Here is a 57,172-nt window from a genome sequence, read left to right as displayed (position 1 = left end):
CAATTCCGGCACACTGGACTTGGTGATTCGCAATTTTTCAAGGATCCATGAGCCGGTTCTTTACCCGTCCCTTGCCCGAGCATCTTGACATTGACGCTGGAGACGGTCCGCCTATGCGGGTTCGTTTGCGCCGCGATTCAAGAGCTCGCCGTTATCTTCTCCGTGTTCCGCCCGACCACTCTGGACCGGTTTTGACGGTTCCGGAAAATGGCTCACGAACAAGGGCCGAAAAGTTTCTCCTGCAACATCTTGGTTGGCTGCGGGATCGTCTGGTCGACCGGCCGGCGCCCGTTCCCCTGGTCGCGGGCAATCTGGTTCCTGTGCGCGGCAAGCCTCATTTGATCGTGCCGACTGGTGGGCTGCGCGGGATCGTGTCTGCGAACCATTCGGACGATGCCGGGCCACAGTTGCTGGTGCCCGGTGAAACCGCGCACATCCCCCGGAAAGTCCTCGCCTACCTGAAGAAGGAGGCAAGGTCCGATTTGACGCGGATCGCCGATCAGCATGCCCGGACCATAGGCAAGACGATAACCGGTCTGAGCGTGCGGGACACGAGAAGCCGGTGGGGGTCCTGTACCTCGACCGGCCGTTTATCCTTTTCCTGGCGTTTGATCCTCGCCCCGCCCGAAATCCTCGACTATGTCGCGGCCCATGAGGTGGCCCATCTCGTGGAAATGAATCATTCGGCCCGCTTCTGGCGGTTGTGCGAGCAATTGGCGCCGCAAACGCCGCATGCGCGCAGATGGCTGAAGACCTATGGATCTCATCTCCACGCGCATGGGTAACAGATCCGGGACGCTCTCAGCCTCCGAAAAGGGTTCTGAACAGATCCAGCGGCCCGCGGCCCGCGGTGGCTTCGGGCATCACAAGAGTGCCGTCTTCGCCATTGGTTCTGGAAGGTCCTGAATCCGCTGGTCTTGCGACCATGACGGGAGCGGCCGGAATGCCGGGCAGCTCGGCAACCGGGAAGCCCTGATGCGCCCGGTCCATGGTTTCGCGCCAGATCTCGGCGGGCAGATTTCCGCCGGTGGCCTTTTTGGTTGGGGAGTTGTCGTCGTTTCCGATCCAGACCGCAGTTGTCAGATTCCCAGTATAGCCGATGAACCAGGCATCGCGGAAATTCTGGGTCGTTCCGGTCTTGCCCCCGGCGGGACGCCCGCTTTCCAGCTGTGCCGCCCGCCCGGTTCCGGTCAGCAATGTCTCGCGCATCATCATGTTCATTTCGCCAACGGTTTGCCGGGAGATCACGCGCCCGCGCCCTTCGCCGCTGCGCGCGTAAAGCACCTCGCCATCGACTGTGCGGATCTGGCGGATCACATGGGGCAGGACCCCATACCCGCCATTCGAAAACGGCACATAGGCACTGGCGATTTCGAGTGGCGTAACCTCCGACGTGCCAAGCGAGATCGACAGGTTGTTGCTGAGATCGGAGGTGATGCCCATTTTTTTCGAGGTGTTGACGACCACTTTCACACCGACCTCATGCGCAAGCTGTGCCGCCACCGTGTTGAGCGACATGCTGAGGGCGCGTGTAAGGGACACCGGTCCGTAGTGTTCCTTTGTATAGTTTCTTGGGGCCCAGCCTCCGAAGGAAACGGGCTGATCCTGCCGGATCGTGGACGCGGTAAGCCCGCTCTCCAGAGCCGCCAGATAGACAAAGGGTTTGAAGGCGGAGCCGGGTTGCCGTTTCGCATAGGCCGCACGGTTGAACTGGCTTTTGGCATAGTTCGCGCCACCGACCATGGCCCGGATGGCGCCTGCCGTGTCGAGCGTAACGATCGCGCCCTGTGTGACGCGGTATTCGGCACCGTTTGCCGCAAGGGCGTCGCGCAGGGCCTTCTCCGCGTCCTCCTGTGTTTTCAGGTCAATCGTGGTGTCGACGATGATGTCGCTGTCGAGCGCGCCGATAAAGTGCGGCAGAACATCCATTACGTAGTCGGCCGCATAGTTCTTGGATGCCGTCGTGTACCGCGTGACCACGGCCGCCGGGTTGGCGATGGCCATCTTGGCTTCATTGGAGGTGATATAGCCCTCTTCATGCATAGCCATCAGAACGACTTGGGCCCTTTGTTCCGCCAGATCCGGGTTGCGGGTCGGGGAGAAGCGGGATGGGGCCTTCAAGAGCCCGGCGAGCGTCGCCGATTCGGCAACGGTCAACAGTCGCGCGGATTTGCCGAAATAGCGCCGGGCCGCGGCATCGACACCATACGCACCGGCGCCGAGATAGACCCGGTTCAGGTACATTTCCAGGATTTCGTCCTTGGAGAATTCCGCCTCCAGCCAGAACGCCAGAACCAGTTCCTGCACCTTGCGTTTCATTGTCCGGTCGGGTTGCAGGAAGAGGTTCTTGGCCAGCTGTTGGGTCAGCGTCGAGCCGCCCTGCGCCACCCGGCCCTCCATCAGATTGACGAAGGCGGCCCGGGCCAATCCGATCGGATCGACACCGATATGGGAGCGGAAACGCCTGTCCTCGATCGCGATCACGGCATTGGGCAGATAGGGTGGCAACTGCTCCAGCCGGACGGCCTCTCCGCCTGTATCGCCCCTGTTTGCGATCAGTTCACCCGTCACCGAAACAATCTTGACATTCGGCGGCCGGGCTGGAACCGCCCATTCTGAGGTGGGAGGCAGATGCGCGGCGTAATAGCCAATCACACCAATGACCGCGATACCGGCCCAGATGCCAAGCACGGCGCCCCAATAGACAGTGCGCTTCAAAAGGGTGCTGATCCAGCCGCCGGAGCCCCCGGCCCTGCGCCGCCTTTTCGTGGTCTTGCGGCGATCGGAGCCCGACCGGCCCTTGGACGGCTTTGTTCCGGTCCGGGAAGGCTTTTTCTCGGACGGTCCGCTCTGCTTCTTGGATTGCTTGCCTGCTGGCAAGCCGACAGCCGCGCGATCCCGCGCGGTTGGCCGGACATTCAGGTCTCCGGCACGAGATGATTTCAAAGTCGGCTCGATACGCTGGCCGCGCTTGGACTTGCCTGCCATGGGCGTACTGATCTACCCCTGTCCCAACAGAACCGGTGTCTTGCTGTTTTCCCCGGCATGACCGTACATTGCGGCGATTTAAGGGGCCGTTAAGGCTGGCGGGCATTGTCCGTGCGGCGAAAAGGAGAAGAATTTGGCAAAAGGTTACTGGGTGGCTCGGGTGGATGTATCCGATCCCGGGGGATATAAGGCTTATGTCGAGGCCAATGCCGTTGCCTTCAAAAAATATGGCGCACGGTTTCTGGTTCGAGGTGGGCAATTCACCTTGAAGGAAGGAACGAGCCGCTCCCGCAATGTGGTGATCGAGTTCGACAGCTACGAAAAGGCGTTGGCCTGCTACGAATCGCCGGAGTACCAGGCTGCCATGTCCCATCGGCTTCCGGTCTCACAAGGTGACCTGATCATCATCGAAGGTTATGAGGGGGTTCAACCGGGCGACTGATCGCGGTGCGCGACCAGCCCGGCCGAGCCGGATGCAAGCCTGTGATGCCAAACCGACTGCGCGGCGAGCGCCCTTCCAGAACCGCCGCCCGCTGATCTAGCTGGAATAGCGGCTCGCATCTGCGCCGTAGTAATTGACGTAGCGGGTGTTCAGTTCCGACACCGGCATGATGATCAGCACATCCGTCGTGTTGAACTGATGATCGACCACCGCCCCGTCGCCGATCGACGCGCCAAGCCGCAGATATCCCTTGATCAACGGCGGCAGCGCTTTCAGTGCGGCCTTGCTGTCCAAATTCTCTTTGGGAATGCGGTTCATTTCCACGTAGCGGTCGGGAAGCGCTGAGGCGCGCCACTCCTCCGGTGCGCGGGCGTTGTGGTGGAGGAACGACAGGGTGCTGGCCATGCGATCCGGGTCGGTGCCTTCGATCGAGGCGCAGCCGAGCATCACATCGATTTTGTGCAGGAGGACATAGGACCAGATCCCATGCCAGAGCAGCTCGACCGTTTTTTTGGTTCTGTATGGCTTGAGGACGCAAGACCGCCCAAGCTCCAGGAACCTCTTGTCGGGATTGGCATCGATCAGCGGTTGGATGTCATATTCCGCCGCCGTGTAGAATCCGCCGTGGCGGTCGGCCACGTCTTGCCGGAGAAGCCGATAGGTGCCCACGATCTCGGGCTTGAGACGGCCAAGCTTGTTGCGTTTGAGCGATGAGTGGTCGATGACCAGCATGTGATCGCAAAAAACGTCAAAAGGGTCCGCGTCCCGGCGGGATGCGAGGGTCTGAGCATCTGCGATGGCCGACATTTCCTCGTAGAAAACCTCGTACCGCAGACGTTGCGCCTTCCTGACCTCGGTGAAATTCCGGGCAAGGCGAACTTCCAAGGGACCGATCCGGCCAAGGCTCAGTCTCGGTCTGTTGAATACCGAGTAGAGGGGCGTGGGCCAATCCGTGCCGGCTGCGGGCGGTTTGGGGCGCGCTACCGGTGAAAATTTCTTTGCAAGGTTCCTTGGCGAAAACATGCCCGACCGCAGCATGGACGTCCGGCTCCCATTTGTTTGTCTTTGAGGTCACTGCCGAACGGACCGAATGCGTCGGGATCTACCCGCGCGCCGAAACATAGCCGCGACAATACCTGCTTATCTGCCGTAGAACATAAGTTTCCGACAAATCCATGACAATGAGGTGAGTCATGGGCCGTATGCAATTCATTCTTGCGTCAAACCCGGTCCTTCAGGTCGGTCCGTCGGTGGCCGGTCACTTGTTGCTGACGTCGGCCAAGGCGCGCCGGATGGCCTGTTCGGTCAAAGGTTTCGTGACGTAGCCGGACGCGCCGGCCTTTTCCGCATTGGTTCTTGCCTCTTCCATTACGTCGGCGGTCACCACGAGGATCGGCACGGGGCTGCGGTCCTGGTCCCGTTCTTGTTCCCGGATACGGGCGATCGCGCCCAAACCGTCAAGACCTGGCATGTGCAAGTCCATCAGGATCGCATCAAAATCGTCATCCATGGCCGCGGCCACGGCAGCTTCGCCATCGGCCACCACGGTTGGTTCATGGCCGAGTTTGCGCAGCAGCGCCTCGCTGAGAAGGCGGTTTATGTCATTGTCTTCGGCAACCAGAAGCCGGAGAGGCCGCACTGGAGACCGCGCCTTGTTGAAGGGCGCCGCTACGGTTTGATGGTCCGAACCGGCGTCCCAAAGCGGGGACGGCATATCCTTGTTCAAAAGGCCCGTGACAACCTGAATGAGCGTGTCCGTTCGCACTGGGCGGATCAGATAGGCGTCATATCCTGCGTCCTTCAATCGGGGCAGCCGGTCGCGCTCGGCCGGCGCGATCAAGACTGCCGCCGGCGCTTTGGACCCGGCGAGGCGGGAGGCCACCAGCCAGGCGCCGGCGTCATCAAGCGCCGAATTGTCAACCAGCAGAAGGTCGGCCCCGTGAAGTCCCTCTTCCAGGGCGTCCGAGCCCGGCGCATGGACGTCCACCAGCGCATTTTGCATCTCGAGCCTGTCCTTCAACAGAGGCACTTCAACGCGGCCCGAGCCAATGATCAGAATGCGTGCACCCCGCAAATCGCCGCCGTCTTTTGTTCCGGCCACGCTCAGTGTCTCGGGAACCGGGAGCCGGACGACGAATTGCGCGCCGCCTTCCAGCGCCGGTCTGGCTTCAATGGTGCCGTTCATCAGGTGCGTGAGCTTTTGTGCGATCGCCAGGCCCAGTCCCGTTCCGCCGAATTTCCGCGCTGGGCCGTGATCGATTTGCTCGAATTCCTCGAACAGCCGCTCGGCATCGGCGGCATCGAACCCGATCCCCGTGTCCTGAACCCGGAATTCGACAATGCTGCCGCCGGTTTTGGACGGCTTCCCGTCGATTAGGATTGCCACCCCTCCCTCATCGGTGAACTTCACCCCATTGCCGGCCAGATTGAAGAGGATCTGGCGGACACGTGTCGCATCGAGGGTGACTTTTTCCGGCAGGTTTGGATCGAGGCGGACACCGATTTCAAGGTTCTTGGCGTGGGCCTTGGGCGCCAGCAGTTCGACCACGCTGTCCGTCAAGGCAGACAGCCTGGTGGGTGTGGCGACAATGTCCAGCTTTCCGGCCTCAACCTTCGAAAAGTCTAGAACCTCGTCGATCAAAAACAGAAGCGTTTCGCCTGAGGTTTCCAAGGCCTGGATATAGGCTGACTGTTCCTTGGTCAGGCGCGTATCGCGCAGAAGAGCGGCCATGCCCAAAATTCCGTTGAGCGGCGTGCGGATCTCATGGCTGACGGTGGCCAGAAAACGGGATTTTGCTTCGTTGGAGGTTTCGGCCGTGTGGCGCGCGGCAAGCAGTTCTTCTTCGATCAGGCGCCGTTCGGTGACATCGCGCAACACGGTTTGCACCAGCGGTTGATCGGTGATCCGGTCGCGAACAGGAATATCGAGACGCGAAAACCAGCGCGGACCGTCAACGGTCTTCAGATAAAGATCGCCAAAGCCCATGGCGGGCTCCCGGAAGTCCTTTCCGGCGAAACCTCCGCCCCGGGTTCCGGCCTCGGGCAGGCTGAATTCATCGCCCGGTTGCGGCGCCCAATCGGTGCCAAACGTGTCGGCGGCGGTGATATTGACATAGACCACGCGGCCATCGGTGTCTCTGCGGATAATCACATCGCCAAGCGTTGCCAGGATATCGCTTTGCCGTTCATCCGATTCCCGAAGCTCCCAGGACCGGTCCTCCAGTTCCTCACAGCGGGCCAACAGTCGGCGGATCTTGTCATCCTTGGTCGACAGGGCCTGCGTCGCACGGACCTGATCGTCCGCCATCATCCACCACACAGCCAGACCACCGGCAAAAAACCCCAGGGAAACAGAGAGGAAACGGATGGTGCTGGTGTCCGATCCGACCAGCCACAAGGCAAACACACAGCCAAACAACATCCCGGCCAAGGCCAGATGCTGAAGCGCCTTCACGGACGCGGGAACCGGCTTGTCCGTGTCCCGTCTTCCCGGCAGGGCAACGCCATCGCTGTCCGCCGATGTGTCTGCCAAAGGCGCCAGTCTTTCCTGCCGGGCATCGTCGGACCGGCGGAACCGATCCCCTTCAAAGCCCATATCCGGCTGATTGGTGACAACCGAAGCTGCTGATTCGTTCACGTTGGTATTGGCCAAAACCTGTGCTCTCTCGCCAGCTAATTTTCACCCTACACTTCCATGGAAACTTTGAAAAAACGTTGCATTGGCAATACTATCAATGATTTCGTGGGGTTTTGTTCCAGCAGTACAGGCCGTCTTCCGATCCAGAACACGGTTGAAACAGTTGGAAGTCTTCAGCCGGATTGAACCCCCGAGCAGTCCGTTCCTATCCGTTCAGGCAGCGGCCTGGAACAAATCCTGGCCGCGAAAACTCAGGGCTTCGGCCAGATGAACCCTGGTCAGACTGTCGTGGCCATCCAGATCTGCGAGGGTGCGCGCGAGCTTAAGGATCCTGTGATAGCCGCGGGCGCTGAGGTTCAAGGTCTCCGCGGCGTCCTGGATGAAGTTTCGGGACTTCACGTCCAGCTGCGCTATTTGGTCGATGACCGAGGCTGGCGCGCTTGCATTCGTTCGCGCGGATAGACCGAGGGTCCGGAACCGGTCGGTCTGTATCGCCCGGGCGGCCGCAACCCGCGCGGCCACGGCCTGCGATGTCTCACCACTGGATGGGGCGATCAGATCCCGGGCCGAGACGGCCGGCACCTCTATCCTGAGGTCTATTCTGTCGAGCAGGGGTCCGGAAATCCGGGCCTGGTATTCACTGGCACAGCGTCTGCCGCGCTTGCACTGGTGTCCTGGCTCTCCGGCATAGCCACACCGGCACGGGTTCATGGCCGAGACGAATTGGATTCGCGCGGGGTACGCCACACGGTGATTGGCGCGTGCGATCACGGCTTCGCCTGTTTCCAGCGGTTGGCGGAGGCTGTCGAGCACCTGCGGATTGAACTCCGGCAATTCATCCAGGAACAACACCCCATTGTGAGCGAGCGATACCTCGCCAGGCCGGGCGCGCAAGCCGCCCCCGATCAAGGCAGCCATGGACGCGGAATGGTGGGGCGCCCGAAAGGGGCGCCTGTCGGTGAGGCGTCCGTCGGCGAGTTCGCCGGCCAGCGAGGCGATCATGGAGACTTCAAGGAGCTCTTTTGGAAGCAGCGGCGGCAAAATGGAGGGCAGCCGGCTGGCGAGCATGCTTTTCCCGGCACCGGGCGGCCCGATCATGAGCAGATTGTGCCCCCCGGCGGCTGCGATCTCCAGGGCCCGTTTCGCGCTTTCCTGACCCCGGATATCGGCAAGATCCGGCAGGGTGCCGGGCGGGGCCTGCAGTTTGGCTGCCGGGCGTGAGAGAACCTGTGTTCCTTGAAAATGATTGGCGAGCTGGATCAGCGAGCGGGGGGCAAGGATATCCATCTCGCTGTCGGCCCAGGCCGCTTCACCGCCTGAAGCTGCCGGACAGATCAGACCCTTGCCCAGCGCGTTCGCCCCAACGGCAGCCGGCAGAACGCCGCTCACCTGGGTGACGGTTCCGTCCAGGCCGAGCTCCCCGAGCACCGCGTAGTTCGACAGAAGGTCGGAAGGTATCGCGCCGATCGTTGCCATGATCCCCAGCGCAATCGGCAGGTCGTAGTGGGAGCCTTCCTTGGGAAGATCGGCCGGAGCCAGATTGACGGTGACCCGCTTGGCGGGAAGCGCGAGCCCGGATGCATGAAGTGCGGCGCGCACCCGCTCCCGGCTTTCGGCCACCGCCTTGTCAGGCAGGCCGACAATCGTAAACGCCACCATCCCGGGGCCGATTTGAACCTGAACATCAACCGGTACGGCCTCAATGCCTTGAAAGGCCAGAGTCGTCACCCGGCTGACCATTGCACGCACCTTCAATCATTAAGTGTATTTGAACTTCATCACACTTTTTATCCTTGGGCAAGGAAACTCGAGGCTTGAGGCGAGCCAATGCAAATGGATCCCATGGGCAAATGGATCCCATGGTCAGGCCATGGGATAACGTGGGCCGGACCGAAAGCCCGTGTGCCACGCATCGGCCCTAATGCGCATCGGCCCTAATGCGCCTCGTCCCAATTATCTGCCGCGCGGGCGTCGACCTGGAGAGGGACGGAGAGTTTCAGGGCTGGGTCGCAGGCGGTTTCCATGACTTGCCTGATCAAGGGGATCGTGTCCTCGACCTGGGCCTCCGGCACCTCGAAGATCAATTCGTCATGCACCTGAAGAAGCATTTGCGCGTCGAGCCTTAAGGCCGTCAGCCTGTCCTCCATGCGCACCATGGCCCGGCGCAGGATATCGGAGGCCGAGCCCTGGATCGGCGCGTTGATCGCCGCGCGCTCATAGAAAGAGCGCATGTTCGGGTTCTTGGTGTTCACATCCGGATAATGCGCCTTGCGGCCGAAGATCGTGGTGACATAGCCGTTGGCATGCACCTGTTTCTTGGTCGCTTCCATATAGTCCCTGATGCCCGGAAAGCGCTCGAAATAGGTCTTGATATAATCGCCGGCTTCCCCGCGCGAAATGCCAAGCTGGTTGGCAAGGCCAAAGGCGGAAATGCCGTAGATGATGCCGAAATTGATCGCCTTCGCCTGACGGCGGACCATCGGGTCCATGCCCTCGATCGGAGTACCGAACATTTCCGACGCCGTCATGGCGTGGATGTCGAGCCCGTCCTCGAAGGCCTTTTTCAGCTGCGGAATGTCGGCCATATGGGCCAGCACGCGCAGCTCGATCTGGCTGTAGTCGGCCGAGATCAGCTTGTGGCCGGGGGCGGCCACGAAGGCCTTTCGGATCTTGCGCCCGGCCGCCGTGCGCACCGGAATGTTCTGCAGGTTCGGCTCGGACGAAGACAGCCGCCCTGTCGTCGTTGCCGCCAGAGAATAAGACGTGTGCACCCGCTTCGTTTCCGGATTGATAAAGCCGGGAAGCGCATCGCTGTAGGTCGACTTCAGCTTGGAGAGCTGGCGCCACTCCACGATTTTGGACGGCAGCGCGTGGCCTTCGGCGGCCAGGTCTTCCAGCACGGAGGCCGAGGTGGACCAGGCGCCGGTCTTGGTCTTCTTGCCGCCGGGCAGGCCCATCTTGCCGAACAAAATGTCGCCAAGCTGCTTGGGTGAGCCGATGTTGAAATTCTCGCCGGCCAGCTCGTGGATTTCCGCTTCCAGCCCGGCCATGCCTTGTGCGAAGTCGCCAGAGAGCCGGGAGAGCATTTGCCGGTCGACGGAAATGCCGCGCTGTTCCATGCGCGCCAGCACCGGCACCATTGGCCGTTCCAGGGTTTCATAAACGGTGGCCATGCGGTCGGAGGCAAGCCGGGGTTTGAGCACCTGCCACAGGCGCAGCGTAACGTCGGCGTCCTCTGCGGCGTAAGCCGTGGCCTTGTCGATCGCTACCTTGTCGAAGGTGATCATGGATTTGCCGGAGCCGCAGATGTCCTTGAAGGGGATCGGCTTGTGGCCGAGCCACCGCTCGGACAATTCGTCCATCCCGTTGCCGCCCTTGCCCGCATCAACGGTGTAGGAGAGCAGCATCGTGTCGTCGAAGGGCGTGATATCGACGCCGTAGCGGGTCATGACGAGCCAGTCATACTTGAGGTTCTGCGCGATCTTCAGAACCGCCGGATCCTCCAGCATGGGCTTTAGGATCTCGATTGCGTTCTTGAGCGAAATCTGGCCCTCGACCAGTGCCCCGCCGCCCAGAAGGTCGCCTTCGCCGTCCACATGAGCCAGCGGCACATAACAGGCCTTGCCGGGCGCGGTGGCCAGCGACAGGCCCACAAGCTCGGCCTGCATGGCGTCCAGCGAGGTGGTTTCGGTGTCAAAGGCCACAAAGCCGGTTTCATAAGCGTCCGCGACCCACTCTTTCAGCCGGTCGGCGGACATCACGGTTTCATAGGCGCTGGTGTCGATGGTCGAGTTGCGGGCGGATTCGGCCCGGGCATCGGCCAGCGACTGGGGCGTCATCATGCCGTCAGGGGCCGGAGTGTCCGCCCCCGGCGTCATCGCGGCCTCCGAACCGCCTGTCCCGCCGCCAGCGCGCTCAGCCAGTCTGCCCTTGTGGTCGGGCACGTCCCAGCCGGGTATGTCGAATTCGTCCGCCTCGATGTTCACCAGATCCGCGCCGGTGGTCTCCGCCACGCGTTTGGTCAAGGTGGTGAAGCTCATCGCTTTAAGGAAGCCGACCGCCTTCGGCCCATCGATCTCGCTCACCAACAGGTTTCCAACCGGCACCTCGACCGGCACATCGTCCTTCAGAGTCACTAGCTGCTTGGAAATGCGCGCTTGTTCGGCGAATTCGATCAGGTTTTCCCGGCGTTTCTTCTGCTTGATCGTCTCCGCCTTCTCCAGAAGCGTTTCCAGATCGCCAAATTCCTCGATCAGCTGCGCGGCTGTCTTGATGCCGATGCCCGGCACGCCCGGCACATTGTCGACACTGTCCCCGGCGAGCGCCTGTACCTCGATCACCTTGTCCGGCCCGACGCCGAATTTCTCAAAGACTTCGGCCTCGCCGAAGGTCTTGTTCTTCATCGTGTCGATCATGCCGACTTTCGGGCCGATCAACTGCATCAGATCCTTGTCGCCGGACACGATGGTCACGCGCGCGCCCTGCGCCGCCGCCTGGCGCGCATAGGTCGCGATGAGGTCATCTGCCTCAAAGCCTTCCTGCTCGATGCAATGGACGGAAAAGGCCCGTGTGGCCTGCCGGATCAGGCCGAATTGCGGCACCAGATCCTCCGGCGGATCGGGGCGCTGGGCCTTGTAGTCCGGGTAGATTTCGTTCCGGAACGTTTGCGCCGAATGGTCGAAAATCACGGCGAAATGCGTCGGCTCATCCCCCGGCTCCGGGGAAAGCCCCTCCTGCAATAGCTTCCACAGCATGTTGCAAAAGCCCGACACGGCGCCGACCGGCAGCCCGTCCGACTTGCGCGTCAGCGGCGGCAGCGCGTGATAGGCGCGGAAGATGAATGTGGAGCCGTCAACCAGGATCAGATGGTCGTCAGCGGTGAGAGCGGAGGAATCTTGTATCGACATGGCGCGGATATTGCCCGCACCGACGGCCTGAGGAAAGGGCTAAATCGGAGCCGTTTCACTCCGCCGCTTGCGGCGCTTTTTTCCGTCCAAACGTTCCTTCGAGATAGGCCCAGTGCGGCCGCTTGAACAGGAACCAGCCAAAGCCGGTTTTTTGGATCATCCAGTAAAGGATCATCGGGCTGACCACCGCGATGATGGTGACGATCAGGGAGATCGTGCCGATGTCCAGACCGCCGAGCTTGAAAAGGATAATGCGGGAAACGGCCATGGGAAAGAAAAAGGCGAGATAGATGACGATCGAGTGCGCGCCGAAGTGGCGGAGAAAATCCAGCCGCCCCCAGGTGACCAGCAAGGCGCTCGTCAGCACGATGGCCCCGGCTCCGGCTGCGCCCAACGCAAGGGAGACGAATGGCAATTGCGACCAGCCGGCAAACACCAGCCCGCCATTGACGAGTGCCCAAAGGGCCAAAAGGCCAAGGCTTAAGGGAATGCGCGCCCTTGCCCAGTCCGCCAGGACGAAAATGCGCTGCGCGAAGATATAGCCGGCATAGAAATAGACGAAGCGGGAGGCAAACTCGTCAATCAGTAGATAGCCGGTGTGGATCGGTGCGATCTGCAGTGCCGCCGCAATCCCCAACATCAGCTGCCAAGGCACGCCCCGGTCATGGGCAAGCTTGGTGACCACGAAGAAGATCGGCAGCATGTAGATGAACCACAGCGTTCCGAACGGCTGGACGAAACTGAGGAGATAGAACTCCAGCGCGCCGCCCCAGCCCATCTCCTGCGCGAAGACGGGGGCTTTCACGGCGAACTGGATGGTCATCCAGAGCACGTAAAAGTATGCGAAATGAACGACTTTCCGGTCGAGATAAAGCTTCCAGTCGCGGGCTATCACCAGGCTCAGGAAGAGACCGGAAATCAGAAAGAAGTCCGGCATGCGAAAGGGGGCGGCGAAAGCGACAATCGCGTGCATCCAGCCCGTTTGTCCGGCCGCCTCCTCCACGCCCAGCACGCAATGCATCATAACGACGAAGACGATGCATATCCCCTTCGCCGTGTCGACCCAGTCAATGCGGCTGTGCGCTGCCGTCATTCCGCTCTCCCGATGATTACCGGTAATTTACACCGTCAAAACTGAGGAGGCGTTAACGCCGCCGGCATCTGTCGTCACGATTTCGAAGACCGCTTTCACAAGCGCTTGATCACAATCCGCCGCGCGCGCTGCCGACAAGGCGGGTTCGGGCGTCACATGCGTCAGCCTTGCCGCTCCGGTGTATCGTCATCTGCCCAGGGACTGATGCGTTTGGGGCCGCCGTCAGGATTGGAGGCCGTTTTTTCCGCCCAGTCTTCCTCGTCCAGATCGACCACGCCGGGCTGGCCACGCCGTCCGGTTTGCACGACCGTAACATTGACGCGCGATACGATGAAACGCGCCAGGGCGCCCCGAACCGGCGGAATGAACAGCAGAAGCCCGATCGCATCGGTCACGAATCCGGGAATGAGCAAGAGGATGCTCGCGAGCACGATCATGGCCCCGTGCAGCATGTCCGTTTCCGGAACAAGCCCTGCCTGGAGTTCACTTTGCATGCGCGTGACAAGGGACAAACCTTGCTGACGCAGCATGAACGTGCCCGCCACGGCGGTGAGCACGGTCAGAAGAACGGTCGGCAATATGCCGATCGCATCTCCGACCGCGATGAAGACGGCGATCTCGATGAGTGGTAGAAGGATGATGGCGGCAACAATATAAAGTCCCACAATGGCCCCGGCGTCTGTTAGTGTGTTGGCTTCAAGGTAAGGGTGTTGGGTTCCGATTTCGACCCTCGGGACCTTTTGAAAGCGGACCGATCAAAAAAACCGGCTTGCTCTTGGCTCTGGATGCTGGTTCAAGAGCCACTACATATGCAGCAGGACCACGCGGTTCAGGGCCGGGATTTGTTTTCTGTTTACGCTGAAATCCGCCAAACCGCCACGACGAATGAGCCGGTAACAACGAGATGAACGAACTCTTCGACATATACAACATCATTTTCCTGGCCTTGGCAGTGTTCATTATCTTCCGGTTGAGATCTGTCCTGGGAAAGCGCACCGGTAACGAACGTCCGCCGTTTGACCCCTATTCGAAGCCCGAACAGCGGCGCGATCAGGCTGGCCGTGATCAGGCTGGAAATGGCGACAATGTCGTCTCCCTGCCAGGCGCGGGACGGGATGACATATCCGGCGATCATGGAGAAGGCGGCAGCGTTGTTATCGACAAGATGGCTCCGGCCGGCACGGCGTTGAACGAAGCGCTGAAACAGATTTTGTCCGCCGACCGCACGTTCGAGCCGGAGGAGTTCGTTCAAGGGGCGAAGGCCGCTTACGAAATGATCGTAATGAGTTTCGCGGAAGGTGACCGGAAGACGCTGAAGCAGCTGTTGTCGAAGGAAGTCTATGACGGATTTGTGGCGGCAATCGAGGAACGCGAAGCGCGCGGCGAGACCATCGATTCCACATTTGTCGGGATCGATAAGGCGGAAATCGTTGAAGCGGCGCTGAAAAACGATGTCGCGCAGGTCACCGTCAAGGTTCAAAGCCAGCTGATTTCCGCGACCCGCGACAAGGATGGCAACGTGGTCGATGGCGACCCGAACAAGGTGGCCGAGGTCGTGGATGTGTGGACCTTTGCCCGTGACACAAGCTCGCGCGATCCGAACTGGAAGCTGGTGGCAACCGAATCCGCCGAATGAACGTCAGGCGCCATGCCCGCCGGCGCGGATCGATGTTCAGCCTGGCTCCGCTCTCAATCAAGGCAGCCCTTGCGGCTGCCTTTTTCTGCGCCGGTGCCGGGCCGTTCGCTGCCATCTCGACAGGGGCTGCCGGTATGGCTCAAGACGGAGTGACGCAAAATCAAGGGCTGCTGAAAACGGATTTCTCAGCCCTGCCCGGATGGTCACGGGATGATCACCGTGCCGCCTTCGATGCATTTTTCCGGTTTTGTCAACCGGGCGCGCGAGGTTCAGGCATCAAGAACGATGTGCCCGCGGCAACTTGCGAGGCAGCCCGCGAAGGTGCGGCCCGCATATCGGCGTCACAAGATGAGGCGCGCCGGTTTTTCGAGGCCCATTTCACGCCGTATCGGCTGGCCCGGTCCGCTTTTCTGACCGGGTATTTCGAACCCGAACTGCCCGCTTCCCGGCACAAGGCCGGCCCTTACCGATATCCGCTTCTGGCGCCGCCGGCCGGTCTGACCGCCGTAACGGCCGCCAACCGCCCCAAGGGCTGGTCAGCGGAGCTCAGCCATGGGCGGCTGACGCCGGATGGTCTCGTTCCGCTTCCCGATCGCGGCGCCATCATGGCCGGAGCGCTGGACGCGGAAAACCTGGAACTGGTGTGGCTGCGCGACCCGGTCGATGCCTTCTTCGTTCATGTCCAGGGATCGACCCGTCTGCGTCTCGATGACGGCTCGGTTTTGAGGGTGGGCTATGCGGGCAAGACAGGTCATCCCTACAGCTCGATCGCCCGCGTTCTGGTGCGCCGGGGCGAGGGCACGCCGGAGGAACTGACCATGAGCGGTCTGCGTGCGTGGCTTGAGAAAAATCCTGGCCAAAGGGACGCTCTGTTCCGCGAAAACCGCTCCTTCATCTTTTTCCGAACAGTAGAGATCGACGAGGCGCGGGACGGTCCGATCGGGGCGGCCGGTTTGCCGTTGAAGGCGGGACGAAGCCTTGCGATCGACCCGGCCCACATTCCTTATGGTTTTCCGGTTTTCGTAACGTCACAAGACCTCGATGAGTTGGACGGCTCCGCCCGCACATTCGCCCGCCTTCTGGTCGCCGATGACACGGGATCTGCGATCCGCGGAGCCGGACGCGGCGACCTTTTCGTCGGCTCGGGCATGGATGCCGGGCGGATAGCCGGCGAAATCCGCCATGCGGGGAATATGGTCCTGCTTGTCCCCAACGCGGCGGCAGCCGGTCTTGGCGGGTTGGGGTCAGCGGGACGATGAGCACACGCGGGCGGAAAAACCGCGGCACCCTTTCGCCCGAGGATCGGGATCTTTGGACCCGGGTGACCAAAACACTCACGCCCTTGCATGCCGAGCACAAGATGCTGGAGCAGGATCTCGATGATGTGACGGACCAGCCGGCCCTGGAAGACCAATCCGCGAAGACAGCGAAGCCCGAGACAAGCATGCGCCCGCCGCCCAAGTCTGCGGAGGCCGCTCCTCTCCCGCCGCTTCACCAGTTGGAACACCGCTATCGGCGGAAAGTGGTGCGCGGCGCGAAAACGATCGATGGGCGCATCGATCTCCACGGTCTCACGCAACACCAGGCGCATGGAAATCTGCGCGCGTTCTTGTATCGTTCCCAGGCGCGTGGCCACAAGCTGGTGCTTGTAATCACCGGCAAGGGCGGTGACGGGTTCATGGATGAACGCGGCGTGTTGCGCCGGGTTGTGCCGCAATGGCTTGCCATGCCAGATATGCGACACGTTGTTGTGGGTTACGAGCAGGCGCATGCCAGCCACGGCGGGGCCGGCGCGCTCTATGTCAGGATACGCAGGAAAAGGTAAGCCGTGACACCGCTTGGAGCGAAAATACGGGAATTGCGAGCGAAACAAGGGGTTTCACTCAAGGAAATGGCGCATGCCTTGTCGGTGTCCAGTGCCTACTTGTCCGCGCTGGAACACGGAAAGCGCGGGAAGCCGACCTGGTTTCTCGTTCAGCGCATCATCGCTTATTTCAATGTCATTTGGGACGAAGCCGAAGAAATCCAGCGGCTTGCAGAATTGTCCGATCCCAAGGTCAGCATCGACACGGCCGGAATGGATCCCAAGGCGACGGAACTTGCCAACCAGCTGGCGCAGAAGATCGGCGGTTTGTCGCCGGACTCGCTCGGGCATTTACTGCATCAATTGCGTGTGGTTTGTGCAAAGGATGGCGTGTAGATCGCGAAACCGCGATGCCGGGTCCTTGACCGCATTGCCGCTTCCGCTCTTTACCGGCCATTATGACCCGATGGCTATGTCTATTCACCTGACCAAAACCGCATCGATTGGCTCTTGCCCATGACACACGCCATGAAACCACAGGATGAAGACTTGAACGGGCTAATTGAGTCCGCCGACGTGCGCGAACGCCTGACAGCGTTGACGCGCAACACCGGCGGTGACGGGTCCGATCTCAAGATCCGGACCATGGTGCTGGCCGAACTGAAAAAGACCATGACCGCCGCGCGTGATGAGACGCGCCGCCGCCTCATGGAGGATGGACGGGGTCTGGTGTGTGCTCAGCGGCTGTCCCACCTGCAGGATGAACTCATCCGCATCATCTACGATTTTGCCTATTTTCACGTTTATCGGATCGAGAATCCTTCCGCGGCAGAGCGCATGTCCGTCGTCGCTGTGGGCGGCTATGGCCGCGGCACGCTCGCGCCCGGGTCCGATGTCGATCTCTTGTTCGTTCTTCCCTACAAGCAGACCGCCTGGGGTGAGCAGGTGGTCGAATACATCCTCTACATGCTGTGGGATCTGGGTCTGAAGGTTGGTCATGCGACCCGGACAATCGACGAATGCATCCGGCTGGGCCGGTCGGACATGACGATCCGCACCGCCGTCCTGGAAGCGCGATACATCTGGGGCGACGAGGCGCTCGCGGCCGAGCTTGTGGAACGCTTCGACGAAGAGGTCGTCAAGAATACGAGCTCCGAGTTCATCGCCGCAAAGCTCAAGGAACGGGATCAGCGGCATAAGCGCCAGGGCACGTCGCGCTACCTGGTCGAGCCCAATATCAAGGAGGGCAAGGGCGGCCTGCGTGATCTGAACACGCTGTTCTGGATCGCAAAGTACCACTACCGGGTACGCAGTCAGTCGGAGCTGGTCAAGCGCGGGGTCCTTTCACGCGCGGAATACAACCGGATGGTCAAGTCCGAGGACTTTCTATGGGCAGTGCGGTGTCATTTGCATTTCCTCACCGGCCGGCCCGAAGAGCGTTTGTCTTTCGATGTCCAGCGGGAAATCGCAATTCGTCTGGGCTACACGCAGCATCCCGGAATGCGCGATGTCGAACGCTTCATGAAGCATTATTTTCTCGTCGCCAAGGATATTGGCGATCTGACCCGTATCTTGTGTGCCGCCCTGGAGGATCAGCATGTCAAGGAACCGGAAGGCAACGGGCTGACACGTTTCGTCCGCCGGTTCCGGTTCGGAAGGACACCTGGCCCGGCCAAACCCGTGGATGGCGCTCCCGGTTTTCTGGTTGAGAACAATCGCCTCAACATTGCATCCGAAACGGTGTTCGAGGATGACCCGGCCAATCTTCTCCGCGCGTTTCAGATCGCCGACAAGAACGGCTACTATCTGCATCCCCAGATGACCAAGGTGATCCGGCGCTCGCTCAAGCTGGTCGATGCCAAACTTCGGTCTGACGCGGAAGCGAACCGGCTTTTTCTGTCGATCCTGACATCGCGCCACAATCCCGAAAAAACACTCCGGAAGATGAACGAGGCGGGCGTTCTTGGCCGGTTTGTGCCGGATTTCGGCAAGGTGGTGGCAATGATGCAGTTCAATATGTACCACCACTACACCGTGGACGAGCATCTCATCCGGTCCATCGGCGTGCTGGCTGAAATCGAACGGGGCGAGTCGGGCGAGGATCATCCCCTGTCGACGGATCTGATCCTGACCCTTCAAAACCGCCGGGTCCTTTACGTCGCGATGTTTCTTCACGACATTGCGAAGGGGCGGCCGGAAGACCATTCCATGGCCGGTGCCCGCATTGCCCGCAAGCTTTGTCCAAGGTTTGGACTGTCGGATGCCGAAACAGACACCGTCGCCTGGTTGATCGAGCATCACCTGGACATGAGCACCATTGCCCAGAGCCGGGATCTGTCGGATGAACGGACCATAACGGATTTCGCCGGGATCGTTCAATCGCTCGAACGTCTGAAGTTGCTGCTCATTCTGACGGTGGCGGATATCCGGGCTGTCGGGCCGGGCGTGTTCAATGGCTGGAAGGGGCAGCTCTTGCGCACGCTCTACTATGAAACCGAGCCACACCTTACGGGCGGGCACTCCAAACTCTCGCACCGGCAGGCGATCGAGCGGGCAAAAACGGAACTGATGGATCGGCTGGATCACTGGCCGGAAGCGGCGCGGGCCACCTATGCCGAGCGCCATTATCCGCATTACTGGCTGCGCGTATCCGCCGACCGCCGTCTCGCCCACGCGGAGTTGATCCGCAAGGCCGATCTCGCCAGCGACCGCCTGGCCTTCGAGGTCAGGCCGCATGCCTTCGAGGCGGTCACGGAACTGACGGTGTTGGCCCCGGACCATCCCCGCCTTCTGTCGGTGATCGCCGGGGCATGCTTTGCTACCGGAGCCAATATTGTCGACGCTCATATCGACACGACCACGGATGGATTTGCCCTGGATACGATTTTCATCAGCCGTGAGCTGCCGGATGATGATGATGAGTTGCGCCGGGGAAACCGGGTCACGGACCTGATCGCAAAAGCCCTGACCGGTGAGGCGCGTTTGCCGGAAACCACATCCAAGAAAGGCGCCCTCAAGGGCCGGATGAAAGCGTTCAAGGTCTCGGCCGAGGTCCTCGTCAACAACACGCTGTCGGATGATTATACGGTGCTGGAGGTATCCGGCCTGGACCGGCCCGGGCTCCTGTTCGATCTTACGCGGGCGATTTCCACGCTCAATCTCAACATCGGATCGGCCCATATTTCGACTTTCGGGGAGAAAGTCGTCGACGTGTTTTACGTCACCGATCTCACGGGCCAAAAGATTTCGAATATCGGCCGCCAGGAAATCATCCGGGACCGGCTGGAAGCAGCCGTCGACGGTGAGATCGATTTGAGTGCGGCCGCGCCTGTGGCCCGAAAGATCACCCTTCACGCGGGCTAGGCATCTCCCGGAAATGGACGGTTTGCGCCGATGAGTCTCTTGAGGAATGTCGCAACGGTCGGCGGGGCCACCCTGGCCAGCCGGATCTTGGGCTTTGTCCGCGATCTTTTGCTGGCCGCGGCGGTGGGAACCGGACCGGTCGCCGATGCGTTCGCCGTCGCCTTCCGCCTACCCAATTTGTTCCGCCGGCTTTTTGCCGAAGGCGCGTTCAATTCTGCCTTCGTGCCACTGTTCGGCCGCGCGTTGGAGGAAGAGGGAGAGAAAGGCGCCCGGCAATTTGCCGGAGAGATCGCGTCTGCACTCTTGTTCTGCCTGCTTGCTGTGAGCGCCCTTGCTCAGATCTTCATGCCCTTCGTCGTGTGGGCTCTTGCGCCGGGTTTTTCCGACAGTCCGGAGAAGTTCGATCTGACCGTGTTGATGGCCCGGATCGCCTTTCCCTATCTGATATTCATGTCCCTGCTCGCCTTTGTGGGCGGGATCTTGAACACCTACCAGCGTTTTGCGGCCGCGGCCCTCGCGCCGGTCATGCTGAATGTCGTCATGACCATTGTCCTGGGCGGCGTTTTATTTCTCGATGTGCAAGACACATTGACCCTTGGCGTAATTTTGACGATGGGGGTCACGTTAGGCGGCATTGTGCAGCTCAGCGTCGTTGTCATCGATCTCAGGCGTCTGGGGTTCTCGATCCCGGTTTTTCGGCCGAAATACACAAAATCGGCCAAACGTCTGTTGGCTCTGGGCATTCCCGGCGTCATTGCGGGCGGCGTCACCCAAATCAACGTCGCCGTGGGCACCATCATCGCCTCGTTTCAAGATGGCGCGAACGCGATGCTCTACTACGCGGACCGGCTTTATCAGTTGCCGCTTGGCGTGATTGGCATCGCGATCGGGGTCGTTCTTCTGCCGAGCCTGACGCGCCAACTGCGGAGCGGGCAAGTCGATCAGTACCAGCGCAGTTTGAACAACGCGCTTGAGTTCTCCCTCGTCTTGACCCTGCCCTCGGCCGTTGCGCTTGCGATGGTGCCGAATGAGATCATTTCCGTTCTGTTCGAACGCGGCGCTTTTGGCGAAAAGGCCGTGATCGGGACAGCGGCGGCCCTTGCGGCTTTTGCCTTCGGTCTCCCGGCCTTTGTGCTCAACAAGGTGTTTTCGCCCGGTTATTTCGCCCGCGAAGATACCAAGACCCCGATGGTGTTCGCGGTCGTGGGTATGGTGGTCAACGTCGCGCTTTCCCTCGCCTTCTTTCCTTTTCTCGGCCATGTTGGCATCGCACTGGCCACCACCATTGCCGGCTGGGTGAACACCGGTCTCCTCGTCTTTGTCCTTTGGCGGCGGGGACATTTCTCGCCCGATCTCCGGCTGTTGCGAAAATGCGGATTGATCCTCCTGGCCAGCCTGCTGATGGGCGGCGTGGTGGAGGTGGCCTCCCTTCCGCTGTCGCCCTATTTGACAGATGCCTGGCTGATCATGCGCATCGCGGCGCTGGGCGCTTTGGTTCTGCTGGGCATGGTTTCCTTCGCCGTTTTCGTTCAGGTCACCGGCGGGAGCGACCTTAAGGGTCACTTGCGCGCGTTGAAGACCCGCAACACTGTCCCGCCGGCCGAAGGCGACACCTAATCTTCTCCTTGCCAACCCGCCCGCCGGTCCCTTAAGACCGGCGCACCTTGAAATCACCCAGGACGGGCCCTTCCAACCGGCTTTCACAACAAAGGGACAGGTCATGACGGCGTTCCAGCCCCGTGTCTTTTCGGGCGTCCAGCCCACCGGCAATCTCCATCTCGGCAACTATCTTGGTGCGGTGTCCCGTTGGGTCCCGCTGCAGGACCAGATGCCGACCATTTTCTGCGTTGTGGATGCCCACGCGATCACCGCCGGTTTTCCGGGCCGCGCCGAACTGACGAACGCCACCCGGGAGGTGACCGCTGCCTACATGGCGGCGGGGATCGATCCCAAGCGCTCGATCATCTTCAATCAGTCCCAGGTGCGCGAGCACATGGAGCTGGCCTGGGTGTTCAATTGCGTGGCGCGCATGGGCTGGCTCAACCGCATGACCCAGTTCAAGGAAAAGGCGGGCAAGAACAAGGAAAATGCCTCCGTCGGCCTGTTCGCCTACCCGAACCTGATGGCCGCCGACATTCTGGCCTACCGCGCAACCCATGTCCCGGTGGGGGATGATCAAAAGCAGCATCTTGAGCTGACCCGTGACATCGCGGCCAAGTTCAACAACGATTTTGCCGACCGGATCAAGGAGCTTGGCCTCGGCGTTCCGAACCCGACGCCCTCACCCGAGCTGCCTGAAATGCTGTATTTCCCGATGACCGAGCCGATGATCGCCGGTCCGGCAACACGGATCATGTCCTTGCGCGATGGCACCAAGAAGATGTCCAAATCCGACGCGTCCGATCTGTCGCGCATCAACCTCAAGGATGATGCAGACACGATTTCCAAAAAAATCAAGAAGGCCAAGACCGATCCGGATGCCCTTCCAAGCGAGGTTGACGGGCTTGAGGGCCGTCCGGAAGCGGACAATCTTGTCGGGATCTACGCGGCCCTTGCAGGCTCCTCCAAGGCTGAGGTCCTGAACGCGTATGGCGGGCAGCAGTTTTCCGCCTTCAAACCGGCGCTGTCCGATCTCGCCGTCGAAAAGCTGGCGCCGATGACCCAGGAAATGCGGCGTTTGATGGGTTATCCGGCGGAAATCGACGCCGTTCTCAAGGACGGTGCTGAGAAGGCGGCGGCCATTGCGGAGCCGGTTTTGAAAGACGTGCGCCAGATCATCGGGTTTTTGGACGTCCGGTAAGGCCGTTGCCCCTGCCAAAACGCGTCCCGATGGCCTACGCTCCTCCGGCTGGACACAGCCGGGGGAGTTTTTGATGGCGGGTCATGGGTATGAAAGCGGGCGGCTCAATCTGCCCTTTGTCGGAATTTGCACTTTCGGCAAGGCGCCTTTTCAGCCCAATTGGGATGCGATCGATGCGGATGTGGCGGTTCTTGGCGCGCCGTTTGATTTCGGGACGCAGTGGCGGGCCGGTGCGCGCATGGGGCCACGGGCCATCCGCGAGGCGTCGACGCTGTTTTCCTTCGGCCATGGCGGTGCTTATGATTTCGAAGATGACATCACCTATCTGCCCGCGGAAACCACGCGCATCCTGGACATTGGCGATGCGGATATCGTCCACACCGACACATTGAAAAGCCACGCAAACATCGAGTTCGGGGTTCGCAAGATCCTGGAGGCAGGCGCCCTCCCTGTCGTTTTGGGAGGAGATCACTCGGTCAATATCCCCTGCATCAACGCGTTTGCGGGGCAGGACCCGATCCATGTGGTGCAGATCGACGCCCATCTCGACTTCGTGGACGAGCGGCATGGCGTGCGCTACGGCCACGGCAATCCCATGCGGCGCGCGGCAGAAAAACCTTATGTGACAGGCCTGTCGCAGATCGGCATCCGCAACGTGTCCTCCACCGCCAAGGAGGGCTATGAGGCGGCGCGGGCCATGGGCTCGGATATCCAGTCCGTGCGCCATTTCCGCAAATTGGGTGTGGACGGCATGCTGGCCCGTATTCCGGAAGGGGCCCGCTACTATCTGACAATCGACATTGACGGCTTCGATCCATCCATCGCTCCGGGCACTGGAACGCCCAGCCACGGCGGTTTTTATTACTACGAGATTCTGGAACTGATCGACGGCCTGGCTAAACGCGGAACCATTGTCGGCATCGATCTGGTTGAAGTGGCCCCGGACTATGATCCCACCGGCTCCACCAGCGTCCTCGCCGCACAGCTCCTGATGAACACGATCGGCCGCGTCCTGTATCATCGCGGTTGAGCGATGTCCCGTCTGCCAACATTGCAACGGCCCCGAGAATCCCTATCTCCTGTCAGCCAGAACAAATGACTTCGGAGACTTGCCAAATGATCGTGACCACGACCAGCTCGCTTCAAGACCGGGAAATCATTGACTACAAGGGGCTGGTGACCGGAGAAGCCATTCTGGGGGCCAACCTTTTCAAGGATCTGTTTGCCGGGATCCGAGATATCGTTGGTGGCCGGTCTGGTGCCTATGAACAGGAATTGGCCAAGGCGCGGCGCATCGCGCTTGAGGAAATGCAAGCCCAGGCGGAGTCCTTGGGAGCAAACGCGGTGATTGGCGTCGATCTTGACTATGAAACGGTCGGTCAGAACGGCTCCATGCTGATGGTTACGGCCACCGGAACGGCCGTTGTTGTCAAGTGAGCGGGCTGTCTCCAGGCTTTGCAATTCAAAGGGGCTTTTCGGAAGCCCACCGGGACGATACCGCTGTGCTGTTCTGGCAGGCCTTCTCGGGCAAGCTTGGAAAGATCCTTGCACCTCACGACAGGGCGCTTGAATGGCTCCGCCGGATCCTCGATCCGGCATTTGCAATCAGCGCGGTTGACGAGAGCGGCGACTTGCTTGGGCTAGCCGGGTTCAAGACTTCCGAAGGCGCGCTCGCGGGCGGGAGCCTTGCCGATCTGGCAGGTGTCTATGGTTGGACCGGCGCCCTATGGCGCGGCGCTTTGCTCAGCGTCACGGACCGCGATGTGAACCCGGACCTGCTTCTCATGGACGGAATTTTCGTTGCCGATCATGCCCGTGGCCGCGGTGTTGGGACCGCATTGCTGGACGCGATTGTCGAGGAAGCCCGGAAGCGCGGCAAGAGCGGGGTCCGGCTTGATGTCATCGACACCAATCCGCGGGCACAGGCACTTTACGAGCGGCGGGGTTTTGTGGGGGTGAGCACGGAAGAGACCGGCATTTTCGCCGGCCTCTTTGGGTTTTGCTCGGCCCTTCGCATGGAAAGGCGGTTCGCTCAAAGCCCGTCAAACAGCGCTGTCGACAGGTAACGCTCGGCGAAGGAGGGAATAATGACCACTATGGTCTTGCCGGCCATGTCCTCCCGTTGTCCGACACGGATGGCAGCCTGAAGCGCCGCACCGGAGGAAATCCCGACTGGAACGCCCTCTGTCTTCGCCACCTCGCGGGCCATGGCAAAGGCATCGTCATTGGCAATCGTCTGGACCTCGTCGAAGACAGACGTATCCAGAACTCCGGGTACAAAGCCGGCTCCGATCCCCTGAATCTTGTGCGGACCCGGATTGCCGCCCGACAGAACCGGGCTGTCTTCCGGCTCAACAGCCACGACGTGAAGGTCCGGATTCCGGGCTTTCAGAACCTGGGCAACCCCGGTGATCGTGCCGCCGGTGCCGATACCGGAGACAAAGACATCCACCTTGCCGTCCGTGTCATTCCAGATCTCTTCGGCGGTTGTCCGCCGATGGACTTCCGGGTTCGCCGGGTTCTGGAACTGTTGCGGCATCACCGCGTTCGGAATTTCTTGAACCAGCTCTTCCGCCCGGGCGATCGCGCCCTTCATGCCCTTGGCGCCCTCGGTGAGGACCAGTTCCGCGCCCAGGATCTTGAACATCTTCCGGCGCTCGACGGACATGGTTTCCGGCATCACCAGGATGAGGCGATAGTTCTTGGCCGCGGCCACGAACGCCAGGGCGATACCCGTGTTGCCGGATGTCGGTTCGATCAGGACCGATTTTCCCGGCGTGATGTCGCCGGAAGCTTCCATGGCGTCGATCATGGCGGCACCGATCCGGTCCTTGACGCTGGCAATCGGGTTGAAGAATTCGAGTTTGCCCAGCAGGTTGGCCCGGACACCGTGGGCTTTGGCAAGTTTGTCCAGCCGCACAATCGGTGTGTCGCCAATGGTGTCCAGGATCGAGGAATAAATCCTGCCACGGCCCGGCTTCGTTTCGTTCATGTGTGTCTCCCCTTGCGCAAATCGTCCGTGAAATTTCTGAACCGGTAAAATAAGATTTCCTGCAATCCCTTGTAAGGGTGCGGATTTCTCAAAAACATCGGATGACTAGAAGCCTTTTCCCGAGATGTCAGCCAAATGAGCCTGTGGATCCAAAACCGCCGGACCCCCGTTCTGTTCCGGACAGATCGGCGACCTCGGCGATCTCGGCTTGAACGACAGGGGCAATGACCATCTGGGCGATGCGCATGCCGCGTTCGATGGTGAAACTCTCCTCGCCAAGATTAATCAGGATGACGTTCACCTCTCCCCGATAGTCCGCGTCGATTGTGCCGGGCGTGTTCAAGACCGTGACGCCGTGCTTTGCGGCGAGACCGGATCGCGGGCGCACCTGGGCTTCAAAGCCTGCTGGGAGCGCCATGGCAAGACCGGTGGGCACGAGAACGCGCCGGCCCGGCGCCAGTATGATCGGATCCTGGACGGCGGCAAGCAGATCCAGACCCGCGGCCAGATCCGACTGATAGGCCGGCAAAGCCAGATCCGCAGCGTTGGGAAGCCGTTTGAATTCGAGCCGGACGGACATGGATACCTCATTGTCGGGGTTCTTGTGCGCCTTACTCGGGAGTTTTGGCAGGGTCTGTCAAGCCTTCCCGAAGCCCGTCCGATCCTGGCCAGGCTGCACACGGTGAAAGAACTTGCCGCCGTGTCTTCAAGATGAAACAGTTTTCCATGTTCTTTCTGTGTTGCAGGAAAAGGGAGAAGAGCAACATGCTTCGTTTGTTTATTGCCGCGACTGCGGCGCTATGGCTGGGTCTTGCAGGGTCGGCCATGGCCCAGACCGTTGGCTTTGCCGATGCGATCAAGATCCTGGCCGCCAGCTGTGGTGCCGATATCGACAAGTATTGCAAGAGCGCGACCCTTGCCAACAACGGCATCGGTCAGTGTCTCAATGAAAACGCGTCCAAGGTGTCGGCGCAGTGCAATACGGACCGGGTGCGCGTGGCCGCGCTTCTGGAAGCCCGTTTCGCGGCTCAGGCCGCCGTGTTTCAGGTTTGCGAGCGGCCTGCCCGGCAGTATTGCCCGGGCGTGAAACCCGGAGCCGGACATGTGCTCAAGTGCCTTTTGAAGGCCGAACGTGTTGTCGGCGACAAGTGCAACACTGCCATTGACCTTGCCGGTTACCGTTGATCCCGGGCATTCAGGAGACTGCATTGATGAACAAGCTTATTTCCCTTCTGATCGCTGGGCTGGCCGTTGTGATGTCGGCCTCACTGGCCATGGCACAGACGTCCTTGTCCCGGAACGAAATCATCAACTCCCTTCAGGGTGCTCAAGCCGAGGTCGAGATCAGCGCGGACATGCTTCAGCGCCAGGCCTTTGAACACATCAAGAAGTACCCGGGCGACAACTCGTCAGAGGCGTTGCCACTTGCGGCCCAGCTCGCAAAGCTGCGCCAGTTCAATGTCGAGATCACCTTCGATTTTGACAGCGCGCGCATTCGTCCCGAATCCTATGAAACGATCGGTGTGATCGCGGACGCGCTTCACACGCCCTATCTCATGGGGCAGACCTTCTTCGTGGTCGGGCACACCGACGCAAAGGGAAAGCGGGAGTATAATCTCGAGCTGTCGATCAAACGCGCGGCTGCCGTGCGGAACGCGCTCGTGACGACCTTCGGCGTTCCGGTGGGAAGCCTGGCCGCCGTTGGTCTCGGCGAAGAGCAACTGCGCGACCCGGCCAACCCGGATAGTGAGATCAACCGGCGGGTCCAATTGATCAATGTCGGGTTTTGAGGCCGGATCTATGATTGGGAAGGGCGGCTTTGGCCGCTCTTTTCGCCTTTATTGGATAGCAATCGGAACCATAACGCCTGTTTCAAGGGCGTTTGTTTACATAAATTGAACAATAAGTTCTTGTTTTCTGATCTTCCTGATCTGGTTTGACCTGTCATAACTGGGGCACGGGCCCAGCGAATTGGGTGTTTTGTGTGAAACACCCAAAGAAGCGCGGCCGCTCAAGAAGCGATCAGCTTGGGGCGCGAAGTCGGTTCGGGCTAGATGCCCGCGGATCGATGCCCGGCCGAGCAGCTTTCGATGGGAGACCAATATGACGGATGCAGCCCGATCGTTACCCCCTCTGTTTCTCGCTCATGGCGCACCTTCCCTGGCGGTTGACGACACCCCGGCGCACCGTTTTCTGAGGTCTCTGGGATCCATGCGGAGCCGGGTCAATGGGCTGGTGATCTTGTCGCCGCATTGGGAGACCGGGACCCTGCGGATGTCGGCGCCCGGACCGCTCCGGACGATCCACGATTTCAGGGGTTTTTCCAAAGAGCTGTATGCGATCGAGTATCCTGCCACGGCGGATCCGGGTTTGGTGGATGCTGTTCGCTCCCGGCTGAATGCTGCCGGTTATGATGCGGCTGAGGACCCGGATTGGGGTCTTGATCACGGCGCCTGGGTCCCGCTGTCGCTTGCTTTCCCGGATCCTGGCTGTCCAGTGGTGGCATTGTCCTTGCCCGCAGGCAGCACCCCCGAAACGATGTATGAGCTTGGACTGACGCTCGCGCCTTTGGCGGATCAGGGCGTTCTGTTGATTGGATCTGGAAGCACCACCCACAACCTGCGCCAACTCCTGCCGCAAGGATCGGCGGTGGCGGACTGGGTCGCGGACTTCGATTCCTGGCTCGACACCGGCTTGCAACAAGGGGATATCGGCTACTTCGCCGATCTGGCCGCGGCTCCGGGCTTTCGGATGGCCCACCCCACGGAAGAACACTTGTTGCCGCTGTTCTTTGCGTTTGGGGCGGGAGGGGCGGGCGCGAAACCCGACATTCTTCACCGCAGCTATGAATACGGCACCTTGAGCATGACCTATTACCGGTTCGCGGCGTAGCGCCGGCATCTGGACAGGTCTTTTCCCCGATAGCATCTCCAGACAAGACGAAAGCGCATGGCGTTCCATCGAATTCCGAAAAGATGTGTTAACACACTAAATTTGCAAGCCAAAATCCCCGGTCAGACTGGAGCGAACAGCGTCAACCTCACCGGAAGTTGCCTTAGTCGGCATTCAGAAAATCGGCGATCCGGTTCACCAGCCGCAGAGCCACCTCGGCCTTGTCGAGCTCGGGCCAATCCTCGACTCCGGACTTTGAAACGATCCGGACGGTGTTCCGGTCGCCGCCCATAACACCTGTGTTCGGGCTGACATCGTTCGCGACGATCCAGTCAGCCCGCTTGCGCTGGAGCTTCGACTGTGCATTCTCAATCAGGTTCTGGGTTTCGGCCGCAAACCCGATTAGCAACATCGGGCGCAATGAATCGTGATGCCCGATGGTGGCCAAAATATCGGGGTTCTCGACGAGGCAGAGGGCTGGCGGGGCACCGGACCCGTCCTTCTTGATTTTCTGGCTGGCATCGTTTTCCGACCGCCAGTCGGCCACGGCCGCCGCCATGATGGCAACATCGGCGGGTAGCGCCGTCTTGACGGCCTGGAGCATTTCCCGGGCGGATTCCACATGAATGACCTCCGTTCCGGGCGGATCCGGGATTGTCACGGGGCCGGACACGAGGGTGACGCGCGCGCCGGCGGCGGCCGCGGCCGCGGCAATCGCATGCCCTTGTTTCCCGGATGATCTGTTCGCGATGTAGCGCACGGGGTCGATCGGCTCATGCGTCGGACCGGAGGTGATGACGATGTGCCGGCCGGCAAGAGGCTTGCCGCCCGCGCCGCCGGGCTTTGATCCGGAAAGAAGGGCAGAAGCAGCCTCCGCGACCGCGGCAGGCTCGGACATCCGGCCGACGCCGGCCTCCCCCTTTTCCGCCATTTCCCCCTGATCCGGCCCGATAAAATGCAAACCGTCGTTCTGGAGCGTTTTCAGGTTTCTTCGGGTCGCCGGGTGAGACCACATCTTCGGATTCATGGCCGGAGCGACGAGAACGGGTTTGTCTGTGGCCAGCAGCACGGCGGTGGCCAGGTCGTCGGCGATCCCGTGGGCCATCTTTGCCATGAGATCGGCGGTGGCGGGCGCGACAATGATCAGGTCATTGTCACGGGCAAGCCGGATGTGACCGACATCATGCTCGGCTTCCCGGTCGAACAGATCGGTGAAAACCTTTTCGGCAGCCAGGGCGCCCACCGCCAGAGGCGTGATGAAGTTTTGCGCGCCCTTCGTCATGACGGGCAATACGCGCGCGCCGCGTTCCCTCAGACGGCGGATGAGGTCCAGTGCCTTGTAAGCCGCAATGCCGCCGCTGATGATAAGGACGATGCGCTTGCCGTCGAGCATGCAGGCTCTCTCCCCCGTCGGTCGGTCAGCTGCCTGACCGGAAGTCGCGTGGGGCCGGCGACACCGCCTGGGCGCCCGAACCGGTGATCTGGTAGACCGCGAGGCCGCGTTCGTTCTGGCCATTGCTCAAGAACCGGAACAGGCCATCGATGCCGATGAAGCCGTCCTGGTTGGTGAGCACCGGGATCGAGAACCGCTGCTGTCCGGCCGAGCGTACAAGGCCCGCGGCGAGTGTCACGCCATCATAGGCGAGCGTGGCATTGCGCGGCGGGGCCGATCCGTAGGTGGCTTGGTAACGCTGGGCAAAGGTCTGGAACCCGTTTTCCTCCGGCCCGGGAAACCAGCTTCCGGCCATCACCTGGTTGTTTTTCAGTTGCGGCGTGTCCCATTGGCCGCTGCCGATCATCTTGATATTGCCAAGCGGGGCGCCCGCGCTGATGAGTGTCTGCAACACGAGCGGGGGAACGCCGCCACCAGCGGGCACGAAAAGGGTGTCTGCTTGACCCAGGGCGGAGGCGATCGCTTGCGTCTTGGAGACCAGATCGGCGGTATCGGTGCCCTCGGCTGCGTAGCGCTGGATCGAGACGATGCGTCCGCCGGTGCGGCCCACTTCCTGGCGGAAGGCGGCTTCAACCACCGATCCATAGGTGTTGTCGGGCAGGAGCGCCGCAAAGGACCTGCGTCCCTGGCTGGATGCATAGCCCACAATCCGTTTCACATCGCTCGCCGGCAGGAAGCTGAGCAAATAAACGCCGCGCGCGGCCACGGACGTGTCCGTCGAGAAGGCGACCATCGGCACGCCCGATGCGCGGGCGCTGGAGGCCGCGCCGGACACGGCGGGGGCAAAGACTGGTCCCAGCAGGAACTCGGCGCCTTCCGCAATGGCACTTTGCGCAGCGGCCCGGCCACCCTGGCTGGTGCCGCCCGTGTCCTTGACCAGAAGTTGAACATCCGCATTGGGAAAGCTCGACAGGGCCAGTTCCGCGGAATTTCGGAAAACCGTCGCAATCGACGTTGCGCTGCCGCCGCCAGACAACGGCAACAGGAGGCCGACCCGAACGGACCCGGTCCCGATTACATCTCCGGAGACCGCCGGTTGGCCCGTCGGGTTGATTTGGGTTCCAGGGAGCGATCCAAGGGACGACCCCTGGCAGGCGGCAAGCACCGCCGCGCCCAGTCCGAGTACAGCCCCGCGGGCCAGCTTTTTGAGCGTTTCACGACCAAGAATGCCCTGCACGCGTCCCTCCATGATCATCCCAACAACCACTTACGGGTTCCGAAACTGTGTGTCCAGTTTTCCCGATGACTTCAAGGCGTTGGGGCCGGTTTCGCGCCGGTTTTACGCTTGAAAGCGCCAAACGGCCCGTTCAGACCATGCCGGAGCCCGTTTTGCGGGCTTGTGTTCTGCTGTTTTGGTGCGCAGGTTTGGTTGGGAATTGACAGGAGATGATCATGTGTGTTGCCGGGGGCGCTCCCAGCACGTCGCGTTACAGTCTGGGTCCGCATGCCTTTGGTGCGCCGCCCCTCGAGCCTGCGCTCTATATAGTGTCGACACCTATCGGCAACCTGGGCGATATTACGGTGCGTGCTCTGGAAACCCTGGCCGGCGCCGCCGTGATCGCCTGTGAGGACACGCGGGTCACGTCCACGTTGACGCAGCGTTTCGGGCTGAAGACGCCGCTGCTTGCCTATCACGAGCACAATGCGGACAGGCAACGGCCCAAGATTCTCAAGAAGCTGGAAAGCGGGGAACCGGTGGCGCTTGTCAGCGACGCCGGCACCCCGCTGGTCTCGGATCCGGGCTACCGTCTCGTGCGGGACGTGTTGGAGGCTGGCCACCGGGTGGTGCCGATTCCCGGAGCCTCGGCGCCCATGGCCGCGCTGGTCGGATCCGGGTTGCCGAGCGATACGGTCCTCTTTGCCGGTTTCCTGCCTCAAAAAGGCGGCCCGAAGGCCTCGCGCCTTAAGGAACTGGCACCGGTCGTCTCCACGCTTGTCTTTTTCGAATCGCCGCACCGGGTCGGGGCGACGCTCAAGTTCATGGCACAGACGCTGGGGCACGACCGGGCGGCAGTGGTTGCACGGGAACTGACCAAACGCTTTGAAACGTTTGAACGGGGCACCTTGGTCGAGTTGGCTGACCGGTTTTCCGCCGCTGCCGTCAAAGGCGAAGTGGTCATACTCGTGGGGCCGCCTGTCGCCAAAGCGGCCGTGGACGGCCGCGACGCGGACCTCCTCCTGCGCGAGGCGCTGGCGGACATGCCGGTCAGCTCGGCTGCGAAGGCCGTGGCCAAGGCCACGGGGCTCGATCGCGGCGATCTCTACCGGCGGGCTCTTGAGTTGAAAGCCGAAGGCGGCTGACATGAAAAGCGGGCGCAGCAAGACGGGGACAGAGGACCGCAAGCGCGCCTATGGTCTCGGCCTGTCCGCTGAAACCCGGGCAGCCTGGGCCCTCCGCCTTGCCGGCTGGCGGATCCTGAAGCGCCGCTACAGAACCAAAGCGGGTGAAATCGATCTGATCGCGAAAAAGCGCAAGACCCTCGCCTTCGTCGAGGTCAAGGCGCGCAAGACCCGCACGGCCGCGCTGGAGGCGGTGACCCCGGCCAGCCGGGCGCGGATCGTCCGGGCGGCCAAAATCTTTATCGCCGAGCACCCGAAGGCAGGCTTTTACACCCTGCGCTTCGACGTCGTGGTCGTGCGCCCCTGGTCCTGGCCGGAACGCATCGTCAATGCGTTCCAGGCCATGGACTGAACCTTCGGGTCCGCGACTGGACAAACCGCACCGGCACCCGCATATCTGGACCAACCGTTCTGAAATCCCACCCGCGCCGATGACCGGCGCGCCCGCCGGGAGACTGTCGCATGGCCCTCAAGGTCGCGGTCCAAATGGACCACATTTCATCCATCAACATCGCCGGCGACAGCGCATTCGCGCTGATGCTCGAAGCGCAGGCCCGAGGGCATGCGCTGTTCCACTACACGCCGGACCGGCTGGCGATGAAGGGCAACGAGGTATTTGCCGCCCTCGAGCCGGTTGAGGTCCGCGATGAACCCGGCAATCATTTCAGTCTCGGTGAAAAACAGCGCACCAACATGGCGGAGATGGATGTGGTGCTCATGCGCCAGGACCCTCCGTTCGATCTGGCCTATATCGCGGCCACGCACATGCTGGACAAGATCCACCCGAAAACGCTGGTGGTGAATGACCCGGCCGAGGTGCGCAATGCCCCGGAAAAGCTGTTCGTGATGGAGTTCGCGGACCTGATGCCGCCGACGCTGATCACGCGGGACCGGGCGGAGATCGATCTGTTCCGCGCGGAGCATGGCGACATCGTCATGAAGCCGCTGTTTGGTCATGGGGGAGCGGCCGTGTTCCGCATGACCCATGACGATTTGAACTACGGATCCCTTTATGACTTTTTCGCCGCCACCTTCCGCGAGCCCTGGGTCATCCAGAAGTTCCTGCCGAACGTGAAGCATGGCGACAAGCGTATTCTGCTGGTCGATGGCGCGTTTGCAGGCGCCGTGAACCGGGTCCCGGCAAAAGGGGATCTGCGCTCCAACATGGTGCGCGGCGGCGCGCCGACCGACAGCGACCTGACGGAGCGCGAGCGCGAAATTTGCGCGCGTCTTGGTCCATCCTTGCGGGAAAAGGGCCTGATCCTGGTCGGAATCGATGTGATTGACGGAATGCTGACGGAAATTAATGTCACCGCGCCCACCGGCATCCGGGCGATCCGCAAACTCGGCGGCCCTGATGTGGCGGCCAGGGTGTGGGATGTGCTGGAAGCGAAGGTGCCTGCGAGCTGACGGCATCGCTTTCCGGCCAGAAAAAACCGCTGCCGGGGAGGGCAGCGGTTCAAGGTTGATCGGCTCAGGACAAAGGCGATCGTGCGGTGCGCGCCCTGCGTCCGCGCGAGGGAGGCGCGGGGCATATTTGCGCGGCCGGCTTTATTCAGCCGCTTCGGTCTTGATGACCCCACGGCGGATCTGGTCTTCCTCGATCGATTCGAACAGGGCGCGGAAGTTTCCTTCACCGAAGCCTTCGTCGCCTTTGCGCTGGATGAACTCGAAGAAGATCGGCCCGATGACGGTCTTTGAGAAGATTTGCAGCAGGATCTTCGTCATGCCGCCATTCACCACGCCTTCGCCGTCAATCAGAATGCCGTGCTTTTTCATCCGCTCGACTGGCTCGTCATGCCCTTGCACGCGCTCATGGGAGCGCTCGTAATAGGTTTCCGGCGGACCGGGCATGAACTTCAGCCCGTTTTCGGCCAGCTGGTCCGTGCAGTCGTAGATGTTATCGCAGCCTACGGCGATGTGCTGAATGCCTTCGCCCTTGTACTTCTTGAGGTATTCCTCGATCTGGCTGGTGTCGTCCTTGGATTCGTTGAGCGGTATCCGGATCTTGCCGCAAGGACTCGTGATCGCGCGGCTGACAAGCCCGGTGATCCGCCCGTCAATGTCGAAGAAATGGATCTGCTTGAAGCCGAACAGGTCGCGGTAGAAATCCCACCACTTGTCCATATTGCCCCGATAGACATTGTGGGTCAGGTGGTCGAGATAGTAGAAGCCGACCCCGGCCGGACGGGGGTCACGGGCATCAATCCAGTCGAACTCCGAAGCATAGGCCGAACCCTTGGCTCCGTAGGTCTCGACGAAATACAGCAACGAGCCACCGATGCCGACAATGGCCGGTACATCGAGCACCTTGTCATCGCCCTCGTAGGGCGTGGCACCTTTGGAAACGGCGTGGTTGAACGCATGCTCGGCATCGACCACGCGCCAGGCCATCGATGGGGCGCACGGACCATGCGCATCCACGAAACGCATGCCGTGCGATCCGGGTTCGGCATTCAGGACATAGGTGATGTCGCCCTGGCGGTAGAGGGTGATGTTCCGGGTCTTGTGCTTTGCGATCGGCACATATCCCATCTTGCGGAACAAGGCGTCGAGCTTTTCCGGTTCAGGATGGGCGAATTCGACGAACTCGAAGCCGTCCGTCCCGGCGGGGTTTTCCGCGGTAATGGTTGCCGGCGGTGCATCATGCGGGAACGGTCCCATTCAGTGGCCTCCTCTTGATCTCACATCCACGGAGCATGCCGGGAAATGGGCGCATGGTGTGTGCATACTGTGGGTTTATGCGTATATTGACGCGTCAATCGCGCAAGATTTGGAGGGTGTGTGCATGAAAATTGCGTTGGATAGCTTTGACTACAAGATTCTCGGCATATTGCAGGACAATGCGGCGCTGACGAACCAGGAGATATCCGAGCGGATCGGGTTGTCGGCAAGTCAGATCTCCCGGCGCCGGCAGAAGCTGGAGCAGGAGGGTGTCATCCGGCGCTACAGGGCGGATCTCAATCCGCAGGCCCTGGGCCTTTTGGTGACCGCTTATGTCGGGGTGACCCTGGGCGCGCACAGCCGCGAGAACGCCGCCAGATTCCGCACCATGGTGACCGCCATGCCGGAAGTGCAGGAAGCTCACACAATGACCGGGGATGTCGATTACATCCTCAAGATCGTGGTGCCGGATCTGCAGGCGCTCAGCCGCGTGATCAATGACGATCTTCTCCCGCAGGAGGCGGTGCAGAATGTCCGTTCCTCCATCGCCATGGAAACGCTGAAGGACGAGAACCGTTTGCCGCTGCGGTCAACCGCCTAGGCCGTGGTCCTATGCTTTGATCCAGAGCCCTGGCTAAGAAAACTTGCGACTTTTCCCGCTCCATCCCATGTATGAGAGCGGTAAAGGGCCCGTGATGGGCGGATAGGTTGGAGCCGGAACGCATGTTTGACGCAAAATCCCTGCTGGATCAGTTCATTGGAAGTCAGTCCGGTAAAATGCCGGGTCAGCCCGGGACACAGTCCCGTTCCGGTGGCGCCAACGACCTCCTGTCCCAGGGCAAGGATTTTCTGGGATCCCAGGGCGGTGGCCTTGCCCTTGGCGGCTTGGCAGGCTTGATGCTGGGTTCCAAATCCGGCCGGAAGATGGGCAAAAAGGCCGTGCAGTACGGCGGCATGGCGCTTGTCGCCGGGCTCGCCTACAAGGCTTATCAGGGCTACCGGGCCAATCAGCAGGGCGCGCAGCGCCCCAGCTATCCGCAGGACGAACCGATCCCGCTTGAAGCCCCGCGCGGCACCGCATTCGATCCGGCGCGTCAGCCGGGCGGGGAAAACCAGTTCGCGGTCACGCTGCTCACCGCCATGATCGCCGCCGCCAAGGCGGATGGGCATATCGACCGGGACGAACAGGATCGCATTTTCGCCAAGATCGACGAAGCCGGCCTGGGTGCCGAGGCCAAGGCGTTTTTGATGGATGAATTGCGGTCGCCGCTTGATCTCGACAAGATCGTCGGCAGCGCGACCTGCCCGGAGACGGCTGCCGAAATCTATGCAGCCTCGCGCCTTGCGATTGATCCGGACCACCCGGCCGAAAAGGCCTATCTGCAGATGCTTGCGGCACGGCTCGGTCTGGATGTCGATCTTGTGAACGAGATCGAGATGGCCGTGCGCGAGGCCGAAATGGCGGGATAGCGACAGCGCTCGCAAATCGGGTGTCGGCGCGGCCGGGACAGAGTGATGATGTGGATCTCTAATCACAAGGAGGTCCGCATGTCCTTCCAGGTATCCGCCCTTCCGGCCGGCGATTTCGCATATCTCGGCTACCTCTCGGACGAAGACCGCGCCGCGCAGGCGGTTCATGCTCTCATTTCGGATGGGGCCTGTCCTTGCCGGGTTAGCCTGGAGGATGCACCGGAAGGTGAGACGGTCTTTCTCGTCAATTATGAGCATCAGCCGGCTCATTCGCCCTATCGCTCACGCCATGCCGTGTTCGTCCGGGCGGGTGTGGAAACGGCAAAACCGGCCAGGAACACGATCCCTTTGATGCTTCAGACGAGATTGTTGTCTATTCGCGCCTTTGATGCCGCGGGCAATATCGTTGAGGCCGATGTCCTGCCCGGCACTGCTCTGGCCGAGTGCGCCATAGCCGTTCTGGAGAACGAAACCGTCGCCTATCTCCATGTGCACTTCGCCAAACCGGGCTGTTATGCCGCCCGGATCGACCGGGCGTGAAAGCGGTATTGGCATTCCCGCTGTGAGATGGCCTTGACCGGACGTGTCCGGCATGCCTCCATCCCAAAAACAACGGGAGGAACCATGCAGGATCTCGGGTCTTGGGACTATGTCATTGTCGGCGCGGGCTCGGCGGGGTGCGTTCTGGCGAACCGCTTGTCGGAAGACCCCGGCGTGAGGGTGCTTCTGTTAGAGGCGGGCAAGGATGACAATTACATCTGGATCCACATCCCGGTTGGGTATCTCTACTGCATGGGCAATCCCCGCACGGATTGGGGCTTCAAGACCGCGCCGGACCCGGGCCTGAACGGCCGGTCGCTGATGTATCCGCGCGGCAAGGTGCTCGGCGGCTGTTCATCGATCAACGGCATGATCTACATGCGCGGCCAGGCCCGAGACTATGACGGCTGGCGGCAGCTTGGATTGGCAGGTTGGGGATGGGACGACGTTCTTCCCTACTTCAAGAAATCCGAGGACCACTATGCCTGGGCGGATGATCTCCACGCCCAGGGCGGCGGCCTGCGCGTGGAGGAGCAGCGGCTGTCGTGGGAAATACTCGACGCCTTCCGGGAGGCCTGCGCGGAAGTGGGCATTCCGAAGACCCGGGACTTCAATGACGGTGACAATTTCGGCTCATCTTATTTCCAGGTGAACCAGCGTGCCGGCATCCGGTGGAACACGGCCAAGGGGTTCTTGAAACCGGCGCTCAAGCGGCCGAACCTCAAGGTGGTTACCGAAGCCCACGCCCAGCGCATCGTGATCGAGAACGGCCATGCGAGCGGCCTGGAGCTGACCATCAAGGGGCAACCGGCGCGGGCTTCAATCGAAGGCGAGTTGGTGTTGGCCGCCGGGGCGATCGGGTCGCCGCAGCTTCTGGAATTGTCCGGGATCGGCAATCCGGACGTCTTGCGCAAGGCCGGTGTCACACCACAAGTCACGGTGCCTGAAATCGGTGAAAACCTTCAGGACCATCTGCAGATCCGGACCATCTTCAAAGTGCGGAATGCAATGACGCTCAATCAAATGGCCGGTACCTGGTTCGGCAAGGCGAAAATTGGCTTGCGGTACATGCTTACCCGGTCCGGCCCCATGTCGATGGCTCCCAGCCAGCTTGGGGTGTTTGCCCGGACCGATCCGTCTTTCGAGACCGCCAATGTGGAATACCATGTTCAGCCCCTGTCGCTGGACAAGTTCGGTGATCCGCTCCACGATTTTCCCGCCATCACCGCAAGCGTTTGCAATCTGCGGCCGGAAAGTCGCGGCCATTGCCACATCACGTCGCCAGCCGCGACCGATCACCCGACGATCCTGCCCAATTATCTTGCGACCGAAGGCGACCGGAAGGTCGCGGCCGATTCGATCCGCCTGACCCGCCGGATCATGGAGGCCGAAGCGCTCAAGACGCATGCGCCGGAGGAGTATCTGCCCGGTTCTGAACTGACATCCGATGGAGACCTGGCCCGCGCCGCCGGTGACATCGGAACCACGATCTTCCATCCCGTCGGGACCTGCCGCATGGGCGTGGACGATGCGTCCGTGGTGGACGGGCGGTTGCGCCTGAGAGCATTTGAAGGCATCCGGGTGGTGGACGCCTCGGTCATGCCGGCCATCACGTCCGGCAACACGAACGCGCCCACCATCATGATCGCGGAAAAAGGCGCCGACATGATCCGGGAAGACCGCAGGAGGCGCCGGGCCGCAGCATAGAGCTTGGGCGTTAAAGGGGCCGAAAGAAAGCGGCGATAAGCTTGCCGCTCAGCTTTCTGCGCAACTGCCGATCCGGACCTTGTTCATGAAAACCTTTTATCCTGCTGTCCTGATGCTGGGCCTTTTTGGTGCCCCAGCTTTTGCGCAGGCCACATGCGAGCCGGGCGAGACCGTTATCAAGTTCAGTCACGTCGTGGCGGCGGAAGGCCACCCGAAGGGCGAGATGGCGACGGCGCTCGCAGCCCGGGTGAACCGGGAGATGGACGGTACAGCGTGTATGCTGGTCTTCCCGATGTCGGAGCTTTATGACGACAACGACGTGATGGAAGCCATTCTCTTGGGCGACGTGCATCTCGCGGCCCCGTCCGTGTCGAAACTGGAGAACTATACGTTCCAGTATCGGGTGTTCGACCTTCCGTTCCTGTTCGACGACATGGATGCCGTGCAGCGATTCGTCGGCGGACCAATGGGGCAGGATCTTCTGGACGCCATGTCGGATTATGGTTTTGCCGGCCTTGGATACCTCTTCAATGGATTGAAGCAGTTCTCGGCCAGCCGGCCGTTGCTGGTGCCCGGCGATGCCGAAGGACTGACGTTTCGTGTTCAAGCTTCGGATGTGGCGACCTCCATGGTTGAAGCACTTGCGGCAAGGGCGCGGCAACTGCCCTTCGAAGAGGTGCGGGCTGCGCTCCAGAAGGGCCTCGTTGACGGGCAGGAAAACACTTGGTCGAACATTTACACAGCTGGTTTTTATGAATTCCAAGAGGAAGTGACCGCGACCAATCACCAGTTGCTGGTCTATCTGGTTGTCACATCGAAGGAATGGCTCGACAGTCTGGACAGCGATGTGCGGCTCCAATTTCTGTCCATTCTCGGGGAGGTGATCGAAGCCGCGAACATGCGTGCCGATGGCATCAATCAAGCCAGCCGGCAACGCATCGTCGAGGCCGGGGGAACGGTCCGGGAGCTTACTGGAGATCAACGCCGGCAATGGCGCTCCGTCATGGCCCCGGTCTGGGACGAGTACGAAACCATGATCGGCGTTGATCTGATCGATGCGGCCATAGCCGCGAACGACTAGATGTGACCAATTCCTGGTCAGGTTGAAGCGGTGCGCTCCAATCGGGTCAGGAAATACTTTCGTTTCCAGTCATGCCGCTGGCGCGTGTCCCGTTCCGATCATTGCCGCACGGGCTGGGGCCGGCATAGAGGGACTTCGGCCGGATCAGTTTGCCCTCGGCCTGTTGCTCGGCCGCGTGCGCGCACCAGCCGGCAACGCGCCCCATGGCGAAAACCGGCGTGAAAAGAGTGCGCTCGAGCCCAATGCCGTCCAGCAGAATCGCCGTGTAGAACTCGACATTTGTCTCCAGTGGCCGGTCGGGTTTCCGGTTCCTGAGCGCCGCCAGCGCGGCCGTTTCCACAACCTCCGCCAACGCCAGCCGCTCGGTTTTCGGCAACCGGCGCACTCCTTCCTTGAGAACATCCGCGCGCGGATCCCGTGCCCGGTAGATCCGGTGGCCGAACCCCATCAGCCTGTGGCCAGCCGCAAGCTCGGCCTCGATCCATTGCTTCGGGTGGCCGGATGTTCCGATCGCGTCGAGCATGTCCAGGACAGGACCGGGCGCTCCGCCGTGAAGCGGTCCCTTGAGGGCGGCAAGCCCCCCGATCACCGCGTCCTGAAAACCGGCCTGCGTCGAGGCAATGACACGGGCGGCAAAAGTGGACGCGTTCAAACCGTGGTCGATGATCGTCACCAGGTAGCGGTTCAGGGCCTCAACTTTCCACATTGGCGGGGTCGTACCGTCCAGCATGCGCAGGAAATCGTGAGCCGATCCGAGTCCCGGGTCGGGCGGGATCGGCTGTTGCCCCTCGGCAAGCCGCGCCGCGGCCGCGACAAGAACCGGAAAGGCCGCGGTCATGGCAATGGCTGGATGGAGGACGTCCGGCACTTGAATGCCAGCCAGTCCGGTCTGGAGCAAAAGGATGGGGCTGCGGCTCCGCAAAGCGGCCATCGCTGGAATGGCGGTCCATGCGGCCTGCCGGGCGGCCGCCAGATCCCGAAACAGCGTGGGGCCCGCCGGAAGCGCGGTTTCCTTCCACAGATGGCGCACGCCCTCCTCGAAGGACACGAAACCGGCAAGATCCTCGATCGCGCGGCCTGCGAGAATGAGATGTCCTTCCTTGCCCCGGACCTCCGAGAGGCGGGTCGTGGCCACGATGATGCCGTCAAGGCCGGGCGATGCGGGCGTCTCCGTGTTGAGAGCGTGGCTGTGATGGGTCATGGATTGTCTCCTTGAATGCGTGGAACGATGGACCATCGGCATCCGGCTCTTGAAAAATCAATATTGATAAATACAATCAAGTAATGAATAAGCCTGTCTATCTGTCCGCGCGCGAAGCCGCCGTCGAACTTGGCGTTCAGCCGGCGACGCTCTACGCGTATGTCAGCCGCGGCCTGATCAAGTCCGTTCCGGGGCCGGGCAAGCAGCGGCGCTATGACGCGTCCGATGTCCGGCGTCTTGTGGCCCGCAAGGAGGAAGACCGACCGGAGAGCGGCACGCCGGGCGTCGCACCGGGTGTGATTACGTACCTCACCTTTATCTCCGAGGCGGATGGCCCGTTCTATCGTGGCCGCTCAGCGGCGAAGCTGGCCCGCTCTTCCTCGCTCGAAACCGTTGCCACCCTGCTGTGGGGGGGCGAAGCAGACGACCCGTTTGCCAGCCCGCCGCCGGTCGCCTTGCAGGGTCTGCCAAGCGGGCTGTCCCCACTGGACAGCCTGACAATGGCACTCGCCGCTTGGCCGCTGCAGGATCGCGCGGCCTACACCCTGTCGCCAAAACTCTTGCGCGAGAAAGGGGCCGCGTTGCTGCGGTATATGGTATCCGCGCTTCTGAGATCGGCGCCTGGGGATGCTCCGATCCATGCGCAGGTGTTGAAGGCGTGGAACATACCCCCGTCTGGAGCGGATGTGATCCGTGCGGCGCTTGTCCTGACGGCCGACCACGAGTTGAACACGAGCGCGTTTGCGGTCCGGTGCGCGGCGTCAACACGCGCGCCCCTGCATGCCGCGCTTCTGGCCGGCTTGGGTACCTTTTCCGGTCCGCGCCACGGTGCGGCAGCTGATCGCGTGACGGCGTGGTTGAGCCAGGTCCAATCCGGAACGGATCTTGGCACCGTGCTGGAGGGCCGGTTGGCCCGAGGCGAGGATCTTCCGGGGTTCGGGCACCGGATTTATCCGGCCCGGGACCCGCGCGCCGATTGCCTTCTGCAGATCCTGAGGGCAACGGTACCCGAGGACGGTCTGGTTCAGCGGATACCGGATATTCTCGATCTTGCAGAAGCGCTCTTTGGCCTTGCGCCGAACATAGATTTTGCCCTGGCCGTCACCGAACGGTCCCTCGGTCTGCCTCAGCATGCGGCCAAAACAGTGTTCTGCATGGGCCGGACCGTTGGCTGGATCGCCCATGCCCTTGAACAGTATCAGGACTCCGAGCTCATCCGGCCCCGGGCAACCTATCTGGGTGACCGGCCGAGGTGACGGGCCGCTGCCGGATCCAGACACCCGATTGGCAATAATTGCTTCTATTGTGTTTCCGGCCCATGATCAGCCGTCGCCATGGCTCCGTTTGCGGCCTTCAAGAAATGGGTCGAACTCCAAAAAACCCTTGGAGCGGTCGAAGCATCCGAAGGTGCCGGAATCCAGAATGTCCTCCGCCGCATCGACAAAGGCGCCATAGGCCACACGGGCCAGTCCCGAGCCGATCGAGATCCGGCTGACGCCCAATTCACGCAGTTCCTTGCGGGTAAGATGAAAGGATTTGCGCCCCGCCAGAATGTTCAAGGGTTTGTCGACCGCTGACAGCACGGCGGTAATGTGTTCTGGCCGCGTCAGGTCGGGTGCATAGACGCAATCCGCGCCGGCATTCGCAAATGCCTTCAACCGGTCTATCGTGGCGGTCAGTGCGGGCTCGCTGTCAATCGGGGCCTCGCTTCGGGCGGTCAGCACAAAATTCGGAGCCAACCGGTTTTTGAGACTGGCGGCGGACTTGATCCGGTCCACGGCAAGATCGAGCGGATAGTAGGAACCGGGATAGCCCGGCCCGAAATCCTCGATCGAGCATCCGGCCAGACCAATCTCTATGGCACCCTTGATCGTTTCGGCAACATCTTCGGGTGTGTCGCCATAGCCGTTCTCGAAATCGCCGTTCACTGGCAAAGTGGTCGCCTCGACGATGCCCTGTGCATGGGCAAGAGCCATGTTCCGGTCGATGAGGCCCTCAGCGTCCTTCAGGCCGAGTGTGAAGGCGTGCCCCGCGCTGGTGGTCGCCAAAGCCTCGAAGCGCAATCCCTCCAGAATCCGGGTCGTTCCCCGGTCGTAGGGATTGGGCATTACGAAAGCGTCCCGCTTGCCATGAAGCTCTCGAAACCGTTCCCGCCGTGCTTCTATGGTTGCCATCAGACATCTCCCAATCCGGTCAACTGGATCAGCGGGCGTTCAATCGGAACCGATATCACGCCCTACGCTGATCGTTTCGTGAGTGGCTGCGCATCTTTGAGCGGTTCAAACAAAATGCCCGGTGCGCCATGTCCGGCCAAGGGTATCAGCCGCATGGAAAAAAACCGACCCGAAACCTGGATCCTCCGTATTTGTGCGGAACACGCCGTCGATTTGCCAAAACCACGGGCCGTAAACAAGAAAGACCTGCGCCGGTGGGCGCAGGCCACTCATTGTCCGGGTCCAAAAGGTTCGGATCAGACGATGCTGCCCAGTTTCATGGCGACGCTCATGTCCCCGTCGACCTTCATTTTACCGCCCATGAAGGCCGCTGTCGGGTTCAGGTCACCGGATAGGAGCTCCGCTAGATCCTCTGATGAGATGCTGATCGTGCAGTCCGCATCCTTGTCCTCGTTCGACACATCGGAGCCTTGAAGGAAGATTGTGCCTGCATCCCCGAGGTCGAATTTCACGCTTTCTTCGATTCCGCCGCTCGCAACCTTGTCGCGGACGCTATCTGTAAGCTGTGCAAGGGACATCGTGTTTCCTCCTGTTGGCGCGGCCGGGCCGCTTTCCAGGTTGTTGAACCATGCCCTTTACGTAATCGTCAAGAACTTTCAGCCCGTCTTTGAGGAATCAATGATTGTGCCTGGGAAGGCCCTTGGTGCGGGCGATGTCGCGATAGTAGGCTGCTGGTTTCAGCACCATTCCCTGATCGAACTGATCGACCATCGCACGCTGGATTTCCTGCCAGGGGGTCTGGCTGGCGGCAATGCCGAACCCTCCCTGCTTCTCGAGCGCCTCCCGGCGGGCTGCAAGGTCCGCCTCGGAAATCAGGATATTGGCCGTGCATTTGCGAAGATCGACCCGGATCCGGTCCCCGGTCCGAACGAGCGCGAGCCCACCCATGGCGGCCGCTTCGGGCGCGGCGTTCAGGATGGAAGGTGAGCCGGATGTCCCGGATTGCCGGCCGTCGCCGATGCATGGCAGCTCCGTAATCCCTTTCTGGATCAGGGCGCTGGGCGGTTGCATGTTGACCACTTCCGCGCCGCCGGGATAGCCGAGAGGGCCGGCTCCCCGCACGATCAGGATGCAGGTTTCATCGATGTCCAATTGCGGGTCGTCGATCCGGGCGTGATAGTCTTCCGGTCCCTCGAACACGATGGCGCGGCCCTCGAACGCGTCCGGGTCGTTCGGATTGGACAAGTATCGATTCCGGAATTGGTCCGAGATGACGCTGGTCTTCATGATCGCGCTATCGAAGAGATTGCCCTTCAGGTTGAGAAAACCGGCATTGGCCATCATGGGGGCATGGAAGGGCTTGATCACATCCGGCAATGCGGTCTCAACGCCCTGACAGGCCGCACCGATCGTTGTTCCTGCGACCGTGCGGGCGTCCGGATGAGGGAGCTTGCCGTTGCGGAGCAGCTCGCCAATCACGGCGGGGACGCCGCCGGCATGGAAGTAGTCTTCCCCCAGATAGGTCCCGGCCGGTTGGAGATTCACCAGTAGAGGTATCTCGAGCCCAAGCCGTTGCCAATCGTCGTTGTCGAGCGGGATGCCAAGGTGCCGGGCAATGGCATTGAGGTGAATCGGCGCATTCGTGGACCCGCCAATGGCGGAGTTCACCACGATGGCGTTTTCGAAAGCCTCCCGGGTCATGATATCCGAAGGCTTGGTATCCTCATGAACCAGACCAACGATGCGCCGGCCGGTTTCATAGGCAATCTGGCTGCGTTCACGATAGGGCGCAGGGATGGCGGCGGAACCGGGAAGCTGCATGCCGAGGGCTTCGGCAAGAGAATTCATGGTGGTGGCCGTGCCCATGGTGTTGCAATACCCGACCGATGGCGCGGACGAGGCGACGAGATCCATAAAGCCTTCGTAGTCGATCTCCCCGGCGGCCAGCATCTTGCGGGCCTTCCAGATAATGGTGCCCGAACCCGTCCGTTCACCCTTGTACCAGCCATTCAGCATGGGGCCGACCGACAGGGCGATTGCCGGAATATTGACTGTCGCGGCGGCCATCAGACAGGCCGGCGTGGTCTTGTCGCAGCCGATCGTCAAGACGACCCCATCGATCGGATAGCCATAGAGCAGTTCGACCAGCCCGAGATAGGCAAGGTTCCGGTCCAGCGCGGCGGTCGGCCGCTTGCCGGTCTCCTGTATGGGATGAACGGGAAACTCGAAGCAAATCCCGCCCGCTTCCCGGATCCCCTCGCGGACGCGCTTCGCAAGCTCAAGATGATGGCGGTTGCAGGGGGACAAATCCGAACCGGTCTGCGCGATCCCGATGATCGGTTTGCCGGATTGCAGCTCCTCACGGGTCAGTCCGTAGTTCAGATAGCGTTCGATATAAAGCGCCGTCATGCCGGGGTCGTCCGGGTTGTCGAACCAGGCGGCGGAACGGAGGCTGGACCCTTTTTTAACGGTCATTGAGGTTTGCTTTCTCTTGGACAGCGTGAACGTCTTGGCCATCGGGATTTTTCGGCCCGCACTATAGGGTCGATATGTGGCGTGGCGCCACCCGGCTTCAAAGGCTTTTCCGCAAGACCTGCGGGCCTTGCAACTCCTGACGGCGGCCCTTAGACAAAACCGGGTAGTTTCGATCCTGAGAGAGGGTTCATGACGGTTTTGATCACCGGTGGCGCCGGCTATATCGGGAGCCACTGCGCCGTTTCGTTCATTGAAGCCGGATTGGATATTGTCCTTATCGACAATTTCTCAAATTCTCGCCCCGTTTCGATTGACCGGATTGAAACAATCACCGGCCGACAGGTGGCGTTTCGAGAGGTCGACCTGCGCGACGAGGCGGCGCTGGAGGCGGTGCTCCGGGAATTTGAGTGCACAAGCGTCGTCCATTTTGGCGGACTGAAGGCTGTTGGCGAATCCGTCTCCAATCCGCTGGCCTATTACGACAACAATGTCGTTGGCACCCACCGTTTGCTGTCGGCCATGGCGGCTTGCAACGTCCGGAAGCTGATTTTCTCGTCATCAGCGACCGTTTACGGAGATCCCCAGTTTCTGCCCCTCACGGAAGACCACCCCACGGGACCCGTCAATCCTTACGGACGGACGAAGCTCATGGTGGAGGACATGCTGCGTGACCTTGCCGGCAGCAATCCGGATTGGCGGATCGCCATCTTGCGGTATTTCAACCCGGTTGGCGCTCACCACAGCGGCTTGATCGGTGAGGACCCGCTCGGAATTCCCAATAACCTGATGCCGTTTATCTCTCAGGTCGCCAGCGGACGGCGTGACAAGCTCTCGGTGTTCGGGAACGATTATGACACTGACGATGGAACGGGCGTGCGCGACTACATCCACGTTCTGGATCTGGTGGAGGGCCATTTGCGGGCCCACGACGCCCTGGACCGCCATTCCCAAGCCGGGGCGGCGTTGACCGTCAACCTGGGGACCGGTGAAGGCTATAGTGTCCTGCAAATGGTTCGCGCCTTCGAGCGGTGCTCGAACCGCGAGATCCCATTTGAGGTCGTTGAGCGGCGGCCGGGCGATGTGGCCGCGTGCTACGCCGAGACATCGCATGCCAAGGCGGCCCTCGGCTGGACAGCCGAGCGGGGGCTGGAAGAGATGTGCAAGGACACCTGGAATTTCGTTTGCAAGAACCCGTTGGGTTACGCCGCCGAGTAATCGGGGTGGCCGGTTGCATGGTGATCGAGTGATGGCGCGGCGGCTGGCGCCGGCATTCCTCAGTCTGGACGCTTGCGCACCAGGCGCAGCATGAACTGATTGTCCGGGCGCACATTGACTTCCACCTTGTCCGCCGCGCCCCAGGCAATGCTTTGCTGGTGCAGCGGAAGATAGGCGATGTCCGCGGTCGCGATTGTATAGGCCTGGTTGATCAAGCGCTCCCGTTCTACCAGATCCGTGGCAACCAGGATCTGATCGATCAACGCGTCCAGTACCGGGTTGCAATATCCGCCCAGGTTGAACACGCCGCCCGAGCCATCGTCGCTCCGGCACCGGAAGAGGTTGTCGAGCAGGCTCCAGCTTTCCAGCGATGCCGGGATCCAGCCAAGCAGGTAGAAGGACGTGTCGTATCCGCCTGTCGGCATGACTTTTGAGAAGAACTGGGCTTTGGGCAGTATGTTCAGGTTCACGGTGACACCGATCTGGGCAAGAAAACCCGCAACCGCCTGGCAGATCGCCTCATCATTGATGTACCGGTCGTTGGGGCAATCCAATGTCACGGATAAACCGTCCGCATATCCTGCCTCCGCCAGCAAGGCCCGTGCGGCTTCTGGATCGTATGGGTAGCGTTCAAAGCTGGCGGCGCCGGGATAGAGGTACGGTGAAATCAGAAGGGAAGCCGGGGTCGAAAGACCGCGCATGATCTTCTCGCGGATCGCTTCAATGTTGATTGCCTGGTAGAACGCCTTGCGAACCCTGACATCTTTGAATGGATTTTTGCCCCTGACGTTGGAATACAGCAGTTCCTCTCGCCTCTGGTCCATTCCCAGAAACAGCGTCCGAAGAGACGGCGCGGTCAATATCCGCGTGCGGGCATTCGCCTCCACGCGCTGCATGTCCTGGACCGGTATCGGATAAGCCACATCGAGCGCACCGGACAGGAGGGCGGCCACGCGTGTCGCATCGGAGGCGACGGGTGTAAATTCGGCCCGCGTCAGATTGTGCCGGGCCTCATCCCACCATCCCTCGAAAGGTTCGAAAACGGTTTTCAGGTCGGTTTGATGGGTCGTGATCCGAAACGGACCGGTTCCGTTGGCATGGTGCGCCGCGTGATTCTGATTGCTGTTGGCAGCCGTGTTGACCGGCACAGCCTCGTGCGCCTCGGTCCACTCCTTGTCCATGATGTACCAACTGTCCCAGCCATAGTGCAGAATGGCATTCGGCGTTGGTAGAACGAAGTCGACAGTGTGCCGGTCGACAATCTCGATCTTCAGGCCAGGCTGGATACGGGTACGAAGATCGGAACCGGCGCTCGTCACGCGCTGGAAGGAAAAGGCGACATCATCGGCGGTGAAGCTGTTTCCATTGTGAAACTTGACGTCCTGCCTCAGGTGAAACCGCCATCGTGTCGGTTCCAGGATTTCCCACCTGTGGGCCAGGGCAGGCTCGATCTCCATGTCCGGGCCCAAACGGGTCAGGCCTTCGTAGACATTTCCGAGCATGGTCAGGGTGAAGGTTTCGTTCAGGCTGTAGGGATCCAAGCCCCCAAGGCCGCCTTGATAGGCGAATTTCAACGTTTCTCCTCTGGCCGCCGATCCAGCCAAAGCCAGAAAGACAATGGCGGCGACCGCCCTTGCACCAAACCCCATGGACACCTTCTTTCCGCGAATGGTCTTGGGTGAGCATATCACGAATCGATGACGCATCGAGACATGGCTGTATTGGTTGCGCCGACATCCGGACCCGGCCCGATTGGATCCTTGCCATTGCCGGCCATTGCCGCGCGTGCGCGCAGATCATTTTGGAAACGATGGGTCCTTTTGCCCCACAGACCTGTCATTTCACGGGCGCGCCGTCCATGACCGCAGCCAGTGTTCTGACGTCGCGAACGGCAAAGACCTTCAAGGGTTCGGATTTGCCGCGCAGGACGATTTCATCCGAACAGGCCCCTGCCAGGGCGCAGCCGGCGAGGTCAAGGACCGCCGCGGAGACACACAATTCGGTGCCCAGTCGTTTGTTTTCCGCTTCCAGGCGGCTGGCAGTGTTCACCACATCGCCCAATGCGGTGATCGGTGTGCTGGTTGATCCGGTCTCGCCTGCCGATCCGATCCGGCCCAGAATGGCAGGCCCGGCATGCAGGCCTATGCCGATCCGCAATGGATTGGAGAACTGCGGTCCGCGATCCCGGTTGAGATCGGCGATCACGTCGCCCGTTTGCCGGCAGGCTGCGAGCGCAGCACGTGCCGCTTCCGGTAAGGCTGTATCCATCCCGAAAATGGCCATCACGCCGTCACCAACAAACTTGTCGACATGGCCACCTTCGGCCCTGATCGCGGATGAGACCGCGTCAAGATACCGGTTCAACAGATGCACGATGTCGTAGGAGAGGTGGTTTTCGGTAAGGGATGTGAAATCCCGCAGATCGACGAACATGACAAGCACGTGTCGTTCCACACCCCAGTGATAGGCATCGGTTGGCGGACGGGACGCAAACACGGTGTTGCCGGCGGGAACGAGCGGCTCGATCCTGATGTCCGATGTCGGGCGAAGCTGGCAGGCCAGGCGGACATCTTCGTCGGCTGAAATCCGGGTTAGGACCGTCGTCTCGGCGGCTCCCATCTCGGGCAGGTGTTCTTGCGCGGACAGGATACGGATACGGCAGGTGGAGCATCGGGCGCGCCCGCCGCAGACGGCCATATGCGGTACCCCGTTCATTCTGCTGATTTCGAGAATGGAAGCCCCCGGTGCCGCACGGACCTGCCGGTTGCCGGGATAGGTCACGGTGATCTTTGGACTTAGCCCATGGAGCAGGATCCGAAATAGAACAATCGCGATGCTGAGAATGACAAAGGCGAAAATGATCGCGCGGATCTGGTCGGTCAGGGTGTAGACCCAATCCAGATGGGTCTGCGTCACCTTCAACTGATAGGTCGTGTCAAGCGCGTGGCGCCTTGCACCTTCAATCCATCCCCAAAGCGCGAGCAAAGGAAAAACGACGGCAAATGCGGCCAGTCCGGGAAAAAGCCGGCGATAGAGCGGATAGGTGCGCAGCCAGAAATGCAAACCGATCATCGCATGCACCCAGACAACGACCAGCAGAACAGATTGCGTCAGGGCGCCGCCTGGCCAAAGCAGGGTGAGCATCTGTGGATAGGTGGGGATGACCCCAAAGGCGTTTTTCAGACCAAGCGTCGCAATAACGTGTGGTGTCAGCGTCCAGGGGATGTAAAGGCCCAAGACGAGCTGCACGAATTCCCCTGCCGGCATTTTCAAGGTGCGCCGCCGGGATGTCTTCCATAGGGCAAGGACAACGTGAACAAGAGCGGAGAGTGCCAGAAGGCCGACTGCGAAAGGGCTGCCCCACAGCGCATAGTGCCAGTGAGACGCCTTGTCCATGGCCTCAACCGAGACGATCCCGAGTACGTGATTGGAGAAATGGGACAGGCAGAATGCGAGCATCACCAACCCGCTCCAAAGCCGCAGCCGGTTGCGCCACCCGCCGAAGGAGACCGGCCCGCGCCTGCCGGTCTGCCGGCGCGCGGTCTTTGCCTGTCCGGATCCGGTATCGCTCATGGTCGTCTTGCCCCGTCCAGCCCGATTTTGCCGTCCTCCAGACAGACTTATCCCAGCCGCGGCATCCAGGACAGTGGATGATGCCGGAAAACCGGTGTGAAAAAGATCTTGCCCGCGGCGGAGCCTTGCCAGCGCGACACTGCCGGCGGCATGGTGCGGGCCATCATTCGGTGCTGCAGGGAAGGAGTTTCATGAAAGTCTTTGGGATAAAAAACTGCGATAGTGTCAAGAAGGCCAGAAAATTCCTCGAGGAAGCCGGCGTCGGCTACACCTTTCACGATTACAAGAAGGACGGTCTCGACACCGCAAAATTGAAAGCGTTCCTCGATGAATTCGGCTGGGAGCAGGTGCTGAACAAAAAGGGCACGACCTGGCGGAAGCTGGACGAGGCGACCAGGGACAGCGTCACGGACGCCGCGAGCGCCCTGGTGGTTCTCCAGGACAATCCGTCCATGATCAAGCGTCCGATCGTCGAGGGAAAAACGAAAAATTTCATCGGCTTCGATCCGGTTGCCTGGGAAGCGGCCCTGGAACTGGGCGAACTCGCCTGACCGTTTGGCCTACCAGGTGCGGCGCGGGCCGGTGTCGATGTGATAGAAGCCTGAATTGTAATACTTGTATCCTCCGACCTCGGGCTGCGCCTTCAAGAAGGCAATGACGGACGCCGGATTGCCGCCGACCGAAAAATCCACCGCCTGACAGTTCAGGTGGTAGGAATTGCTGGCCCCGCCTTTCCACCAGTTCTCAAGCCACCAGCGTTTGGTGGAGTGCACCGTCACCTTGCCATACCGCTTGGCGACCCGGTTCAGGACCTTCTTCAACTTGCGTGGCACGCACCATTCCGTGTCGTTGTAGCTGATGGCCTGGTGTGATCCGGTCGCCCATCCAAGTCCCGTGACACCGGCCACGGTGCCACAGCCTGCCAATGCCGGCATGGTGAGAAGCAAAACAATGATGACTGGCGTTCGGCTGCGCATGATAATCGGCCCGCAATGTCGTCCCCCTTCCCAACCCTGCGCCGGTTTCGTTAAAATTGTCATGAAAAACAGGGTTAATCCTTCATTCTGTCCGGCGGCCTTTGTGTCACGGGCGTTAACAAATGTGATGGATTGGCGGTCGGATTGTTTCAGAAGTTGCTTTCCGCACGGACAGCATTCCGTTAGGCCTCGGGCGTCCCGACCCTGCAAATGACAACCATCAAGAAAAGCTATGACCCACGTCTTTCCGCGCCACACAAAAGCCAATCCGCCGGTCGCCGCTTATGGGGACGGGTGTTATATCGTCGACACCAACGGGAAACGCTATTTTGACGGTTCCGGCGGCGCGGCGGTGTCCTGTTTGGGGCATAGCGACCCCGAGGTAACCGCCGCCATCAAGGCCCAGGTGGAAAAGATCGCGTTCGCCCATACCGGTTTTTTTACCTCCGAACCGGCCGAGGAACTGGCAGACCTGTTGATTGAACGGGCCCCGCCGGGTCTGGACCGCGTATATTTCGTTTCCGGTGGGTCGGAGGCAATGGAGGCGGCCCTCAAGCTGGCCCGGCAGTATTTTCTGGAAAAGGGCGAGACCAGCCGGCATAGGGTCATTGCCCGCCGGCAGAGCTATCACGGTAATACGCTGGGCGCCCTTGCGACAGGCGGCAACCAGTGGCGCCGCGAACCGTTCTCGCCGCTGATGATTGAAACGTCCCACATCGCGCCCTGCTATGAGTATCGCGGCCGCTTGGCTGGCGAGACTGCGTTCGAATACGGCCAGCGGGTGGCTGATGAACTGGAAACCGAAATCCAGCGGCTTGGATCCGAAAACGTCATGGCTTTCGTCGCCGAGCCGGTGGTCGGGGCGACCGCCGGGGCGGTGCCGCCGGTAGAGGGATATTTCAAGCGGATCCGGGAGATCTGCGACAACCATGGAATCCTGCTGATCCTGGATGAAGTCATGTGTGGCATGGGCCGCACGGGGACATTGTATGCCTGCGAGCAGGACGGCGTGACGGCCGACATCCTGTGTATTGCAAAGGGCCTGGGGGCCGGATACCAGCCGATTGGTGCGATGCTGTGTTCTGCGGTCATCTACGAAGCGGTCGAGCAGGGGTCGGGGTTCTTCCAGCATGGCCATACCTATATCGGTCACCCAACCGCCTGTGCGGCGGCTTTGGCTGTCCTGAGAAAGCTCACCGGCGGCCTTGTGGACCGGGTCAATCCGCTCGGCGATGCGCTCCACGCAGCGCTGACGGACGCTTTCGGTCAGCACCCGAATGTCGGCGACATTCGGGGGCGCGGCTTGTTCCGGGCCATTGAGATTGTTGAGGACCGCGCGGCCAAGACCCCGTTCGATCCCAAACGGGGGATCAACAAGGCCTTGAAAAAGGCTGCCTTCGACGAGGGGCTTGCCTGCTATCCCATGGGCGGGACCATCGATGGTGTTCATGGAGATCATGTCCTGCTCGCGCCTCCCTTCATCATGAGCGAGGATCAGATCGGCGAAGTCACCGGCAAGCTGGCCCGCGCGTTCAAGACGGTGTTGTGAGCCCATGGCCCAGACCGTGACTCCGGAGCTGCCCCTGATCATGGTGGCGCCCAACGGCGGGCGCCGAACCAAGGCCGACCATCCCGCATTGCCCGTGACCGTCGGGGAAACGGTGGCCGCGGCGAAGGCCTGTCATGCGGCCGGCGCGGGGGCCCTTCATGCGCATGTGCGCGATCAGGCAGGCCAGCACATTCTCGATGCCGGGCTTTATCGTGACCTTCTGTCGCAAATGGATGCGGAAGTGCCGCAAATGCTGGTCCAAATCACCACGGAAGCTGTTGGAAGATACAGTCCGAGTGAGCAGCGCGCCCTTGTGCGTGACGTGCGGCCGAAGGCGGTCTCCGTTGCCGTTCGGGAGATGATCCCGGACGTTTCGGAGATTGAGGAAGCGTCCGCATTTTACGCCTGGGCCCAGGAACAAGGCATCGCCGTGCAACACATACTGTACGCACCGGAAGACGTCCGGCGTTTTCATGATCTCAACCATGCAGGCGTCATTCCCGGCAAGGCCCCTCAGCTTCTGTTCGTTCTGGGGCGTTACGCCGAAGGTCAGCAGAGCGCCCCGGCGGATCTGGATCCTTTCCTCGAAGCGATGGAAAGGGGCCGGGGATCGACGCGTCCGGACTGGGCCGTTTGCGCATTCGGAAAACGGGAGACGGATTGTCTTGCCTATGCCGTTGCGTGCGGGGGCAAGGTCCGGATCGGGTTTGAAAACGGTCTGTGGAACAGGGACGGGGCACTTGCGCGGGACAATGCCGACCGGGTTCGCGATCTCAGGTCCGCACTCTCGGGTACCCTCGGTTGACCGCCGCCGCTCAAAGCCATCACCAAATCGCCCGCACGTGCTGAAAGCCCGCATGCGCTTGAAGGAAGACCGACCGACATGACCAACAACCGTTTTGTTCTGACCCTGTCCTGCGACGACCGCCCCGGAATTGTCGCGGCCGTGACAACGGAGCTCGCAGATCTGGGGGCCAACATTGCCGAAAGCGACCAGTTCTGGGATCAGGTCACCAACAAGTTCTTCATGCGCATCGCCATCTTGGCACCGGAGGGCGTGACGCGCGAGCAGGTGCAACGCGCCATCGATCCGGCCATCGCCCGGTTCGATTTGAAAACTACGCTGAAAGACCAGGCCATCCGACCCAAAATCATCATCATGGTCTCAAAGTTCGACCATGCCATGCTGCATCTGCTGTATCAGATCAGGGTCGGCTGGCTGGATGCCGAGGTCGCGGCGATCGTGTCCAATCATGAAGACAGCCGGCGGACAGCGGAAATTGAAGGTATTCCGTTTTATCATCTTCCGGTGACCAAGGAGACGAAGTCTGAGCAGGAGGAAAAGCTGCTCAGGCTGGTTCAGGAAACCGGCGCTGATCTTGTCGTTCTTGCCCGCTATATGCAGGTCCTGTCCGACAGCTTGTCCAAGCGCCTGTTCGGCAAGGTCATCAACATCCATCACTCGTTTTTACCGAGCTTCAAGGGCGCCAAGCCTTACCACCAGGCTCACCAGCGCGGTGTGAAGATGATCGGGGCGACCGGCCACTACGTCACGCCCGATCTCGACGAGGGCCCGATCATCGAGCAAGACGCTGAACGGGTCAGCCACGCATTGTCGGCGGAAGATTTCGTCGCGCGGGGGCGGGATATCGAATCGCGGGTTCTGGCCCGGGCGGTGAAGTATCATCTGGAAAACCGGGTGATGATCGTCGGCAACAAGACGATCGTGTTTACCCCGTAACAGGGCGGCCCAGAGCTCTGCCCCGGTCGCGGTGGCGCCGATGCGGGCCCCACAGGACCCTGCCCAAAGGACCCTGAATGTGTCTTTGCGGCCCGCCCGCGGGGGCGCCGGGCGGAGATGGCGAAGGCCTGCCCGCGGCGCCGTCCCTTTGACACCGGCCGGATTCCAACACATAAGCTGCTGCACTCTTTGCCCCGGGTCTGATGGAACTGGCGTGCGGGCCGAATGCTAGACGGTTGGATGAGGATGGCCCTTTGGACAAAAGGACGGGCGGCGGCCCGCGAATGCGGATTGGACCCTTTCCGCAGCACCTATGCGGTGCTTGAAGGGGCAAGCCTCGAGCTGAACGGCCAGCCTGTTCTTAAGGACATCACGGTCAGCTTGAAAGAACGCCGGATTGGTCTTGTCGGCTTGAACGGATCGGGAAAAAGCAGCTTCGTGCGGCTGCTGAACGCTTTGAGGCTGCCGACATCGGGGGTTGTGCGCATCTTTGGCCAGCCGACGCCGGACTGCGCGGCCGATCTTCCCAAACATGTCGGCTTTGTGTTCCAAAATCCCGATCATCAGGCGATCTTCCCCACGGTCGAGGAAGAAATCGCTTTCGGCCTGACGCAGCTCGGCCGGGACAGGAAATCGGCCCGCGAAGAGGCGCGGGCGTTTCTCGCCCGCCATGGCTGCGCCGGTCTGGTGGAGCGTCCGATATCGACCCTGTCAGAGGGCCAGAAACAGCTCATTTGCATTCTGGCGGTTCTGGTCATGGAACCGCAAGTCTTGATCCTCGATGAGCCGTTCACAAGCCTGGACGGACTGACAGCCTTGCGCCTCTCGCAGAAGATCGCCGGCCTGCCGCAGAAAATCGTCATGGTCAGCCATGACCTGACCACTCTGGCCGCCTTTGACCGGATCCTGTGGTTGGAGGAGGGGCAAGTGCGGATGGATGGGGTGCCCGGTGATGTGCTGCCCGCCTATGCGGCCGATCTGGAACGCCGGGCGGCCACGGAAAGCTGGACCGGGAGCAGTCTGTGATTGCCACCTACATTCCCGGCGCTTCCTGGCTCCACCGGTGCCCGGCCGGATTGAAACTGATCGCGCTTCTCGTGGTGAGCATTGTAGTGTTCCCGCTCACCAATCTCTGGATGTTGACGATTGGCCTTATCGGGGTGGCTGCATGTTACGCTCCTTTTGGCCGGGACGCTTTTGTGCAGTTCAAGCGGTTGAAGCCGATTGCTCTCATGCTGGCATTCCTCTTCGGGTTCCACATCTATCTTGGGACCTGGACCGAAGGCCTGGCGGTCCTCATCCGGATTGTGACCCTTGTCCTGATGGCGAACCTGGTGTCGCTGACGACCCGCCTCGACGACATGATTGCCGCCGTCGAGCCCCTCTTCCGGCCATTGAAGCTGTTCGGGGTGCCGCCCCAGCGCCCTGCACTTGCGATCGCGCTCGTTCTCCGGTTTGTCCCGGTCCTTATGTCGATCCATGAGGGTCTGGCTGAATCCTATCAGGCCAGAAGCGGCCGGCGGCGCAGCTGGCGCCTCATTGCTCCCCTTGCGCTTCAGGCTCTTGCCATCTCCGATCATGTGGCCGAGAGTCTCGCCGCCCGCGGCGGCTCAAGCGGCTTGGCGGACACCAGAATGAGACGATGATCCGCACATGAGATGCGGTGTGAAAAAGGAAGACAGATGCTCCAGCAAGACCGATCCCTGGTCCATATCGCCTTTTACGCGGCGCTGATTGCCGCCCTTGGCCTCGTTCCGCCCTTTTCCATTCCGTTTCTGGCGGGGGTTCCGATCACGGCCCAAAGCCTCGGGGTCATGCTTGCCGGCGTGATGCTGGGCCCGGTCCGCGGGGCACTTGCCGTCTTGCTCCTGTTGTTTCTGGTCGCCCTTGGCGCGCCGCTTCTGGCAGGTGGACGCGGGGGCTTCGGCGTGTTTTTCGGGCCAACCGTCGGCTTCCTGATCGGCTGGCCGATCGGAGCGTTCGTGGCAGGCCTCGTGATGCAGTCCTTGAGCTTTACGAAGGTGTTCGTGTCTGCGGCAGTGGCCGGGGTGGTTGGAGGCATCGGCGTTGTCTATGCCTGCGGTATCGCGGGGCTTGCGGTGATCGCCGACCTGCCCGTCCTGCAGGCGGCGATGGGCAGCGCCATCTATATCCCCGGCGACCTGATCAAGGTGGCGGTCACCGCGGTGGTGGCCGAGACCGTTTATCGAGGCTTGCCTGGGGCGCTGTTGTCGCGGGGCTGAGGGAACCGGATCTGGCAGGAAAGGCGGCATTCGTGCCGTCTTTTTTGTTTGCCGGGTTTGGTGTCGGGGAGCCGGGGTATTTGTTTAAGAAAATGATTTGTTTATTTATTTTTGTTTTCCCGTGTTGTTCACAGGGTTTGGATTGTTTGGTTTGGTTTGGATTTGTTTTTTTTGAAATTAGGTGTTGACCGTTGGTTTGGGTGGGCCTATAACCC

At 61.0% G+C, this 57,172-nt stretch carries 51 protein-coding genes; 32 read left to right on the top strand and 19 right to left on the bottom strand.

Going from position 1 to position 57,172, the window contains the following annotated elements; all coding sequences use genetic code 11:
- Nucleotides 1-47: 47 nt before the first annotated feature.
- Complete coding sequence (locus tag F0184_RS03900; RefSeq protein ID WP_150494768.1) at nt 48-785, top strand: M48 family metallopeptidase; 738 nt, start codon at nt 48-50, stop codon at nt 783-785.
- Between the two features lie 16 nt (nt 786-801).
- On the opposite strand, the gene F0184_RS03895 is transcribed toward F0184_RS03900, so the two are convergent.
- Complete coding sequence (locus F0184_RS03895; RefSeq protein WP_150494766.1) at nt 802-2,988, bottom strand: transglycosylase domain-containing protein; 2,187 nt, start codon at nt 2,986-2,988, stop codon at nt 802-804.
- A gap of 133 nt (nt 2,989-3,121) precedes the next feature.
- Here F0184_RS03895 and F0184_RS03890 point away from each other — a divergent pair, with 133 nt between their 5' ends.
- Complete coding sequence (locus F0184_RS03890) at nt 3,122-3,430, top strand: DUF1330 domain-containing protein (RefSeq protein ID WP_150494764.1); 309 nt, start codon at nt 3,122-3,124, stop codon at nt 3,428-3,430.
- A 96-nt stretch (nt 3,431-3,526) separates the two neighbouring features.
- Here the strand turns inward: F0184_RS03890 and olsB are convergent, their stop codons facing one another.
- The 6 genes from olsB to F0184_RS03860 form a co-directional block, all read right to left on the bottom strand.
- Nucleotides 3,527-4,453 carry a l-ornithine N(alpha)-acyltransferase gene (olsB, locus tag F0184_RS03885; RefSeq protein ID WP_244298975.1) on the bottom strand — a complete coding sequence of 309 codons (927 nt, stop codon included), beginning with the start codon at nt 4,451-4,453 and terminating at the stop codon, nt 3,527-3,529.
- A gap of 235 nt (nt 4,454-4,688) precedes the next feature.
- Nucleotides 4,689-7,067 carry a hybrid sensor histidine kinase/response regulator gene (locus tag F0184_RS03880; protein ID WP_208998313.1) on the bottom strand — a complete coding sequence of 793 codons (2,379 nt, stop codon included), beginning with the start codon at nt 7,065-7,067 and terminating at the stop codon, nt 4,689-4,691.
- Nucleotides 7,068-7,280: 213 nt separating this feature from the next.
- Nucleotides 7,281-8,807 (bottom strand): YifB family Mg chelatase-like AAA ATPase, encoded by a 1,527-nt coding sequence (locus F0184_RS03875; protein WP_150494760.1) that lies wholly within the window; start codon nt 8,805-8,807, stop codon nt 7,281-7,283.
- Nucleotides 8,808-9,001: 194 nt separating this feature from the next.
- Nucleotides 9,002-11,974 carry a DNA polymerase I gene (gene polA, locus F0184_RS03870; RefSeq protein ID WP_150494758.1) on the bottom strand — a complete coding sequence of 991 codons (2,973 nt, stop codon included), beginning with the start codon at nt 11,972-11,974 and terminating at the stop codon, nt 9,002-9,004.
- A gap of 55 nt (nt 11,975-12,029) precedes the next feature.
- Nucleotides 12,030-13,067: an acyltransferase family protein gene (locus tag F0184_RS03865; protein ID WP_150494756.1), complete on the bottom strand. Its 1,038-nt coding sequence runs from the start codon at nt 13,065-13,067 to the stop codon at nt 12,030-12,032.
- A 161-nt stretch (nt 13,068-13,228) separates the two neighbouring features.
- On the bottom strand, nt 13,229-13,732 hold the full coding sequence (locus tag F0184_RS03860) for an FxsA family protein (protein ID WP_150494754.1): 504 nt from the start codon (nt 13,730-13,732) through the stop codon (nt 13,229-13,231).
- Nucleotides 13,733-13,971: 239 nt separating this feature from the next.
- On the opposite strand from F0184_RS03860, the gene F0184_RS03855 reads away from it, so the two are divergent.
- The 10 genes from F0184_RS03855 to F0184_RS03810 all read left to right on the top strand — a co-directional run bounded on the left by F0184_RS03855 (nt 13,972) and on the right by F0184_RS03810 (nt 24,736).
- On the top strand, nt 13,972-14,703 hold the full coding sequence (locus F0184_RS03855; protein WP_150494752.1) for a Tim44/TimA family putative adaptor protein: 732 nt from the start codon (nt 13,972-13,974) through the stop codon (nt 14,701-14,703).
- On the top strand, nt 14,700-15,962 hold the full coding sequence (gene mltA, locus F0184_RS03850; protein WP_208998312.1) for a murein transglycosylase A: 1,263 nt from the start codon (nt 14,700-14,702) through the stop codon (nt 15,960-15,962). Before F0184_RS03855 ends, mltA begins: the two co-directional genes overlap by 4 nt.
- Nucleotides 15,959-16,528, top strand: a complete 570-nt coding sequence (locus tag F0184_RS03845; RefSeq protein WP_150494750.1) for a Smr/MutS family protein — start codon at nt 15,959-15,961, stop codon at nt 16,526-16,528. The genes mltA and F0184_RS03845 overlap by 4 nt, the downstream gene beginning before the upstream one ends.
- 3 nt (nt 16,529-16,531) lie before the next feature.
- Nucleotides 16,532-16,903: a helix-turn-helix domain-containing protein gene (locus F0184_RS03840; protein WP_150494748.1), complete on the top strand. Its 372-nt coding sequence runs from the start codon at nt 16,532-16,534 to the stop codon at nt 16,901-16,903.
- A gap of 132 nt (nt 16,904-17,035) precedes the next feature.
- Nucleotides 17,036-19,870: a [protein-PII] uridylyltransferase gene (locus tag F0184_RS03835; protein WP_150494746.1), complete on the top strand. Its 2,835-nt coding sequence runs from the start codon at nt 17,036-17,038 to the stop codon at nt 19,868-19,870.
- Between the two features lie 30 nt (nt 19,871-19,900).
- On the top strand, nt 19,901-21,487 hold the full coding sequence (gene murJ / locus F0184_RS03830; RefSeq protein ID WP_150494744.1) for a murein biosynthesis integral membrane protein MurJ: 1,587 nt from the start codon (nt 19,901-19,903) through the stop codon (nt 21,485-21,487).
- Nucleotides 21,488-21,590: 103 nt separating this feature from the next.
- Entirely contained in the window at nt 21,591-22,670 is a 1,080-nt protein-coding gene (gene trpS / locus F0184_RS03825) for a tryptophan--tRNA ligase (protein ID WP_150494742.1), read from the top strand.
- 73 nt (nt 22,671-22,743) lie between these two features.
- The gene (locus tag F0184_RS03820; RefSeq protein ID WP_150494739.1) at nt 22,744-23,700 is read left to right on the top strand and encodes an agmatinase; all 957 of its coding nucleotides are present in this window, start codon (nt 22,744-22,746) and stop codon (nt 23,698-23,700) included.
- 86 nt (nt 23,701-23,786) lie between these two features.
- Entirely contained in the window at nt 23,787-24,107 is a 321-nt protein-coding gene (locus F0184_RS03815; RefSeq protein WP_150494738.1) for a heavy metal-binding domain-containing protein, read from the top strand.
- Nucleotides 24,104-24,736, top strand: coding sequence for a GNAT family N-acetyltransferase (locus F0184_RS03810; protein ID WP_244298965.1), 633 nt, complete (start codon nt 24,104-24,106; stop codon nt 24,734-24,736). Before F0184_RS03815 ends, F0184_RS03810 begins: the two co-directional genes overlap by 4 nt.
- Here the strand turns inward: F0184_RS03810 and cysK are convergent.
- A complete protein-coding gene (cysK, locus tag F0184_RS03805) occupies nt 24,703-25,662 on the bottom strand; it encodes a cysteine synthase A (protein WP_150494735.1) in 960 nt (319 codons plus the stop codon). The genes F0184_RS03810 and cysK overlap by 34 nt on opposite strands.
- A 127-nt stretch (nt 25,663-25,789) precedes the next feature.
- Complete coding sequence (gene dut / locus F0184_RS03800) at nt 25,790-26,242, bottom strand: dUTP diphosphatase (RefSeq protein WP_150494733.1); 453 nt, start codon at nt 26,240-26,242, stop codon at nt 25,790-25,792.
- 185 nt (nt 26,243-26,427) lie between these two features.
- On the opposite strand from dut, the gene F0184_RS03795 reads away from it, so the two are divergent.
- The 3 genes from F0184_RS03795 to F0184_RS03785 all read left to right on the top strand — a co-directional run bounded on the left by F0184_RS03795 (nt 26,428) and on the right by F0184_RS03785 (nt 28,554).
- Nucleotides 26,428-26,847, top strand: a complete 420-nt coding sequence (locus F0184_RS03795; protein WP_208998311.1) for a hypothetical protein — start codon at nt 26,428-26,430, stop codon at nt 26,845-26,847.
- A 26-nt stretch (nt 26,848-26,873) separates the two neighbouring features.
- Nucleotides 26,874-27,452, top strand: a complete 579-nt coding sequence (locus F0184_RS03790; RefSeq protein WP_150494731.1) for an OmpA family protein — start codon at nt 26,874-26,876, stop codon at nt 27,450-27,452.
- A 313-nt stretch (nt 27,453-27,765) separates the two neighbouring features.
- Nucleotides 27,766-28,554: a dioxygenase family protein gene (locus F0184_RS03785; protein ID WP_150494729.1), complete on the top strand. Its 789-nt coding sequence runs from the start codon at nt 27,766-27,768 to the stop codon at nt 28,552-28,554.
- Nucleotides 28,555-28,717: 163 nt separating this feature from the next.
- Here the strand turns inward: F0184_RS03785 and coaBC are convergent, their stop codons facing one another.
- Nucleotides 28,718-29,947, bottom strand: coding sequence for a bifunctional phosphopantothenoylcysteine decarboxylase/phosphopantothenate--cysteine ligase CoaBC (gene coaBC, locus F0184_RS03780; RefSeq protein ID WP_150494727.1), 1,230 nt, complete (start codon nt 29,945-29,947; stop codon nt 28,718-28,720).
- Nucleotides 29,948-29,972: 25 nt separating this feature from the next.
- Nucleotides 29,973-31,214, bottom strand: a complete 1,242-nt coding sequence (locus F0184_RS03775) for a penicillin-binding protein activator (RefSeq protein ID WP_244298964.1) — start codon at nt 31,212-31,214, stop codon at nt 29,973-29,975.
- A gap of 179 nt (nt 31,215-31,393) precedes the next feature.
- On the opposite strand from F0184_RS03775, the gene rsmI reads away from it, so the two are divergent.
- The 3 genes from rsmI (at nt 31,394) to gshB (ending at nt 33,757) form a co-directional block, all read left to right on the top strand.
- Nucleotides 31,394-32,308 (top strand): 16S rRNA (cytidine(1402)-2'-O)-methyltransferase, encoded by a 915-nt coding sequence (gene rsmI / locus F0184_RS03770; protein WP_208998310.1) that lies wholly within the window; start codon nt 31,394-31,396, stop codon nt 32,306-32,308.
- Nucleotide 32,309: 1 nt separating this feature from the next.
- Nucleotides 32,310-32,699, top strand: coding sequence for a YraN family protein (locus tag F0184_RS03765; protein ID WP_150494723.1), 390 nt, complete (start codon nt 32,310-32,312; stop codon nt 32,697-32,699).
- A gap of 110 nt (nt 32,700-32,809) precedes the next feature.
- Nucleotides 32,810-33,757, top strand: a complete 948-nt coding sequence (gene gshB / locus F0184_RS03760) for a glutathione synthase (protein ID WP_150494720.1) — start codon at nt 32,810-32,812, stop codon at nt 33,755-33,757.
- 141 nt (nt 33,758-33,898) lie between these two features.
- On the opposite strand, the gene hppD is transcribed toward gshB, so the two are convergent.
- Complete coding sequence (hppD, locus tag F0184_RS03755) at nt 33,899-35,011, bottom strand: 4-hydroxyphenylpyruvate dioxygenase (RefSeq protein ID WP_150494718.1); 1,113 nt, start codon at nt 35,009-35,011, stop codon at nt 33,899-33,901.
- Nucleotides 35,012-35,135: 124 nt separating this feature from the next.
- On the opposite strand from hppD, the gene F0184_RS03750 reads away from it, so the two are divergent.
- From F0184_RS03750 to F0184_RS03730, 5 genes are all read left to right on the top strand, one after another.
- Entirely contained in the window at nt 35,136-35,612 is a 477-nt protein-coding gene (locus F0184_RS03750) for an Lrp/AsnC family transcriptional regulator (RefSeq protein WP_150494716.1), read from the top strand.
- Between the two features lie 122 nt (nt 35,613-35,734).
- The gene (locus tag F0184_RS03745; protein ID WP_150494714.1) at nt 35,735-36,481 is read left to right on the top strand and encodes a tellurite resistance TerB family protein; all 747 of its coding nucleotides are present in this window, start codon (nt 35,735-35,737) and stop codon (nt 36,479-36,481) included.
- Nucleotides 36,482-36,559: 78 nt separating this feature from the next.
- Complete coding sequence (locus F0184_RS03740) at nt 36,560-37,021, top strand: DUF1203 domain-containing protein (RefSeq protein ID WP_150494712.1); 462 nt, start codon at nt 36,560-36,562, stop codon at nt 37,019-37,021.
- Nucleotides 37,022-37,105: 84 nt separating this feature from the next.
- On the top strand, nt 37,106-38,728 hold the full coding sequence (locus tag F0184_RS03735) for a GMC family oxidoreductase (protein ID WP_150494710.1): 1,623 nt from the start codon (nt 37,106-37,108) through the stop codon (nt 38,726-38,728).
- 85 nt (nt 38,729-38,813) lie between these two features.
- Nucleotides 38,814-39,809, top strand: a complete 996-nt coding sequence (locus F0184_RS03730) for a DctP family TRAP transporter solute-binding subunit (RefSeq protein ID WP_150494708.1) — start codon at nt 38,814-38,816, stop codon at nt 39,807-39,809.
- Between the two features lie 46 nt (nt 39,810-39,855).
- On the opposite strand, the gene F0184_RS03725 is transcribed toward F0184_RS03730, so the two are convergent.
- Nucleotides 39,856-41,010, bottom strand: coding sequence for a citrate synthase (locus F0184_RS03725; RefSeq protein ID WP_150494706.1), 1,155 nt, complete (start codon nt 41,008-41,010; stop codon nt 39,856-39,858).
- Nucleotides 41,011-41,093: 83 nt separating this feature from the next.
- On the opposite strand from F0184_RS03725, the gene F0184_RS03720 reads away from it, so the two are divergent.
- Nucleotides 41,094-42,266: a citrate/2-methylcitrate synthase gene (locus F0184_RS03720; protein ID WP_150494704.1), complete on the top strand. Its 1,173-nt coding sequence runs from the start codon at nt 41,094-41,096 to the stop codon at nt 42,264-42,266.
- 66 nt (nt 42,267-42,332) lie between these two features.
- Here F0184_RS03720 and F0184_RS03715 read toward each other — a convergent pair whose 3' ends face one another.
- The 3 genes from F0184_RS03715 to F0184_RS03705 all read right to left on the bottom strand — a co-directional run bounded on the left by F0184_RS03715 (nt 42,333) and on the right by F0184_RS03705 (nt 45,659).
- Nucleotides 42,333-43,184, bottom strand: a complete 852-nt coding sequence (locus tag F0184_RS03715; protein WP_150494702.1) for an isocitrate lyase/PEP mutase family protein — start codon at nt 43,182-43,184, stop codon at nt 42,333-42,335.
- A 296-nt stretch (nt 43,185-43,480) separates the two neighbouring features.
- Nucleotides 43,481-43,762, bottom strand: a complete 282-nt coding sequence (locus tag F0184_RS03710) for an SCP2 sterol-binding domain-containing protein (protein WP_150494700.1) — start codon at nt 43,760-43,762, stop codon at nt 43,481-43,483.
- 97 nt (nt 43,763-43,859) lie between these two features.
- Entirely contained in the window at nt 43,860-45,659 is a 1,800-nt protein-coding gene (locus F0184_RS03705) for an IlvD/Edd family dehydratase (protein ID WP_150494698.1), read from the bottom strand.
- Between the two features lie 189 nt (nt 45,660-45,848).
- Between F0184_RS03705 and galE the strand changes: the two genes are divergently transcribed.
- Nucleotides 45,849-46,874 (top strand): UDP-glucose 4-epimerase GalE, encoded by a 1,026-nt coding sequence (gene galE / locus F0184_RS03700; protein WP_150494696.1) that lies wholly within the window; start codon nt 45,849-45,851, stop codon nt 46,872-46,874.
- A gap of 59 nt (nt 46,875-46,933) precedes the next feature.
- Here the strand turns inward: galE and F0184_RS03695 are convergent, their stop codons facing one another.
- Entirely contained in the window at nt 46,934-48,523 is a 1,590-nt protein-coding gene (locus F0184_RS03695; RefSeq protein ID WP_150494694.1) for an ABC transporter substrate-binding protein, read from the bottom strand.
- A gap of 187 nt (nt 48,524-48,710) precedes the next feature.
- Entirely contained in the window at nt 48,711-50,447 is a 1,737-nt protein-coding gene (locus F0184_RS03690) for an adenylate/guanylate cyclase domain-containing protein (RefSeq protein ID WP_150494692.1), read from the bottom strand.
- Nucleotides 50,448-50,638: 191 nt separating this feature from the next.
- Between F0184_RS03690 and F0184_RS03685 the strand changes: the two genes are divergently transcribed.
- A complete protein-coding gene (locus tag F0184_RS03685; protein ID WP_150494689.1) occupies nt 50,639-50,998 on the top strand; it encodes an ArsC family reductase in 360 nt (119 codons plus the stop codon).
- Between the two features lie 9 nt (nt 50,999-51,007).
- On the opposite strand, the gene F0184_RS03680 is transcribed toward F0184_RS03685, so the two are convergent.
- Nucleotides 51,008-51,424 carry a YcbK family protein gene (locus F0184_RS03680; RefSeq protein WP_150494687.1) on the bottom strand — a complete coding sequence of 139 codons (417 nt, stop codon included), beginning with the start codon at nt 51,422-51,424 and terminating at the stop codon, nt 51,008-51,010.
- Nucleotides 51,425-51,656: 232 nt separating this feature from the next.
- Between F0184_RS03680 and F0184_RS03675 the strand changes: the two genes are divergently transcribed.
- The 6 genes from F0184_RS03675 (at nt 51,657) to F0184_RS03650 (ending at nt 56,957) form a co-directional block, all read left to right on the top strand.
- Nucleotides 51,657-52,973 carry an aspartate aminotransferase family protein gene (locus F0184_RS03675; protein WP_150494685.1) on the top strand — a complete coding sequence of 439 codons (1,317 nt, stop codon included), beginning with the start codon at nt 51,657-51,659 and terminating at the stop codon, nt 52,971-52,973.
- 4 nt (nt 52,974-52,977) lie between these two features.
- Nucleotides 52,978-53,778, top strand: coding sequence for a beta-keto acid cleavage family enzyme (locus F0184_RS03670; protein ID WP_208998309.1), 801 nt, complete (start codon nt 52,978-52,980; stop codon nt 53,776-53,778).
- Between the two features lie 78 nt (nt 53,779-53,856).
- A complete protein-coding gene (gene purU / locus F0184_RS03665) occupies nt 53,857-54,714 on the top strand; it encodes a formyltetrahydrofolate deformylase (protein ID WP_150494682.1) in 858 nt (285 codons plus the stop codon).
- A 246-nt stretch (nt 54,715-54,960) separates the two neighbouring features.
- Nucleotides 54,961-55,740: an energy-coupling factor ABC transporter ATP-binding protein gene (locus F0184_RS03660; protein ID WP_150494680.1), complete on the top strand. Its 780-nt coding sequence runs from the start codon at nt 54,961-54,963 to the stop codon at nt 55,738-55,740.
- Nucleotides 55,737-56,360 (top strand): energy-coupling factor transporter transmembrane component T family protein, encoded by a 624-nt coding sequence (locus F0184_RS03655; RefSeq protein WP_150494678.1) that lies wholly within the window; start codon nt 55,737-55,739, stop codon nt 56,358-56,360. The genes F0184_RS03660 and F0184_RS03655 overlap by 4 nt, the downstream gene beginning before the upstream one ends.
- 36 nt (nt 56,361-56,396) lie before the next feature.
- A complete protein-coding gene (locus tag F0184_RS03650) occupies nt 56,397-56,957 on the top strand; it encodes a biotin transporter BioY (protein ID WP_150494675.1) in 561 nt (186 codons plus the stop codon).
- Nucleotides 56,958-57,172 lie beyond the last annotated feature (215 nt).

The sequence above is a fragment of the Roseibium aquae genome (assembly GCF_008711285.1).
Taxonomy (GTDB): domain Bacteria; phylum Pseudomonadota; class Alphaproteobacteria; order Rhizobiales; family Stappiaceae; genus Roseibium; species Roseibium aquae.
Note: the sequence above shows the minus strand (reverse complement) of the source record. Positions and strands in the feature narration are given on the sequence as shown.

Bases quoted from the DNA above. Each gene is read 5' to 3' on its own strand.
- F0184_RS03900 (WP_150494768.1), top strand. From the start codon at position 48: ATGAGCCGGTTCTTTACCCGTCCCTTGCCCGAGCATCTTGACATTGAC.
- F0184_RS03895 (WP_150494766.1), bottom strand. From the start codon at position 2,988: ATGGCAGGCAAGTCCAAGCGCGGCCAGCGTATCGAGCCGACTTTGAAA.
- olsB (WP_244298975.1), bottom strand. From the start codon at position 4,453: ATGTTTTCGCCAAGGAACCTTGCAAAGAAATTTTCACCGGTAGCGCGC.
- F0184_RS03875 (WP_150494760.1), bottom strand. From the start codon at position 8,807: ATGGTCAGCCGGGTGACGACTCTGGCCTTTCAAGGCATTGAGGCCGTA.
- polA (WP_150494758.1), bottom strand. From the start codon at position 11,974: ATGTCGATACAAGATTCCTCCGCTCTCACCGCTGACGACCATCTGATC.
- F0184_RS03865 (WP_150494756.1), bottom strand. From the start codon at position 13,067: ATGACGGCAGCGCACAGCCGCATTGACTGGGTCGACACGGCGAAGGGG.
- F0184_RS03855 (WP_150494752.1), top strand. From the start codon at position 13,972: ATGAACGAACTCTTCGACATATACAACATCATTTTCCTGGCCTTGGCA.
- mltA (WP_208998312.1), top strand. From the start codon at position 14,700: ATGAACGTCAGGCGCCATGCCCGCCGGCGCGGATCGATGTTCAGCCTG.
- F0184_RS03845 (WP_150494750.1), top strand. From the start codon at position 15,959: ATGAGCACACGCGGGCGGAAAAACCGCGGCACCCTTTCGCCCGAGGAT.
- F0184_RS03835 (WP_150494746.1), top strand. From the start codon at position 17,036: ATGAAACCACAGGATGAAGACTTGAACGGGCTAATTGAGTCCGCCGAC.
- murJ (WP_150494744.1), top strand. From the start codon at position 19,901: ATGAGTCTCTTGAGGAATGTCGCAACGGTCGGCGGGGCCACCCTGGCC.
- trpS (WP_150494742.1), top strand. From the start codon at position 21,591: ATGACGGCGTTCCAGCCCCGTGTCTTTTCGGGCGTCCAGCCCACCGGC.
- F0184_RS03820 (WP_150494739.1), top strand. From the start codon at position 22,744: ATGGCGGGTCATGGGTATGAAAGCGGGCGGCTCAATCTGCCCTTTGTC.
- F0184_RS03815 (WP_150494738.1), top strand. From the start codon at position 23,787: ATGATCGTGACCACGACCAGCTCGCTTCAAGACCGGGAAATCATTGAC.
- cysK (WP_150494735.1), bottom strand. From the start codon at position 25,662: ATGAACGAAACGAAGCCGGGCCGTGGCAGGATTTATTCCTCGATCCTG.
- dut (WP_150494733.1), bottom strand. From the start codon at position 26,242: ATGTCCGTCCGGCTCGAATTCAAACGGCTTCCCAACGCTGCGGATCTG.
- F0184_RS03795 (WP_208998311.1), top strand. From the start codon at position 26,428: ATGCTTCGTTTGTTTATTGCCGCGACTGCGGCGCTATGGCTGGGTCTT.
- F0184_RS03790 (WP_150494731.1), top strand. From the start codon at position 26,874: ATGAACAAGCTTATTTCCCTTCTGATCGCTGGGCTGGCCGTTGTGATG.
- F0184_RS03785 (WP_150494729.1), top strand. From the start codon at position 27,766: ATGACGGATGCAGCCCGATCGTTACCCCCTCTGTTTCTCGCTCATGGC.
- coaBC (WP_150494727.1), bottom strand. From the start codon at position 29,947: ATGCTCGACGGCAAGCGCATCGTCCTTATCATCAGCGGCGGCATTGCG.
- rsmI (WP_208998310.1), top strand. From the start codon at position 31,394: ATGATCATGTGTGTTGCCGGGGGCGCTCCCAGCACGTCGCGTTACAGT.
- F0184_RS03765 (WP_150494723.1), top strand. From the start codon at position 32,310: ATGAAAAGCGGGCGCAGCAAGACGGGGACAGAGGACCGCAAGCGCGCC.
- gshB (WP_150494720.1), top strand. From the start codon at position 32,810: ATGGCCCTCAAGGTCGCGGTCCAAATGGACCACATTTCATCCATCAAC.
- hppD (WP_150494718.1), bottom strand. From the start codon at position 35,011: ATGGGACCGTTCCCGCATGATGCACCGCCGGCAACCATTACCGCGGAA.
- F0184_RS03750 (WP_150494716.1), top strand. From the start codon at position 35,136: ATGAAAATTGCGTTGGATAGCTTTGACTACAAGATTCTCGGCATATTG.
- F0184_RS03745 (WP_150494714.1), top strand. From the start codon at position 35,735: ATGTTTGACGCAAAATCCCTGCTGGATCAGTTCATTGGAAGTCAGTCC.
- F0184_RS03740 (WP_150494712.1), top strand. From the start codon at position 36,560: ATGTCCTTCCAGGTATCCGCCCTTCCGGCCGGCGATTTCGCATATCTC.
- F0184_RS03735 (WP_150494710.1), top strand. From the start codon at position 37,106: ATGCAGGATCTCGGGTCTTGGGACTATGTCATTGTCGGCGCGGGCTCG.
- F0184_RS03730 (WP_150494708.1), top strand. From the start codon at position 38,814: ATGAAAACCTTTTATCCTGCTGTCCTGATGCTGGGCCTTTTTGGTGCC.
- F0184_RS03725 (WP_150494706.1), bottom strand. From the start codon at position 41,010: ATGACCCATCACAGCCACGCTCTCAACACGGAGACGCCCGCATCGCCC.
- F0184_RS03720 (WP_150494704.1), top strand. From the start codon at position 41,094: ATGAATAAGCCTGTCTATCTGTCCGCGCGCGAAGCCGCCGTCGAACTT.
- F0184_RS03715 (WP_150494702.1), bottom strand. From the start codon at position 43,184: ATGGCAACCATAGAAGCACGGCGGGAACGGTTTCGAGAGCTTCATGGC.
- F0184_RS03710 (WP_150494700.1), bottom strand. From the start codon at position 43,762: ATGTCCCTTGCACAGCTTACAGATAGCGTCCGCGACAAGGTTGCGAGC.
- F0184_RS03705 (WP_150494698.1), bottom strand. From the start codon at position 45,659: ATGACCGTTAAAAAAGGGTCCAGCCTCCGTTCCGCCGCCTGGTTCGAC.
- galE (WP_150494696.1), top strand. From the start codon at position 45,849: ATGACGGTTTTGATCACCGGTGGCGCCGGCTATATCGGGAGCCACTGC.
- F0184_RS03695 (WP_150494694.1), bottom strand. From the start codon at position 48,523: ATGGGGTTTGGTGCAAGGGCGGTCGCCGCCATTGTCTTTCTGGCTTTG.
- F0184_RS03690 (WP_150494692.1), bottom strand. From the start codon at position 50,447: ATGAGCGATACCGGATCCGGACAGGCAAAGACCGCGCGCCGGCAGACC.
- F0184_RS03685 (WP_150494689.1), top strand. From the start codon at position 50,639: ATGAAAGTCTTTGGGATAAAAAACTGCGATAGTGTCAAGAAGGCCAGA.
- F0184_RS03680 (WP_150494687.1), bottom strand. From the start codon at position 51,424: ATGCGCAGCCGAACGCCAGTCATCATTGTTTTGCTTCTCACCATGCCG.
- F0184_RS03675 (WP_150494685.1), top strand. From the start codon at position 51,657: ATGACCCACGTCTTTCCGCGCCACACAAAAGCCAATCCGCCGGTCGCC.
- F0184_RS03670 (WP_208998309.1), top strand. From the start codon at position 52,978: ATGGCCCAGACCGTGACTCCGGAGCTGCCCCTGATCATGGTGGCGCCC.
- purU (WP_150494682.1), top strand. From the start codon at position 53,857: ATGACCAACAACCGTTTTGTTCTGACCCTGTCCTGCGACGACCGCCCC.
- F0184_RS03660 (WP_150494680.1), top strand. From the start codon at position 54,961: ATGGCCCTTTGGACAAAAGGACGGGCGGCGGCCCGCGAATGCGGATTG.
- F0184_RS03650 (WP_150494675.1), top strand. From the start codon at position 56,397: ATGCTCCAGCAAGACCGATCCCTGGTCCATATCGCCTTTTACGCGGCG.